The sequence below is a fragment of the Leptospira gomenensis genome (assembly GCF_004770155.1).
GTDB classification, from domain to species: Bacteria; Spirochaetota; Leptospiria; order Leptospirales; family Leptospiraceae; genus Leptospira; species Leptospira gomenensis.
The window spans coordinates 1-56,494 of the sequence record NZ_RQFA01000004.1 but is presented as its reverse complement, the minus strand read 5'-3'; the positions used below and the strand labels follow the sequence as shown (position 1 = coordinate 56,494).

43 protein-coding genes and 2 pseudogenes are annotated in these 56,494 nt (G+C 47.1%); 23 read left to right on the top strand and 22 right to left on the bottom strand.

Features of this window, described 5'->3' with window-relative positions:
• Nucleotides 1-261: 261 nt before the first annotated feature.
• A pseudogene (gene flgG / locus EHQ17_RS00240) lies at nucleotides 262-1,023 on the top strand (flagellar basal-body rod protein FlgG); the annotation flags it as partial.
• 171 nt (nucleotides 1,024-1,194) lie between these two features.
• On the opposite strand, the gene EHQ17_RS00235 reads toward flgG, so the two are convergent.
• On the bottom strand, nucleotides 1,195-2,349 hold the full coding sequence (locus EHQ17_RS00235) for a DNA methyltransferase (protein ID WP_135590703.1): 1,155 nt from the start codon (nucleotides 2,347-2,349) through the stop codon (nucleotides 1,195-1,197).
• A 187-nt stretch (nucleotides 2,350-2,536) separates the two neighbouring features.
• Here EHQ17_RS00235 and EHQ17_RS00230 point away from each other — a divergent pair, with 187 nt between their 5' ends.
• From EHQ17_RS00230 to EHQ17_RS00220, 3 genes are read left to right on the top strand one after another with little or no spacing between them, the layout of a single operon-like run.
• On the top strand, nucleotides 2,537-3,052 hold the full coding sequence (locus EHQ17_RS00230; RefSeq protein ID WP_135590747.1) for a hypothetical protein: 516 nt from the start codon (nucleotides 2,537-2,539) through the stop codon (nucleotides 3,050-3,052).
• 12 nt (nucleotides 3,053-3,064) lie between these two features.
• Entirely contained in the window at nucleotides 3,065-3,937 is an 873-nt protein-coding gene (locus tag EHQ17_RS00225; RefSeq protein WP_425460660.1) for a penicillin-binding transpeptidase domain-containing protein, read from the top strand.
• Nucleotides 3,938-3,985: 48 nt separating this feature from the next.
• Nucleotides 3,986-6,193, top strand: a complete 2,208-nt coding sequence (locus EHQ17_RS00220) for a cation:proton antiporter (RefSeq protein WP_135590705.1) — start codon at nucleotides 3,986-3,988, stop codon at nucleotides 6,191-6,193.
• 23 nt (nucleotides 6,194-6,216) lie between these two features.
• Here the strand turns inward: EHQ17_RS00220 and EHQ17_RS00215 are convergent, their stop codons facing one another.
• Nucleotides 6,217-6,765 (bottom strand): XRE family transcriptional regulator, encoded by a 549-nt coding sequence (locus EHQ17_RS00215; protein WP_246057288.1) that lies wholly within the window; start codon nucleotides 6,763-6,765, stop codon nucleotides 6,217-6,219.
• A gap of 991 nt (nucleotides 6,766-7,756) precedes the next feature.
• Between EHQ17_RS00215 and EHQ17_RS00210 the strand changes: the two genes are divergently transcribed.
• A complete protein-coding gene (locus EHQ17_RS00210) occupies nucleotides 7,757-8,848 on the top strand; it encodes a DNA-methyltransferase (protein WP_135590707.1) in 1,092 nt (363 codons plus the stop codon).
• A gap of 196 nt (nucleotides 8,849-9,044) precedes the next feature.
• On the opposite strand, the gene EHQ17_RS00205 is transcribed toward EHQ17_RS00210, so the two are convergent.
• A complete protein-coding gene (locus tag EHQ17_RS00205) occupies nucleotides 9,045-9,530 on the bottom strand; it encodes a DUF4395 domain-containing protein (RefSeq protein ID WP_135590708.1) in 486 nt (161 codons plus the stop codon).
• 724 nt (nucleotides 9,531-10,254) lie between these two features.
• On the opposite strand from EHQ17_RS00205, the gene EHQ17_RS00200 reads away from it, so the two are divergent.
• The 3 genes from EHQ17_RS00200 to EHQ17_RS00190 all read left to right on the top strand — a co-directional run bounded on the left by EHQ17_RS00200 (nucleotide 10,255) and on the right by EHQ17_RS00190 (nucleotide 16,695).
• Nucleotides 10,255-13,545: an efflux RND transporter permease subunit gene (locus tag EHQ17_RS00200; protein WP_135590709.1), complete on the top strand. Its 3,291-nt coding sequence runs from the start codon at nucleotides 10,255-10,257 to the stop codon at nucleotides 13,543-13,545.
• A gap of 283 nt (nucleotides 13,546-13,828) precedes the next feature.
• On the top strand, nucleotides 13,829-15,403 hold the full coding sequence (locus EHQ17_RS00195) for an FAD-dependent thymidylate synthase (RefSeq protein WP_135590710.1): 1,575 nt from the start codon (nucleotides 13,829-13,831) through the stop codon (nucleotides 15,401-15,403).
• 110 nt (nucleotides 15,404-15,513) lie between these two features.
• Nucleotides 15,514-16,695 (top strand): M20 metallopeptidase family protein, encoded by a 1,182-nt coding sequence (locus EHQ17_RS00190; protein WP_135590711.1) that lies wholly within the window; start codon nucleotides 15,514-15,516, stop codon nucleotides 16,693-16,695.
• A gap of 484 nt (nucleotides 16,696-17,179) precedes the next feature.
• Here EHQ17_RS00190 and EHQ17_RS00185 read toward each other — a convergent pair.
• The 4 genes and pseudogenes from EHQ17_RS00185 to EHQ17_RS00170 all read right to left on the bottom strand — a co-directional run.
• Nucleotides 17,180-19,321 (bottom strand): annotated as a pseudogene (locus EHQ17_RS00185) (SpoIIE family protein phosphatase); the annotation flags it as partial.
• Between the two features lie 254 nt (nucleotides 19,322-19,575).
• On the bottom strand, nucleotides 19,576-20,865 hold the full coding sequence (locus EHQ17_RS00180; RefSeq protein ID WP_135590713.1) for an aminopeptidase P N-terminal domain-containing protein: 1,290 nt from the start codon (nucleotides 20,863-20,865) through the stop codon (nucleotides 19,576-19,578).
• Complete coding sequence (gene waaF, locus EHQ17_RS00175; RefSeq protein WP_135590714.1) at nucleotides 20,862-21,893, bottom strand: lipopolysaccharide heptosyltransferase II; 1,032 nt, start codon at nucleotides 21,891-21,893, stop codon at nucleotides 20,862-20,864. The genes EHQ17_RS00180 and waaF overlap by 4 nt, the downstream gene beginning before the upstream one ends.
• Nucleotides 21,894-21,906: 13 nt before the next feature.
• On the bottom strand, nucleotides 21,907-23,025 hold the full coding sequence (locus EHQ17_RS00170) for a thiolase family protein (protein WP_135590715.1): 1,119 nt from the start codon (nucleotides 23,023-23,025) through the stop codon (nucleotides 21,907-21,909).
• Between the two features lie 147 nt (nucleotides 23,026-23,172).
• Here EHQ17_RS00170 and bfr point away from each other — a divergent pair, with 147 nt between their 5' ends.
• The 4 genes from bfr to EHQ17_RS00150 all read left to right on the top strand — a co-directional run bounded on the left by bfr (nucleotide 23,173) and on the right by EHQ17_RS00150 (nucleotide 26,640).
• A complete protein-coding gene (gene bfr, locus EHQ17_RS00165; RefSeq protein ID WP_135590716.1) occupies nucleotides 23,173-23,640 on the top strand; it encodes a bacterioferritin in 468 nt (155 codons plus the stop codon).
• Between the two features lie 170 nt (nucleotides 23,641-23,810).
• On the top strand, nucleotides 23,811-24,890 hold the full coding sequence (locus tag EHQ17_RS00160; protein ID WP_425460662.1) for a THUMP domain-containing class I SAM-dependent RNA methyltransferase: 1,080 nt from the start codon (nucleotides 23,811-23,813) through the stop codon (nucleotides 24,888-24,890).
• A 15-nt stretch (nucleotides 24,891-24,905) separates the two neighbouring features.
• On the top strand, nucleotides 24,906-26,021 hold the full coding sequence (locus EHQ17_RS00155) for an acetylglutamate kinase (protein ID WP_135590718.1): 1,116 nt from the start codon (nucleotides 24,906-24,908) through the stop codon (nucleotides 26,019-26,021).
• Between the two features lie 274 nt (nucleotides 26,022-26,295).
• Nucleotides 26,296-26,640, top strand: a complete 345-nt coding sequence (locus EHQ17_RS00150; RefSeq protein WP_135590719.1) for a DCC1-like thiol-disulfide oxidoreductase family protein — start codon at nucleotides 26,296-26,298, stop codon at nucleotides 26,638-26,640.
• Here the strand turns inward: EHQ17_RS00150 and EHQ17_RS00145 are convergent.
• The 3 genes from EHQ17_RS00145 to EHQ17_RS00135 are packed head-to-tail and all read right to left on the bottom strand — an operon-like array spanning nucleotide 26,614 to nucleotide 29,641.
• Nucleotides 26,614-27,312, bottom strand: coding sequence for an iron-containing redox enzyme family protein (locus tag EHQ17_RS00145; RefSeq protein WP_135590720.1), 699 nt, complete (start codon nucleotides 27,310-27,312; stop codon nucleotides 26,614-26,616). The two genes, EHQ17_RS00150 and EHQ17_RS00145, sit on opposite strands and share 27 nt — an antisense overlap.
• Nucleotides 27,313-27,317: 5 nt before the next feature.
• Nucleotides 27,318-28,382 (bottom strand): D-alanine--D-alanine ligase family protein, encoded by a 1,065-nt coding sequence (locus tag EHQ17_RS00140; RefSeq protein ID WP_135590721.1) that lies wholly within the window; start codon nucleotides 28,380-28,382, stop codon nucleotides 27,318-27,320.
• Nucleotides 28,379-29,641, bottom strand: coding sequence for a KamA family radical SAM protein (locus EHQ17_RS00135; protein WP_135590722.1), 1,263 nt, complete (start codon nucleotides 29,639-29,641; stop codon nucleotides 28,379-28,381). Before EHQ17_RS00135 ends, EHQ17_RS00140 begins: the two co-directional genes overlap by 4 nt.
• A gap of 92 nt (nucleotides 29,642-29,733) precedes the next feature.
• Here EHQ17_RS00135 and EHQ17_RS00130 point away from each other — a divergent pair, with 92 nt between their 5' ends.
• The 3 genes from EHQ17_RS00130 to EHQ17_RS00120 all read left to right on the top strand — a co-directional run bounded on the left by EHQ17_RS00130 (nucleotide 29,734) and on the right by EHQ17_RS00120 (nucleotide 32,641).
• Nucleotides 29,734-30,408, top strand: coding sequence for an HAD family hydrolase (locus EHQ17_RS00130; protein ID WP_135590723.1), 675 nt, complete (start codon nucleotides 29,734-29,736; stop codon nucleotides 30,406-30,408).
• Nucleotides 30,409-30,451: 43 nt separating this feature from the next.
• On the top strand, nucleotides 30,452-31,282 hold the full coding sequence (locus tag EHQ17_RS00125; protein ID WP_135590724.1) for a GerMN domain-containing protein: 831 nt from the start codon (nucleotides 30,452-30,454) through the stop codon (nucleotides 31,280-31,282).
• A gap of 150 nt (nucleotides 31,283-31,432) precedes the next feature.
• The gene (locus EHQ17_RS00120; RefSeq protein WP_135590725.1) at nucleotides 31,433-32,641 is read left to right on the top strand and encodes a diguanylate cyclase; all 1,209 of its coding nucleotides are present in this window, start codon (nucleotides 31,433-31,435) and stop codon (nucleotides 32,639-32,641) included.
• 10 nt (nucleotides 32,642-32,651) lie between these two features.
• Here the strand turns inward: EHQ17_RS00120 and EHQ17_RS00115 are convergent, their stop codons facing one another.
• Both EHQ17_RS00115 and mqnC read right to left on the bottom strand, forming a co-directional pair.
• The gene (locus EHQ17_RS00115; protein WP_135590726.1) at nucleotides 32,652-33,008 is read right to left on the bottom strand and encodes an LIC11299 family lipoprotein; all 357 of its coding nucleotides are present in this window, start codon (nucleotides 33,006-33,008) and stop codon (nucleotides 32,652-32,654) included.
• Between the two features lie 62 nt (nucleotides 33,009-33,070).
• Nucleotides 33,071-34,171, bottom strand: a complete 1,101-nt coding sequence (gene mqnC, locus EHQ17_RS00110; protein ID WP_135590727.1) for a cyclic dehypoxanthinyl futalosine synthase — start codon at nucleotides 34,169-34,171, stop codon at nucleotides 33,071-33,073.
• A 447-nt stretch (nucleotides 34,172-34,618) separates the two neighbouring features.
• On the opposite strand from mqnC, the gene EHQ17_RS00105 reads away from it, so the two are divergent.
• The gene (locus EHQ17_RS00105) at nucleotides 34,619-36,709 is read left to right on the top strand and encodes a heterodisulfide reductase-related iron-sulfur binding cluster (RefSeq protein ID WP_135590728.1); all 2,091 of its coding nucleotides are present in this window, start codon (nucleotides 34,619-34,621) and stop codon (nucleotides 36,707-36,709) included.
• Nucleotides 36,710-37,332: 623 nt separating this feature from the next.
• On the opposite strand, the gene EHQ17_RS00100 is transcribed toward EHQ17_RS00105, so the two are convergent.
• Nucleotides 37,333-38,937, bottom strand: coding sequence for a peptide chain release factor 3 (locus EHQ17_RS00100; RefSeq protein ID WP_135590729.1), 1,605 nt, complete (start codon nucleotides 38,935-38,937; stop codon nucleotides 37,333-37,335).
• Between the two features lie 412 nt (nucleotides 38,938-39,349).
• Between EHQ17_RS00100 and EHQ17_RS00095 the strand changes: the two genes are divergently transcribed.
• The 3 genes from EHQ17_RS00095 to EHQ17_RS00085 all read left to right on the top strand — a co-directional run bounded on the left by EHQ17_RS00095 (nucleotide 39,350) and on the right by EHQ17_RS00085 (nucleotide 41,966).
• Nucleotides 39,350-39,670 (top strand): hypothetical protein, encoded by a 321-nt coding sequence (locus EHQ17_RS00095; protein WP_135590730.1) that lies wholly within the window; start codon nucleotides 39,350-39,352, stop codon nucleotides 39,668-39,670.
• 264 nt (nucleotides 39,671-39,934) lie between these two features.
• Entirely contained in the window at nucleotides 39,935-40,870 is a 936-nt protein-coding gene (locus EHQ17_RS00090; RefSeq protein WP_135590731.1) for an ornithine carbamoyltransferase, read from the top strand.
• Nucleotides 40,871-40,973: 103 nt separating this feature from the next.
• Complete coding sequence (locus EHQ17_RS00085; protein WP_135590732.1) at nucleotides 40,974-41,966, top strand: HpcH/HpaI aldolase/citrate lyase family protein; 993 nt, start codon at nucleotides 40,974-40,976, stop codon at nucleotides 41,964-41,966.
• A 134-nt stretch (nucleotides 41,967-42,100) separates the two neighbouring features.
• Here EHQ17_RS00085 and EHQ17_RS00080 read toward each other — a convergent pair whose 3' ends face one another.
• The 3 genes from EHQ17_RS00080 to EHQ17_RS00070 all read right to left on the bottom strand — a co-directional run bounded on the left by EHQ17_RS00080 (nucleotide 42,101) and on the right by EHQ17_RS00070 (nucleotide 44,399).
• Nucleotides 42,101-42,721, bottom strand: a complete 621-nt coding sequence (locus EHQ17_RS00080) for a hypothetical protein (RefSeq protein WP_135590733.1) — start codon at nucleotides 42,719-42,721, stop codon at nucleotides 42,101-42,103.
• A gap of 92 nt (nucleotides 42,722-42,813) precedes the next feature.
• A complete protein-coding gene (locus tag EHQ17_RS00075; protein WP_425460661.1) occupies nucleotides 42,814-43,236 on the bottom strand; it encodes an LIC11177 family protein in 423 nt (140 codons plus the stop codon).
• 173 nt (nucleotides 43,237-43,409) lie between these two features.
• Nucleotides 43,410-44,399: a rhomboid family intramembrane serine protease gene (locus tag EHQ17_RS00070; RefSeq protein WP_135590735.1), complete on the bottom strand. Its 990-nt coding sequence runs from the start codon at nucleotides 44,397-44,399 to the stop codon at nucleotides 43,410-43,412.
• Nucleotides 44,400-44,560: 161 nt separating this feature from the next.
• Between EHQ17_RS00070 and mtnA the strand changes: the two genes are divergently transcribed.
• On the top strand, nucleotides 44,561-45,667 hold the full coding sequence (mtnA, locus tag EHQ17_RS00065) for an S-methyl-5-thioribose-1-phosphate isomerase (RefSeq protein ID WP_135590736.1): 1,107 nt from the start codon (nucleotides 44,561-44,563) through the stop codon (nucleotides 45,665-45,667).
• A 239-nt stretch (nucleotides 45,668-45,906) separates the two neighbouring features.
• Here mtnA and EHQ17_RS00060 read toward each other — a convergent pair whose 3' ends face one another.
• The 4 genes from EHQ17_RS00060 to EHQ17_RS00045 form a co-directional block, all read right to left on the bottom strand.
• Nucleotides 45,907-47,406: a DUF342 domain-containing protein gene (locus tag EHQ17_RS00060; RefSeq protein WP_135590737.1), complete on the bottom strand. Its 1,500-nt coding sequence runs from the start codon at nucleotides 47,404-47,406 to the stop codon at nucleotides 45,907-45,909.
• A gap of 311 nt (nucleotides 47,407-47,717) precedes the next feature.
• Nucleotides 47,718-48,791: an alpha/beta hydrolase family protein gene (locus EHQ17_RS00055; protein WP_135590738.1), complete on the bottom strand. Its 1,074-nt coding sequence runs from the start codon at nucleotides 48,789-48,791 to the stop codon at nucleotides 47,718-47,720.
• A 281-nt stretch (nucleotides 48,792-49,072) separates the two neighbouring features.
• Nucleotides 49,073-49,585: a chemotaxis protein CheX gene (locus EHQ17_RS00050; protein ID WP_135590739.1), complete on the bottom strand. Its 513-nt coding sequence runs from the start codon at nucleotides 49,583-49,585 to the stop codon at nucleotides 49,073-49,075.
• Nucleotides 49,576-50,721, bottom strand: a complete 1,146-nt coding sequence (locus EHQ17_RS00045; protein WP_135590740.1) for a nucleotidyl cyclase domain-containing protein — start codon at nucleotides 50,719-50,721, stop codon at nucleotides 49,576-49,578. The genes EHQ17_RS00050 and EHQ17_RS00045 overlap by 10 nt, the downstream gene beginning before the upstream one ends.
• 59 nt (nucleotides 50,722-50,780) lie before the next feature.
• Between EHQ17_RS00045 and EHQ17_RS00040 the strand changes: the two genes are divergently transcribed.
• On the top strand, nucleotides 50,781-51,524 hold the full coding sequence (locus tag EHQ17_RS00040) for a class I SAM-dependent DNA methyltransferase (RefSeq protein WP_135590741.1): 744 nt from the start codon (nucleotides 50,781-50,783) through the stop codon (nucleotides 51,522-51,524).
• Nucleotides 51,525-51,552: 28 nt separating this feature from the next.
• Here the strand turns inward: EHQ17_RS00040 and EHQ17_RS00035 are convergent, their stop codons facing one another.
• On the bottom strand, nucleotides 51,553-52,251 hold the full coding sequence (locus EHQ17_RS00035; RefSeq protein WP_135590742.1) for a hypothetical protein: 699 nt from the start codon (nucleotides 52,249-52,251) through the stop codon (nucleotides 51,553-51,555).
• 221 nt (nucleotides 52,252-52,472) lie between these two features.
• Here EHQ17_RS00035 and lpdA point away from each other — a divergent pair, with 221 nt between their 5' ends.
• The gene (gene lpdA / locus EHQ17_RS00030; protein ID WP_135590743.1) at nucleotides 52,473-53,891 is read left to right on the top strand and encodes a dihydrolipoyl dehydrogenase; all 1,419 of its coding nucleotides are present in this window, start codon (nucleotides 52,473-52,475) and stop codon (nucleotides 53,889-53,891) included.
• Here lpdA and perRB read toward each other — a convergent pair.
• Nucleotides 53,881-54,324: a peroxide-responsive transcriptional repressor PerRB gene (perRB, locus tag EHQ17_RS00025; RefSeq protein ID WP_135590744.1), complete on the bottom strand. Its 444-nt coding sequence runs from the start codon at nucleotides 54,322-54,324 to the stop codon at nucleotides 53,881-53,883. The genes lpdA and perRB overlap by 11 nt on opposite strands.
• A gap of 243 nt (nucleotides 54,325-54,567) precedes the next feature.
• On the opposite strand from perRB, the gene EHQ17_RS00020 reads away from it, so the two are divergent.
• Complete coding sequence (locus EHQ17_RS00020; RefSeq protein WP_135590745.1) at nucleotides 54,568-56,034, top strand: sodium:proton antiporter; 1,467 nt, start codon at nucleotides 54,568-54,570, stop codon at nucleotides 56,032-56,034.
• Nucleotides 56,035-56,494: the final 460 nt, after the last annotated feature.

The following is a 56,494-nucleotide window of genomic DNA, read 5'->3' as shown; positions in this document are numbered from 1 at the left end:
GTAGGAAGTCCGGTGGGGCGCAGGAGAGCGTTGTTGTCCGGTGGGGCGCGGATTCGTTTGTAGAGTGAACTTGTGCGGGAACTCACACAGAAGAGCGTTGTTGTCCGGTGGGGCGCGGATTCGTTTGTAGAGTGAACTTGTGCGGGAACTCACACTTTTTCCTAATTTTGTCTCTTTTTCTCCGAATTTTGCGGGGATTCTCTTCACCAATTTCGAAAAACAACCGAACTTGAATACAGACAAGAGGGTTACCGGACTATGATGCGTTCTCTTTGGACCGCCGCGACGGGAATGATCGCGCAGCAATTTCACATCGATACGATTTCGAACAACTTGGCCAACGTGAATACGACCGGTTTTAAAAAGAACCGCGCGGATTTCGAGGATTTGGTTTATCAACATCAGGTTCTTGCGGGAACTCCCGCAACTTCCGTAAGCGAAATTCCGACGGGAGTCAACGTAGGCCATGGTGTGCGGGCCGCCGCTTCTCAGAAATTATTCGAAATAGGATCCTTCCAAGCTACCGGAAACAAGCTGGATATGGCGATCACCGGAGAGATGGGATTTTTCAAGATCCAAATGCCTGACGGAAGTTTTTCGTATTCGAGGGACGGATCCTTCAAGATCGATTCCAATCAGCAGGTAGTGACGTCTAACGGATATCTTTTGGAGCCGCCTCTCATACTTCCGGAAGGTGCGATCCTAAATACCCTGATGATCTCCGAACAAGGAGAGGTGACGGTAAAGGTCGGCGCCGATATCCGACCGATCGTGATCGGGCAGGTGGAATTGTATCGTTTCGTAAACCCGGCCGGACTACAAGCAATCGGAAAAAATTTATTTCAAGAGACCGTCGCGTCCGGGCCGGAAATTCCGGGTACACCGGGGATGGAAGGTTTCGGGAACGTACTTCAGGGATTTCTCGAAATGAGTAACGTGAAAATCGTGGAAGAGATGGTGAATATGATCGTCGCACAGAGGGCCTATGAATCCAATTCGAAAGCCATTCAAACTTCGGACAACAACGCTCTCCTGTGTGAGTTCCCTCACAAGTTCACTCTACAAACGAATCCGCGTCCCCCACCGGACAACAACGCTCTCCTGTGTGAGTTCCCACACAAGTTCACTCTACAAACGAATCCGCGCCCCACCGGACAACAACGCTCTCCTGCGCCCCACCGGACTTCCTACAACTTATTTAAAATTTCGAAACACGACACAACGGTTCGAATTGGTTCCTTTCTCGTTGTTCGAAACGTTCCAGCAATTGGAAAGTTTCGTAAACTTTTGGTCGTTGATAAAGGTCGTCTCCCATTGCAAACCGGAATCCGCCGAGGCATCGATCACGGATTCATCCAAATTGACGATCGTTTTCCCTTGAGTAACATCCCCCACTTCGACGACACAAACTCCGCCCGGTTTCAAAACCCGAGACAATTCTTCCAAGGTTCCTCGGATAAAATCGCTCCAACCCGACAAGGTCGAAAAAATACTCGGCTTTTTGTCCTCGGGAAGATCGATCTCTAAAAACCAATACCGAAGCCAGTTATCCTCTTCGTAATTCACCTTATCGAGAAACGGAGGAGACGTGATCACGAGATCCACGACGGAATCCTCAATGGATTCCAAATGTAAGGAAGAATGATTCGTATAGCGGTTTCTACCCGAAAACTCGTGATAAAACGGAGGTAAGGCGGTTTTCAGATCCCGTTTCATCTTCTGCAGAATTCTAGGTTTGACCTCTTTGTAGACGGGTTGGATTCCCCGTTTTTCGTTGTTACGTTTTTGCGCCGCGGCGGGAATGGAAATCTGAGGGAAACTATAAACCGAAAAAAATCCGTCGCTGTGTCCGTGTAATCGGGAAAGAGCCGTGACTCCAATGTATTGAACTTCGGGCGAAGAATCTTGAGACAAAATTCTCCGTAAATTTTTGATCTCGTTGAGAGTGTCCTTGTGATAAAAGGCCAAAAGGTCCTTATCTTCCTTTTCCTCTCTGGATTTCTTTTTCAAATCCATCCGATCCAAAACGCGCTGCATACTTTCCAAGGAAGGAATATTCTGCCTCGACTTCGCCAAAAACAAGGACATAGGACTGATGTCGTTGTGAATCGCGGCGTGTCCTTCCAGATTCGCCTGAATGGAAGTCGTACCTCTTCCGCCGAACGGATCCAAAACGATTCCTTTACTTTCGGAAAGATATTTCCCTAAAAAAAACGAAGGAAGTTCCGGTTTGAAGGAAGCGCGATAACTCACGCCGTAATGGATCGGATGAGATTGTCTCTGACGGGAAGTCCAGAATTCTCCCGTCTGAATTTTTCTTTCTTTTCGTTTGAGTGCGGTAGACGACATCCAAAGGCCTCGTATGGCTTGATTGTCGGAAACCACATCGGATCTCAGGCAAAGAAAACTTCCCCGCCCACCGGAAACGAAAATGAAAACGAAAACTGAACCGCAAAGCGGCATAATCCTATTTGAATTTTGTGCGCCCCTTATTTTTATGGAGGAGCGGACCACTTTTAAAAAGCCCGCTCCTCGTATGAAAAAAACCTCCGCCCCTCCTACCGTGCAAACCCTGGATCTCGAATTCGAAAACGAAATCTTTTGGAATCGCTGGTTCGAACGCATCGGACTGCTCTTCGGATACGGAGCCTACATAGTCTGTTTTATCTTCGTCTTCGGTTTAAAATGGGAAGCCGTTAAATACGCCTCCCTTTTTTACCTGGGATTGTTTACGCGTATTTCCAGCTTGTTGATCGGAAAATACTACGAGATACCGAACGTATTCCGCAATCTTTTCTCGGACGACCCGAAAATCGTATCCGCCAGTAGGGAATATCTTTCCCTACATCGGGAAAAGGCCTATCGAAGACTCGCTTCCAAAATTTACGGAATGAACGACGCTTCGGAACTCTACCGCGCGGACGATTCCCAACTCGAAAGAATACTCGCGCCCAAACTCGAAAAACCTTGGAAAAAGGCGGGAAAAAGATATTTCTTTTTTATTTATATACCGATCGCGATAATTTCGATTTGCATCGCGGCGTATTTCTGATTCCATCGTGTTTTGGTGAATCGTTTTCTTCTTTTCATTCTGAACGCAATCTTGCTGAGCGTAACAAGTTCCTGCCTGGGCGAATCCTATCGCTCGGAATTACCTCCGATGTCTTTTTCCGAAAAAAAAATAACCGCGGAAGAAGGAAAATACGTCTGCGCGATTTTGACGAACGTAACCGCGAGAAACAAAATCTACTTTCAAAAAGAAGAATGTTCTAATAAAACCCCGCCTTCTTCCCTGTATCACGCGGTCCTCGCGCTCGCCGCGCTGGAAAACGGATATCTCAAAGAGGATCAATCCCTGTTTTTCTGGGACAAAACCAGATATCCGTATATACGCTGGCAAAAGGATCAGAATTTGGGATCCGCAATGGAATATTCGGTGCAATGGTATTTTACGAAACTCTGGAACGATATCGGACCGGAAAAAGGAAAACAACTATTGGAACGCGCATCCTCGTTTTCCGAACCGCTTCCCGCGAATCGAAACACATTTTGGAACGACGGTTCGTACGTCGTTTCCCCTTCGGAGTTTTCCGATTTTTTAATCCGACTTCAGGAACCACCTTCCCCATTCCGTAAAAAGACGATCCAAACCGTTTTGCGACATTTAAAACGAAATCCCGGCTCAGTTTCCAACGCTAGCGGAACGCACGACCTTCCTGGCGAATGGAACGGACTCCAGGACTTCGTCTCGGACTCCGCGTTTTATTCGGACAAAAACGAAAGCCATTCCTGGTTTTGGACCTCGTTTCAAAAGGCGGAGACGAATTGGCTTTTGCTCGTCCGGGTCCGATCCGTCCAAGGGCCCGCCGTTCCTCTCGAAGCCGCGAAATTCGCGGCCAAAATACTTCAGGAAGAATCCCTTTTAAAATCTGAATGACGGCACCGTAATTCGACCGGATTCTGCTCCCGGAGGCGTTTTTATCGGATGAAAAAGATATCCTTCTTTTACATTTTTCTAATATTCGGTTTCGTACTTTTGTTGGGGCTGATCCTACGCTCCGGCGAACGGCTAAAACTCGAAAAGGAACGATGGCATTCCGTCGAAAACGTATCCTCCAAAACCGAGGCGACCCGAACCGCGGTGGAACGACCCGGTTTTCTGGACTTCGATTCGGTCGGAAAGATATTTTCCGAACATCTGAAACAACCCGTTTCCAGACTTCTTCTACAACTCATCGTGATCATGCTCGCGGCGAGAGGGTTCGGTAAACTCGCGACGATCTTAGGACAACCCGCGGTCATCGGTGAAATCCTCGCCGGAATTCTTCTCGGTCCTTCTCTGCTCGGATTTCTCTTTCCGCAAGGGTTCCAACTTCTTTTTCCCAAAGAATCGCTTTCTACTCTGCAGATACTGAGTCAGTTGGGACTTTTGATGTTCATGTTCGTCATCGGAATGGAACTCGATCTAAAGGTTCTCAAAAATCAGGCCGAATCCGCGGTGGTGATATCGCATTCAAGTATCATGTTTCCGTTTTTACTCGGAGCAGGACTCGCCTATTTTCTTTATATACCGCTCGCACCCAAGGGAGTGGACTTCATCGCATTTTGTCTTTTTATGGGAATCGGAATGAGTATAACCGCATTTCCCGTTCTCGCAAGAATCATACTCGAAAAGGGTTGGACCAAAACCGCGTTAGGCGGTCTTGCCATAACGGCCGCCGCCGCGGACGACGTGACCGCGTGGTGTATACTCGCGATCGTGGTTACGATCGTAAACGCGGGTTCCTTTTCTTCGGGAATTCTCACGATTCTCATGTCGCTCGCCTATATGCTCGTTATGTGGAAGGGAATTCTTCCTTTGATGAGACGCGCGGGCAAACTGTACACGACCAAAGAATCGATGACCAAAACGATATCCGCTTCCTTCTTTCTGTTCATCTTCGTATCCTCATGGATCACGGAAATCATAGGAATCCACGCTCTTTTCGGGGCGTTTTTGGCGGGAGTCGTAATGCCCGACAAAAAGGAACTCAGAAGTAATCTCGTGGACAAGATCGAGGACTTCAGCCTCACCGTGTTACTTCCTTTGTTTTTCGCATTCACCGGTTTACGCACCAAATTCGGACTTCTCTCGAGTTCCGGACTTTGGCCCGTATTTTTTCTGATCCTATTCGTCGCCGTATTGGGGAAGTTAGGCGGAAGTGCGGTCGCCGCGAGAATCTCCGGAAAGAACTGGAAGGATTCGCTTTCGGTCGGAGTTCTTATGAATACCCGCGGTTTGATGGAATTGATCGTTCTCAACATCGGTTACGATCTGGGAATCCTTTCCGAGGAGATATTCTCCATGATGGTTCTTATGGCGCTTACGACCACGGTCATGACCGGACCGGGTCTAAAACTTTTAGACCTTCTATTCTCCCGCGAAACGAAATCCGAGACCGAAACGAACGACGGCGTCCTGATCTCCTTCGCGCAACATTCCAGAGGATTGGAATTATTAAGAATCGCTTATGGACTTTTTCCGGAAAAGAAAAAAGAAAGGGAAGTTACCGCGGTCCATCTTTCTCCCGAATCGAACATATCCGAAACACACGCCGAAAAATACGAAACTTCCAGCTTCACACCTCTGAAAGAACTCGCGGACGTTTTGGGAATACGACTGAAGACGATCTACAAAACTTCCACCAACATCACCAAGGACATCGTCCGTATTTTGGAAGACGGAGATTTTAAACTTCTTTTGATCGGTGCCGCGCGTTCCTTTTTTTCGGACGATATACTCGGAGGAAAAATCCGCACGATCCTAAGCGAAACGGAATGTAACGCGGGAATTCTTTTTTCGACTAGATTGGAAAACGTAAAAAACATTCACGTTCTCTTCGGCGGAGAAAAAGACATGGGCCTTTTGCGGATCGCGAAAAGGATTTCGGACAACTACGGATCCAAACTTTCCCTTGTGGACATGAACGGATCCTTGGAACTACTTCCCGCAAAATCGAAGCAGAGTCTGAAAAAGGAAAAAATAAAAATCCTTCCGGCTCACAAAGGTTCCGCGGATTGGAAACGATACGATCTGATTTTATGCGATCTGGATCTTTGGGAAAACAATCCCGAATTTAGGGTAAACGAACTTCCCCAAGGTGGAGGATTACTTTTGATCCGTTCCGTGGACGGTTTTCTGCCGGAAAGCTAATATATGTGAAATTTAGAATATTCTTATAAACTAACGGAGGAACTGATCCAAAAAAGACGGGCTTTGTCACGTCCCGGGTTGAATATCTCCTGCAGGTCCTTGGCCAAGAAAACGGCCGTATCACCCGGAGAAAGTTGATTTTTCTTTTCTCCGAAAACGAATCCGACTTCACCGAAAACCAAGGAAACGGTCTGCGACTTCTGCTTTTGAAACCAAATCGGCGAAGGATATCTGCCCGGCGCCACTTCCACTTCCAAAAACTCCAGATGATTCTCCTCGTCTTTGAACAAAACTCGGGCGCTCAATTGATCCTTATGAAGCGAAAGAAGTTTAGATTCTTCTTTCTTAAATACCTTCGGGCCGTGTAGGGAAACGTCGGGTAAAAAATCCGCCACCTGAGTGCGAAGAGCTTTGGACAATTTCCAAAGTATCGCGATGCTAGGAGTAGTCTTTCCGGTTTCTATCAAACCCAACATTCCTCGACTGACCTGAGCGATTTGTGCGACCTTCTCCATGGAGAACCCTAACTCCAGTCTTCGTTTTCGAATTTTATCTCCCAAAAAACTGGTCAAAAAATCGTCCGGAGTTTTTCCAGAAGAATATCGAAAAGGAGTTTCTGTATCTAAGCTAGATGTCGTCATCGTTTGCAAGTGAGCCGCTTTACTTGTAAATTTTCTCTTCCAAGAGATTCCTTTTCTTTCGAGTTACGAACTCAGCAAAAAAAACCCGGATTCCCCGGGGTTAGAAAAGGGTCTTTTCAAAAAAAAGTTAGAGTTTAGTGAATCCGAAGATTCACCAAAAAAAACATCTCAAAAAGGAAACCTAGCGTCAATCACTTTTCTGCTATAACATATAAAATTGATTCATATATTAGAAATTCCATAGAATATATTTGACTTTAGGTAAAAATATTCAACATAAACATCAAATTGATAAGATTCTATCCAATGATACATATCCGAACGAAACCTTGAGATTTTGCAAAACCGCATCGAAAAAAATGCGAAACCGAAAAAAACTCGGCCGGAACGATCCAAACGATTCACAGAAATCGACACTCGGTCGCAAAGAAGACTCAGGGAGAGAAAAAGAACCGGAAGCACAAACGCGGAAATTTTTTTCCAATCGCCACGATCACCAAAGACTCGATTTTAGAATTCGGATTTTTTAATCCGAAGAAATCCCGGGAAATCCGAAGTCGTTCGTTTCGTGCGAAAAAAAAGATTTCCCGAGTCGTGGGTCCAGATCCGAAAAACGCTCAACGATTGCCGTGCTCGCACTAACAACACAAGGATCCCATCTTAGAAAATTGTACGCCTATCTCGCAAACGATCCGAGACGCGACCTTCTTCGATTTCTTTTTTGTCGTACGAAATCGCGACTTGGGAAAGAAAACGATTCGCGCAAGGATCCAACGGACCGATACTGCGAGTTCTCTTCCCCTTCGTTTCTCGTAAAAAAGAAGAACGAATAAAACGATACACAAACGTTCCGCATGGATCCGTTTTTCGAATCGTTTTGAGTGGACAGGGAATCGAACGGAAGGATCCTATTTCGTATTCAATGTTTCGAACGACTCACAAAATTTCCGTCCGAGATTCGAGGGACGTATTTCCTCTCGAAGATCAATCCGTGGATTTGATCGTCACTTCTCCTCCGTATCCGATGATCGAAATGTGGAACGATCTATTTTTCGGATTTTCTTCCGAGATAGAAACTTCTTTCGAATCGGATCCGGATCTTTCGTTTGAAAGAATGCACCAAGAGCTGGACAAAGTTTGGAAGGAATCCTTTCGAACTCTCAAAAAAGGCGGCTTTCTCGTGATCAATATCGGAGACGCTACGCGTAAAACCGTTTCCGGATTTCGAATTTTTATGAATCACGCGAGGATCATTCAGAACTGTAATTCCCTGGGTTTTTTCAGCCTTCCCGGCGTCCTCTGGAGAAAACAAACCAATTCCCCGAACAAGTTCATGGGCTCCGGAATGCTTCCCGCAGGCGCGTACGTAACGTTGGAACATGAACATATTCTAATATTCAGAAAAGGTGACAAACGAAACTTCTCCACCAAAGCGGAAAAACTGGCACGCGCGGAAAGCGCTTTTTTTTGGGAGGAAAGAAATCTCTGGTTCGGAGACGTATGGGATTTTAAGGGGAAAAAACAGGGTTTGGAAGCACAGTCCGGAAGGGAAAGGAGCGCGGCGTATCCGTTGGAGTTGGCCAATCGTATCGTACTGATGTATTCCCTCAAAGGCGATTTGGTTTTGGATCCGTTTTTGGGGACCGCAACCACTACGTTAGCCGCCATCGGAAACGGAAGAAACTCGATCGGTTTCGAATTGGATCCTCATCTTTCGCAAAACCGTTTTCGGGATCTAGTTTCCTTAAAAGAGGACTTGAATTCCATTTCCGAAAGAAGGATTTCCAACCACGAGTCCTTTGTAGAAAACAGAAAGGCGGAAGGAAAACCGTTTCTTCACTTTAATACTCGTCTTAGGACTCCGGTCGTAACCGCTCAGGAAAAACTTCTTTGTCTGGACCGGATCGAAACGCTGGAACAATTGGATGAGAATACGATCCGTGCGGATCACGTTCCTCTTTCCCAGACCGAATCTCCTTTGCACTTGAAACCGGCTTCCGCGGTGCAAACGTAACGGCGACTTTCGATTCTCCGACAAACGCGCGTTTTACGACCGACGCTTTCCCGAGATTACGGATAACGTCCGTTTTTTGAAGTCGTTTCGTCCATGTCCGTTTTTTTGAAGTCGTTTTATCGTTTTTTAGTAAATTCTAAACTTCTCATTTCGCTTATCAAAATCCCGTTCCACCGCCCCTTCGGATATTCTGCGCTTATCGTTTCGGACCCGAGGTCAGACGGTTGCAACGTTCGCAGATTTCCGAAGGGATGATCCCCCAACGCATCAGATATCCGAACACGAAACATCCTGCGCAAAACCCGACGACGGATTCCAAGGCCGCAAAAAAGGAAAGAATTCCGAGGACGATCCGAAAAACGAAGACTTCTCCCGTCGAGAGTAAAATCAAGGAAGTCAAGCTGAGTAAAAAACCCAGACTCTGGGCGAAACGTTTGGGCGGTCCGGCGACGGGTTTATCTCCGAAACCGAATAGAGGAACGATTCCATGGATCGCCAACTTCGCAAAAATAGAAAACTTCGGTCCATATAAAACGCGCGCTGCAAAACCGTATGAAAGCGCCGCGTTTAGCCAAATCGATTCCGTAAACACTGTGATCATAGAAAGAATCAAAACCAATCCAGCCACGGTTCGTGCCGCAGACTCATTGACGGTTTCCGGAAAACTGCCGATGGAAAACATTCCCCCTCCTCTTCCATAACGATCTCATTTTATCACAGGAAGTATATTTTATGATAAATAAATCAGAATAATTCCGCAATCTTTTTATTTTTTTCATTATAACAGAAAATAATTCGCCATAACAGGAAATGGTAAACGCTCCAAATCTTTTTCCCGATTCCCAAAACCCCGTTCTTCTCAAATTCAAGAATCCGCATACCTATCGGAAACGGATCGATTTCCTTCGGTGCGAAATCGATCCAATACGTTTCGAGTTCGCGTAAGACCGATGGAAGGGAAAAAATTTCTTCGAAGCACGGAGTCGATTGGTCCGTCTCGAACCGATTCAGTTTTTTTCTCTTTTACTTCGTTCTTTCCCGATCCTGGAAATAATAAATTTACAATTATGATTCCTTACTTCCCTCGCGTATTCGATTCTATTCATTTTTTCGCATATTGATTACGAACGAAGCGTATCGCCCGCGAAAACGCACGCAACGGTCGCCCAACCATCCGGGTAGTTTTACCCGATTCGTCGCAGGTCAACGGATCGATTTCCTTCCGTGTGAAATCGATTCAAAACGTTTCGAATCCGCATGAGACCGACGAAAGGGAAAAAAGGTTCTCCCTTTCGATTTCGTTTCGGAGAACGAGAGCGTCGCGAATTCTTGTAAAAAAACCTTTCAACTCGAGGCTAAATCGTCTTTCTTGTCCATAGAGTCCTTTTTTTGAGATCCACAACAACATGATCGATAAACTGATCCGAGCTTCCATAAAAAACAGAGCCTTGGTGTTGGTGCTCACCGCGATGGTGACCCTGGTCGGGATATACAACGCCTTTCATCTTTCCATCGATGCGATTCCGGACGTGACCAACGTTCAGGTTTCAGCCGTCACCGCGTCTCCCGGGCTTTCCCCTCTTGAGGTAGAACAGTTCATAACGTATCCGATCGAGATGGAATTCACCGGTCTTCCGAACGTGACAGAAATCCGTTCCATTTCCAGAACGGGAGTTAGTTCCGTTACAGTCATCTTTAAGGACGGAACGGACATTTATTTCGCGAGACAACTCGTCAACGAACGTCTGAAACAGACGGAAGGAATCATTCCCCCCGGTTACGGAAGACCGGAACTTTCTCCGATAGCCACCGGTCTCGGCGACATTTACGAATTCGTTCTCACCTCCGATCGACATTCTCCGGAGGAACTCAGAACGTTTATGGACTGGGAATTGTCTCGCGAAATCAAATCCACCGAAGGCGTCATCGACGTGAACATCATCGGAGGTCAGGTGCGCCAATACCAAGTGAAGATCGATCCGAGAAGACTCGCGGTCCACAACCTAACTCTATCACAAATTTATGATAAACTAGAAGCGGCCAACCAGAATACGGGAGGCGGTTATATCTCCAAAAACGCGGAACAAATCGTCATTCGTGGCGAAAGCCAATACAAATCCATCGAGGATCTGAAAAACACCGCCGTCACCACAGCGGGCGACGGAATCCCGCTTTTGCTCGGACAGATCGCAGAGGTAGAGATCGGTCCCGCACTCCGTTTCGGTCTGATTACAAAGGACGCAAAAGGTGAAGTCGTCGGCGCCACGGCGATGATGTTGATGGGTCAGAATTCCCTGGAAGTCGTAAAACGCGTAAAAACGAAGATCGAAGAAGTCCGAGGAAAACTTCCTCCGGGGATGCGGATCGAAACGTTTTACGATCGATCCGAGTTCATCGGGAGAACGTTGAGTACGATCTTCACCAATCTCGCGGAAGCCGCTGCGTTAGTCGTCATCGTTTTGATCGTCGCGTTAGGCACCGTCAAAGGGGCGTTGCTCGTGGCTCTGGCGATTCCGATTCCCATGCTCGTCGCGACGATTTTTATGAACGCGTTCGGGATCGTGGGTAATCTGATGTCTCTCGGAGCTCTCGACTTCGGTCTGTTAGTCGATGGAACCATCGTCATGCTGGAATCGATATTACACGCGTTCATTCTCAAACGTTCCTTTTACGAAATGCAGAACAAACTCGAAGACAGGGAGCTCGCGGCGGAGGAAATCATCACCGATGCGTGCGTTCGTGTGGGTCGGGCGGCCGCGTTTTCGGTCGCGATCATTATGCTCGTTTATCTTCCTTTGATGAGTTTGGAAGGAGTGGAAGGAAGGATGTTCAAACCGATGGCGATCACGGTCGCTCTCGCTCTCGGTGCGGCCCTTTTATTTTCTCTTACCACGTTTCCGGCGGCGGCGACGATTCTTTTTAAGAACCCGGTGTTCCATCACAGCAAATACTGGGACGTGATCACTGAAAAATACAAACTCCTTCTCGATTTCGGGATGGCGCGTAAAAAACAATTCTCGTATGCAGGAATCGGAGTCGTCGTCTTTGCGTTGTTACTCGGTTCTACCTTGGGCTCCGAATTCCTTCCTCGAATCGACGAAGGCGAAATCGCCGTGGACATTAAACGTCTTCCTTCCACCTCGATCAATTATTCAAGGGACATCAACATGGACATGGAATCCGTGCTCAAAAAATTTCCGGAAGTGATCAGTGTGGTTTCGAGGATGGGTCGGGGAGAATCCGCCGCTGAGCCGGTCGGTACGGACGAAGGCGAAGCGATGGTCAAACTCAAACCGCGTAAGGAATGGGTCAGTGCGAGCGATCGCGAGGAATTGATGACCAAGATGAAGGATGAAATCCTAAAATACGTTCCGTCGAGTACGATCAGTTTGTCGCAGCCGATCGAAAACAGGGTGAACGCGCTTTTGTCCGGTTCGAAAGCGGACGTGGTGATCAAAATTTACGGAGACGATCTGGTTAAACTGAAGGACGTCGCCGCACAGTTTGCGGATAAGCTCAAAGGTGTTCCGGGTGTGGCGGATTTGCGGGTCCAAAGAGTATTAGGACTTCCTTTAGTGGAAATCAAAGTCGATCGGGAAAGTATGGCGCGTTACGGCGTGCAGGCGGAGGAGATTCTCGCGACCGTGGAAGCGTTGCGTCTCGGAAGACAGACGGGCAAGGTGTTCGAAGGTTTCAAACGATTCGATTTAGTGGTTCGATTGAAAATAGATGCGACGGATTTGGAACAAGTGGAAAACATTCCCGTGTTCACTTCCTCGGGTTCCACCGTTCCCCTGGGGCAGGTGGCGGAGATTCGTCTGGTAGAAGGTCCTGCGGCCATTTACCGGGAATCTTTGAAACGTAGAATCATGGTGGAAACCAACATACGTGGTCGGGATCTAGTTGGTTTCGTCAACGAAGCGCAAAAAGCCACGGCCGATATCGAAAAGAATCTTCCTTCCGGTTATAGAACCGATTGGGGAGGTCAGTTCGAAAACTTTACGCGTGCGAAGGAACGTTTGGCGATGGTCGTTCCGATCGCTCTTGCGATCATCTTCTTTATGCTTATGGCTGCGTTCGGAAACATCTACTACGCGTTAGGCGTCTTTATCGTGGTTCCTTTGGCCGTTTCGGGCGGCATCATCGGTCTTGTGTTACGCGGACTTCCTTTCAGTATTCCTGCGGGGGTCGGATTCATCGCCGTAAGCGGCATCGCGGTTTTAAACGGAGTGGTCTACGCTTCCACTCTCAAAGAAGAATTGGAAAAAGGGGCTTCGATTGCGGATGCGGTTTATCTCGCCGGGATTCATTCTCTTAGACCTGTGATGACAACCGAGATTATCGCCGCGGTGGGTTTTATTCCGATGGCGATTTCCACGATGGCGGGGGCGGAAGTGCAGCGTCCTTTGGCTACGGTGGTGATCTTCGGTGTGATCGTAGCGACCGTGTTTTCGCGCGTCTTGCTACCGATCGTGATGGAATATCTTTTGAATCTGTATGAACACCAAGAGCAAAGGAGATCTGCGAAACGGAAACTTTTGGAAAAACAGGCCTTTGCGGATCAGGGTTTTTCGCGACGCAACGGAGAATGGATCGATCCTCATCAGGAACACGGGGAAACTCCCGAAATACTTTCGGAAGAAGAGCCGGCTTCGAAATCGAAAGCGGGGAAGCGTTCGAAAAAAAAGCGATCTTAAATTTGTCCGTGATACAAACTTGGCGGGAACTCACACACAACCCCGCTCTCACACGGAAATTTGTCCGTGATACAAACTTGTGTGGGAACTCACACACAACCCCGCTGTCACACGGAAATTTGTCCGTGATACAAACTTACGCGGGAACTCACACACAACCCCACTGTCACACGGAAATTTCTCCGTCCAAACCGCACAGGAGCGACATAAAAAAGAGTTTTCCCTAAGATTTCCCTCCTCAGGATGATCCTACCGGGAGCCTAAGTCCGGTCCGGAGATTCCGATGTTAGCCCAAAAACCGATCGTTTCGCTTCTCGACCACAGCAAGGATCCGTTCAACCTTGCAATCGCCACCGCAAGAACCTGTTATTCCTCGAAAGGAATTCTCCTACCTGCGGATATGGTCGCTTCCGAAAAATCCATCGAAATCCGAGATCGTGTCGCCAAATCCACCAAAAAAGCGGGACATCTCACGACAAGACAACATCCGCAATTCATCTTTACCTTGGATAAAGTTTCCCGACAATTCGTATGGTCCTTCCTCCACTCCCATCCATTTTATAACTCGGAACAAGTATCTCAGCGATACGTAGAAGTCAAAAAAGAGAACTACTACGTCCCCCCGAGCCTCGACGGTAAACTGCTACAACTTTATCTCGACGCAGTGGAATTCGCAAACCAGGCTTATTACGAATTTACGGAAGTCCTACATCGATACATTCAGGAAGAATACTTTCAAATTTACAAGGCCCGCGCCAATTATCCCGACAAATGGCAGGCCCCAATCAAAAAGAAATGTCTCGAAGTCGCGCGTTATCTGCTACCGTTGGGGACCTACACCTATCTCTATCACTCCGTCAACGGGCTTACCCTACATCGATACTATCGACTGATGAATTCCTTCGACGTTCCGGAAGAACAAAAGGCAGTCGTTACCGAGATGGTAGCGCAAGTGCGCGCCGTAGATCCGTTGTATGCTGGCGAAATGGACGATCCGGTTCCTCTCGAAGAGACGACCGAATATCGTTTTTTCGAATCGGCATTCGGATCCGGCAAACGGGAATTTCATCCGGAAACGGCCGCCTCATTCACGCGGGAATTCGACGAAACGCTCGGCGAAAAATATTCAAAACTCGTCTCGTATTCCGTAAACGGACCGGCAATCCTGGCGCAGTCCGTGCGCTCCGTATTAGGAATACCTAAATCTTCTTTAAACGACGTCGATGCGATCGATCTCGTACTCAACCCGGCAAAAAATAGACATCTAACTTCCACGCTCAACGAAAGTTCCATGAGTCCGATCACTCGCGCATTGTTCAACGTTCAGTATTCCTTTCAAAAAAGAATTTCCCATACCGCGGACAGCCAGGATCAAAGGCACAGAATGGTTCCGGGTTCGAGACCGGTCCTCATGTCACAATACGCAGGAACGCCGGATTACGTCACTCCGCTCGTGGTCCGAAAATATCCGGAACTACTGGAAAAATACAATCATTATCATTCTATAATATTCGAAAAATTGAATCATTTTCTGGAATCGGGAGGTTCGGCGGAACACGGTACGTATCTCCTCCCGAACAGTTTTCCGATCCGATTCTACGAAAGCGGGGACCTACTCAATCTTCATCATAAATGGAGATCCAGAACCTGCTACAACGCGCAAGAAGAGATTTTTCAGGCTTCCGTGGAAGAACTCACGGACGTGACGAAAATTCATCCTGAAATCGCCCGTTGGATCAAAGCCCCCTGCTGGATCCGTCTGCAAGGAGAAGTGAAACCCTATTGCCCCGAAGGAGATCATTATTGCGGAACCCAGGTATGGAAACGGGAATTGTCCGAATATTCCCGGATCATTTGACGAAAACGACGTTCCTCCCGAAATTCCGCGGAGCGAGTAACACGAAAGGCGAAACGAAATCGAAAGTTCTTTCCGAAAACAGAATCTTAACGTAAAATGGACGACGAAGTATGAAACTCACAGTGAATTCCGATCGAACCCAAGAACTCATCCGTTACAGAAGGCTGATCCATAAACATCCCGAACTTCGTTACGAAGAAAACAAAACCGCCGCGTTGGTAACGGACCATCTAAAAAAACTCGGAATAAACTTTCAGGACAAGATCGCGGAAACCGGAGTGGTAGCCCTAATCGATTCTGGTAAACCGGGAAAGACGCTTCTCGTGCGCGCCGATATGGACGCGCTACCGATCTTCGAGGAATCTACCGCCGAATACAAATCGGTGCACGACGGCGTTATGCACGCTTGCGGACACGACGCGCACACTTCCATTCTCATGGGACTCGCGACCGAAATCAAGGAAGACATCCGTTCCATTCTTCCCAAGGGAAAAGTTTTGCTCGTATTCCAACCTGCGGAGGAAGGAGGCCAAGGCGCGGATCGAATGATCGAACAAGGAATATTAGAAAAATATAATGTCGATGCGGCGATCGCACTTCACGTGTGGAATCATATCCCCGTCGGAAAGGTGGGCGTAGTGGACGGACCGATGATGGCCGCCGTCGATGAATTCACGATCCGTATCTCCGGAGTTTCAGGACACGGAGCCATGCCGCAACACACCGTGGATCCGATCGTAACGGGCGCGCATATCGTCACCGCGCTTCAGACGATCGTATCCAGAAATACGGATCCACTCGATTCTTGCGTCGTTACCGTAGGAAGTTTTCATTCGGGAAACGCGTTCAACGTTATACCGGAAACCGCGGAGCTCAAAGGAACGGTTCGCACGTATTCGAAAAGGATGTTCGAAGAAGTTCCCGAACGGTTAAGACGCGTAGTAGAAGGAGTTGCCGACGCCTTCGGAGCCGAGGTCGGAATCCACTACGAACGCACCAACCGTCCAACGATCAACGAACCTTATATGGCGGATATAGTCCGCAAAGCCTCCGTCAACATACTGGGTCAAGGTTCCGTCACCGAAGAGAACACGAAGTCAATGGGAGGTGAGGATTTTTCCGCCTTTCTGATGAAGGTGCCAGGTTGTTATTTTTTCGTGGGGTCCGGCAACGAAACCAAGGGATTGATCCATCCGCATCATAGTTCTAAATTCGATATAGACGAGGATTCCTTATCGATCGGACTTTCCGTACTCAAGGAAGCCGTCCGTCTCTATCTCGAAGAAAATTAACGACCGCTCAACCGAACGAATTTTTCAACTGAAGAGCCTTCGGATTTTCCGGATCGAGAACCAAGGCCTTTCCCAAAAAATCCCGCGCCCGTTCGAAACGTTCCAAAATCCGATAGATGTCCGCAAGATTGATGAGATTCTTTAGATAGGACGGATCTAAGGAGAACGACCGTTCTCCGAATTCCGCTGCCGTCTCATAGGACTTCAGCATTTTATGGCAAAGGGAAACGTAATATACGAATTCCGCGGAATTAGCGTAAAGGCCGGAAAGTTTTTCCCAATAAGTTAAAGATTTTGAATATTCTTTTTCCTTTAAATAAAATTTTCCGAAGGTCGCCAAAACGGACTCGTTCTTCGGATTCAGCGCCAAAGCGTATTCGAGCGATTTTAAACCCTCCTCCACTTTTTTGTCGCGTAAAAGTTCCTTTCCGCTGATAAGCGCGTCCCGGAACGAATCCGAGACCGTTTTCTCCGAAACGATGCCGGCTTCAGATTCGGAAGCTCCCGGATCGTATGTTATTTTTAAAAGGGTGAAATCGTCCACCAAGGATCCGAACTTTAGAATTCGATCATATACTTCGCAAAGATCTCCCGCACCTTCTTCCACACGTTTTAGGAATTGGTTTTGATCCTCGTTGATGATCCGATTCTCCTCGTTTCCGATGAGGATATCGTCCCTTCCGTCCGAACCGATCACGATCGCGTCTCCGGGAAACATACGGAACGTTTTGATCGTTAGGTGTTGTTCGTTTTCGGGAATTCCGATTTTCCGAAGGGTCAGCTCGTCTTCGATATAAGAGGCGACTCCGTCCCGATAGAGCACCGTCCAAGGATGTTCCGCGTTGATGTAATACAATAGACCCGAGGATTCCTCGACCAGGCCTAAAACGATAGAAATATACATGGACCCGTCGAAGGATTCGAAAATTTTCTGAAGTTCCAAAAACGCTTCGGACAACCACTGCTCCGGGGATTTGTTCTTTTGGGTCGCGATTCCTGAACGGGTGAGAATGGTGTTGAAGACCGTTCCCATTACGAGCGCTCCTCCCGCACCCTGGATGGATTTTCCCATCGCGTCTCCGTTTACAAAGACCACATAACGTTTATTACGAAGTTCTATGTTTCCCGAAATCAGAATATCCCCTCCTATCTCGTAGGTTTTTCCCTTGAATTCGAAAGACTTTTTCTGCTTCGTATAAAATTCGGTCCTGACGACTCGGCTGACGTTCTTGTTCGAGGAAAGCGGATTGATCAACAAAGAGGTCAGAAAATAATCCGCATCCTGTTGAACCTTAAGTCGATTGACTTGTTCGAGGGATTGTTTTAACTCTTCGGTCCTTTGTTCGACCTTACGTTCCAAATCCTCGTTCAACTCCTCCACCTCTTCGTTCAAACGAACGAACTTATTCGCCAGAATGGTCGCGATGCTGAGGATAAAAAATAAAAACGCATAACCGACCACTCTCGGAAATACGATGATGTTTCTGGCGCCGAGCGTATCCAAAACCGCAGCGATCACGATGACCAGGACGCCTCCGAGAATCAAAAGAGCGTCCCTATCTTTGGCGACCATCCTTCTGACGAGATAATACGCGATCAAACCTACGTAAAGAAACCAACCGTATTGAACCGCGTGTTTGTTTAGCATATTATAATGGATCACGTTGTTCGAAACGAAATAAAAGAGAGTGAAACAAAGATACGCGCCGTCGAGAACGTTCGAAAATAAATTCCTCTTAAATTTAAAATAGGACCTGATAAAAGCCGCGAAAATCGGAATCAAAACGGTCAGAATGATATATTCCAACTTTTTCATATAGATGAATTCGATACCCAGATCGTATTTGACCTGATTCCTCAGGAATAGGTAGACCACCAAAAGAACAGTGAACAAACCGTAGTATAAATTCTCTTTGTCCGTCCGTCTTCGAACGTATAAAAAAAGGAAATAACCTCCGACGGTAAGATAGATCATCAAAAAGAGAAGTTTTACGTATTCCGCGCGCAATAGGTCCTTTTGAATCAGGGAGGAATCCCCGATTTCGGTGCGATCCTGTTCGATTCCGACTTCTTTACGGAAGAATTTTTTGACTTCGACTAGGATGAGATTCTCCCGTCCCTTGCGTATCAGGCCAGGAGGAATCGTATATATTCTGATTTTATCATATGCTTGGGGAAACTCGGAGTTCCTGTCACCCGTGGCGCCGATCAGTTTTCCGTTCAGATACGTTCGATCCTTATCGTTGATGATTCCCAATCGGATCGAAATCGAGGATGCGTTCCAGTCTTTGGGTGCGACGAACTTTTTAAGTAGATAGACGGTTTCGATCGATAGGTCTGGCAGCTGAAACGCTCCCGGAGCTTTGTAAGGTTCCCAGCGGACCTCCGGCAATGGAGCGCCTTCCAGATACGATCTTGAAAAAGAAACCGGATCCAAAGACTGCGTCGTAATTTCCCACGTGTGTTCCGTACCGGAATCCAAACTCGTGATCTCGTCCAAGGAATCGATCGTTTGAATCGGATGAGAGTATAAAACCGTCGAGGAAAATAAAACGAAGATCGCGAGCGCACATCGGGTCGGGCTCGAAACGAAAAAAGCGGCGGTGGAAAAAAGACGTCGAAGTATTGGCGGATTTTGATGCGCGGATCCGCAACTTCCCCGACCTACGGAAAGATCGTCCTGCAAGAAAAGAAACATACAAGCTACACTTCCTCACGAAATCGGAAACAATACAACTAACGTTTGATTTGGAGTTTATACAAGAAAAAAAACGAGGGACTTTCGAAACCGAGGCCCCGTTTTATAAAAAGAAAATCCGTTCGTTTTATACGAACTACGTTTATAATAAGATCATAAACATCGAATCAATTCCACTTCGCTTAACGTTTTCTCGCCTCTATATCTTCGATTTCCTTCGGAATCTCGCGGGTAAGATTGACCGGGGTATTCCCTTGGACGAGAACGTCGTCTTCGATACGGATTCCGATTCCTCGAAACCGTTCCGGAATGGAAAGATCCTCCGGGTCGAAATACAAACCCGGCTCGATCGTGATCACCTGTCCGTTTTCCAATTTTTTGGAGGCGCCGTCCTGATAATAATGTCCCACGTCGTGGACGTCCATTCCCAAATAGTGGCTCGTCCTGTGCATATAATATTTTTTGAATATTCCTTGTTCAATGACCGAATCCGGAGAACCCTGCAAAAGACCGAGATCGATCAATCCCTCGCAAAGCGTCCGAACCGCGCCGTTATGGACCGCGATAAATTCCGTCCCCTCACGGGCGTTTTCGATCGCCTCTTTTTGCGCCTTCAAAACGATTTCGTAGACGGCTTTCTGTTCCGACGTGAATTTTTTTCCCGCGGGGAAATTTCTCGTAACGTCGGCGGTGTAATATCCTTTTTCCGCGCCGCTGTCCACGAGAACGAGATCGCCTTCCGCCAGCTTACAGTTGTTAGATGTATAATGAAGAACGGTCGCGTTCTTTCCCGATGCGACGATGTGACCGTATCCGCCTCCCCAGGCTCCGTGTTTCAGATATTCCGATTCTAAGATCGCCTCGAGTTCGTATTCAAACATGCCCGGCTTCGATTCGCGGATGATTCGTTCGTGACCGAGCGCGGTGATTCGCGCCGATTCACGCAGAGCGTCTATCTCTTCGGATGATTTGAACATTCTCATGCGGTGTAAAAATTCGGGGGTTTCGATCCGTTTCGGCCCGAACTTTCCCTCCCGCGCCCTTTGGTTGAGTGAATAAATCCATTCGATCAACTTCGTATCTCGAGCCGGATTCCTTCCGAAAAAATGAAACAACGTATGTTGGTTGAGCAAGAGAAAGTCCAACTTAGACTCCCAGTCGTTCAAGTCGAAGGTTTCATCGAGACCCAAAAGATCCTTCGCTTTTTCTTTTCCGACGCGAATCCCCGTCCAAATCTCCTTCTCCTTGTCTTTGGGAAGAAGAAACGCGGCTTTATAAGAATTTTTTAATATTAGAATTCCGTCCGCTTCGTCCAAACCGGTAAGATAAAAATAATCGGAATCCTGACGGAATTTATAATCCACGTCCCGATTCCTGATCGTATGCGAGGCCGCGAAAACGAACAACACCTCGCCGTCCTGAAGACGTTTTTGCGCTTCAGCGATCCTTCGTTTATGAATTTCGTAATTCATGAATGTTTACCCTTTTCTAATTTGACTGCGTAATCGAACAAACGGTCCGGATCCTGTTCCTTCATACAACGGAAATGTCCCTCCGGACAAATCCTTCCGCCGTGGATTCCGCAGGGCCTACAACGTAAACCTTCGATTTCCGAAACGATCGATCGATCCGCCAAAGGTGTGTAACCGAAATCGGGAATCGTGGCTCCAAAGACGGCTAACGTGGGTACGTTGAACGCGGACGCGAAGTGGATCGGAGACGAGTCGTTGCTCACCATCAGCGAAGCCTTGGAAACCAAAAACGAAAGTTCGGTAAGATTGGTTTTTCCCGCCAGGTTGATTCCGAAACCTTCCCCGACCTCTTCGCATAACTTCGTATCCGCTTTGGATCCGATGAGTACGATTTTTTTTCCGAGTTCGGAAAAGAGACGTTTTCCCAAAGTCCGAAACTTATCCGCGGGCATACGTTTCGTTTCCCACACGGAACTGGGCGCGAGAAGGATAAAATTCCCGGTTTCCAAACCGTGTTCCTTCATCAGAACGCGCACTCTAAAAACGGATTCTTCCCTCCAGAAAAGTTCGGGGCGCTTCGACAAGGAAGAGAATCCGCTTTCGTCGTACAACAGAGAAAATAATTTTTCCACCTCGTGTTTGCCGCGCAACGGACGTTCGATTCGTTTCGTAAGCAGAAAGGAAAAACCCGCGGAACGATAACCGATCCTCTCCTTCGCGCCGCTCGCAAAACCGATCAAGGTGGAACGGAACGAAAAATGCGGTAGAAGACACAGATCGTATTTTTCCTTACGAAGATCCGACAGAAAGGAAATAAATTTCCAAAACGATTTTTTGAATTCCCGTTTATCCAGAGGAATCAAACGATCGATATGAGGATTGGCTTCGAGTACACCTTCGGTTCCTTTGTTGACTAACACGGTCAGATGCGAGTTCGGATATTTCCGTTTCACTTCGCGGAAAAAAGCGGTCGTAAGGATCAGATCCCCCAAAAACGCGGTTTGAATCAGAAGTATTTTTTCGTTCACTGTGTATCCGTTTTTATTCTTTGCCGAGAATCGTCGCGAAGTTGTTCACGCCGAGACCTCCGATGGAAAGCGCGAGTCCGTTTCGGAATCGATCCTGCTTGAACATCCAAGTCTGCAATTCCGCGATTTGAGCCAAGCCGGAAACTCCCACCGGATGTCCTCTCGTTTTGAGACCACCCGAAGCGTTGACGGGAAGTTGTCCTTCCGGATGGGTTTTGCCCTCTTTCACATAACGTAGAGCCTTTCCTCTGGGAAACAAACCCGCGTCCTCGGCGCAGATCAATTCGAACGGAGTAAACGCGTCGTGCAGTTCAGCGATAGAAATTTCTTCCGGTTTGATACCGGCTTCCGCATACGCCGTTTGAAACGCGTTCACGCTCGAAGCGAAACTCAATTCGCCCGGAGCGGAGGATAAATTTACGATTCCGTGTCCGATCCCGCGCACAGAAAGTTCCCTTTCCGCGCCCGTTTTCTCCGAAGTCAAAAGAGCCGCGGCACAACCGTCCGAAAGCGGGGAAATATCGTAAAGACAAAGCGGACTCGTGAACATAGGAGAATTAAAATATTCTTCTTCCGTAATATTCTTTCTGATATGTGCGTTTTCGTTTTTCAGACCGTTATCGTGGAGTTTTTTGGAAAGCGCGAACAGATCTTTCCTGTCGTATCCGTATTCGTGCAGATAACGTGTCGCGATCATTCCTCCGCCTTGTGCCATAGACATGGAGAATCCGCGTTGTCTTTCGGAAAGAACGCTTCCCAACAAAAGGTTGTTCTCCTCCCGTTCCAAACGGCTCATAACTTCGGTAGCGATCACGATTCCCCTTTGAAACGCGCCGGAACGCAAAAGATAAACCGCGGTGTGAAACGCACTCGCACCGCTCGAGGAGGCGGTTTCCGTACGGATCGTAAAAAGATTCTTAAGTCCCAGACTTTCCTTGATACGCGCCGGAAGAAAAATTTCTCCCGTATATTTTTCCGGAGCCATCGCCGCGAAAACGAGAAACTGAGGTTCAAACTCAGGATTTCTACGCAACAACTGAAAAGCGGTTCGATAAGAAAGAGAATGATAATCAAGTTCAGTCTTTCCGAACTTACTCAACTGAGAGTCCTTTAAAAAAATCGAAGAAGACATTGGCGTCTATGTTTTCGAATTTTGTGAGATTGAAAATCAAAAAAAACCTCTTCTCGTTCTCTCGGAAACTTTTCTCCTTCGTTTTCAAACTATCCTTGCAAATTTAAGAATGATTTTTATACTGAATGTCTTAAGAGGGAAATAAAGATGAAAGGAAACAAAGAAGTACTCGATATTTTAGGCGAAGTTCTCGCCGCCGAACTTACCGCAATCAATCAATATTTTATCCACGCGAAGATGAACAAAAATTGGGGTTTCAAAAAACTGGCGGAGTTTATGAAACACGAATCCATAGACGAGATGAAACACGCGGACGAGGTCATCGATCGTATCCTATATCTGGACGGCGCTCCGGACCTACAACGTTATATGAAGATCAACGTAGGAAAAAATATAGAAGAGATTTTGAAAGTGGATTTGGAACTCGAATACGCCGCCGTGGAACGTTTCAACCGAGGCATCGCGATCGCAGTCAAAAACAACGACAACGGTACGAGAGAATTGTTCGAAAAGATTCTGGTTTCCGAAGAGGAGCACATCGATTGGATCGAGGCGCAACAGGAGATCATCCGTCAAATCGGCGTTGAAAATTATCTGGCGCAACAAATCGAGTGAACGACAAAAAGATCGCTCCGAAAAAATCACTTCGTTTTAAAACGGGAAAACCGTCGGAAAAAAACTTCGATACGAAACGGAACCGGGAGGAAAAACCGAAACCTCCCCGCAACGATTGGGATTTTTCCAAACCGGATTCTTTCGAATACCACGCGTCTTGTCCGGACGGTTTGTCCGGACTTCTCCGAGAGGAAATTTCGGAATTCGGCCTCAAGATTCTTTCCGAAAATCGGGGAGGAATTTTTTTCCAAGGATCTTCCAAGGAGCTACGGGAATTCATTCTCAGTACGGGAATCGCTTCCGGGATCAGCCTTTCCTTAAAGTATTGGAGAGTGGAAAGCCCGGAGGATCTCTACGAACAGGCGCTTCGTTTCCCGTTCGAATCCATCCTCGACTCCGAACATTCGATTCGTATCGACTCCGCTACGAAAGACTCGCTCAAGGATTCGCGTTATGCGACCTACAAACTCAAGGACGCGATTTTCGATCGTTTTCGATCCAAGGGAAAGGAACCGCCTCGGGTTTCCCGGGACGAACCGGATTTTCTGTTTTATCTCAGATCGCATTCCGATCACGCAAAACTTTCCTTAGGGTTAAACACCCGTCCCTTACAACAAAGAGGGCACGGAAGAATCGGAGGCGAGGCCCCGATGCGTGAGATTTTGGCCGCCGCTCTGGTGCGTTACTCCGGCTGGAACGTAAAATCGACGTTATACGATCCCTTCTGCGGCTCGGGAACGATCGCGATCGAAGCCGCCTTAAAGCTGTTATACGGCGGTTATACGAATTTCCGAAGCCTGAGTTCCTCTCTTCCCTTTCGAAAATTGTTCGGCGAACCTATCTTACGCGAGAAGAATCCGGTTCCTTCCCGTACGACGATATTCGCCTCGGACAACGACGTAAAAACTTTGGAACTGGCAAAGTTAAACGCGAAAAACGCGGGCGTGGATCATTTGATAGAATTTTTCCTATCGGATGTTGCGACTTCCGAAAACGAAAAGGGAATCCGTAACGGATATTTGGTGACCAATCCTCCGTACGGAGTTCGATTGGGAACCAAGGAAGAAGCGAAGGAAACATATTCCTCTTGGGGAAAAAAATTAAAGGATCATTTCCCGGACAACGTATTGGCGATCGTATGCGGCGACCCTTCCCTACTCGGATTTCTGAAATTGAAAAAAGACAAGGAACAATCCTTAACGATAGGGAAGCTGAAAGGAAAATTGGTTGCCTACACCTTGGGCAAATAATCCAATCGAATCGGAATGAAACACCAGGAAATTCTCCTTAAACTTTTAGAAGTAACAGAGAACACAAAGGATTCGTTTCAATTTCTTAAACTCTTCCGCTCCCTTGAACCGGAAAAATTCGCCGTCATCTACGCCGATTCGGGTACTCTTATGGAATCGGCGGAGGCGCTTTTATACAACCTCAAACTTTTGCACAGATTGGAATTGTATCCGGTCGTGGTTTTGGATAAGGACGGAATTTCCTACACCAATCTATTTTACAGAAACCACTCCAAGGAAGAATCCGAAACGACGCTGCCGGGAAAACTTTTCCGGAATTTCGGAAATTTATCCGGCTCCGTAGCGTCCGCGTTAGCCGAAAAAAAACTTCCCGTTTTCGTCGCGGAGGAAAAAGGGGACCTTCTTTTTTCCTTTCTCACGAAACTTAGCACCGAACTACATTCAAAAAAATTGATATATTTGAATCCGAAAGGAGGAATCTACTCCCAAGGCGAAAAGATCTCCATCTACGACGTCGATTCCGAACTGGTCCCGGATTCGACCGACCGATCCTTGTTATATTCTTGTTTAGAACTTTATAAAAATGTAAAGGATAAGGATTTCGGAATCGCGATCACCTCCGCTTCTTCCCTTTTAAAGGAACTTTTCACGATCAAGGGAAGCGGAACGCTCATTCGGAAAAAAAACAGGATCGATTTTATTGAGGATCAAAATTCGGTTTCCCGGGATAAGATGACACAACTCATCGAACGGGCTTTTCAAAGATCCTTAAACCCGGGATTCTGGGATCAGAAATTCTCCGGTATTCTTCTGGAATCCGAATACAAGGGTTGCGCATTGGTGAAGGAAACGGAGTTCGGTTTTTTTCTTTCCAAATTTGCCGTGGACGAGATCGCGCGAGGAGAAGGCGTGGGAAGGGATATCTGGGATCGTATGATGGAACGTTTTCCGGTTCTTTTTTGGAGGGCGAGAAAGGAGAATTCGATCTCGAAGTGGTATATGAAGGTCTGCGACGGAATGCAGAAGGAAGGTATTTGGATTTTTTTTTGGATCGGGGTCAAGGAAGAGAATATTCAAAAAATCTGTTATTTCCTCAAAAATCTCCCGCAGGATCTATCGAGTGTGGAGTAGGAATTAGGATCCAATTAGGGTTGTCGGCCCGGATTCTCTCCCGGTGGAACGGAGATCTCCGATCGAAATCCGGCCGATTGTAGTTGTTCCTACGTCCGATACGGTAAATTTGCGCTTTACAGGAAACGGCAAATGTGATAGGGGAAATTGACGGGAGGTTTTCCCGCCACCTCTCCTCCTCCACCCAATTCAGGGTGGGGCGCCCGCGTTTCACGGAAGGACGGACGTAGTTACTACAAAACGAACTATATTCAAAAAAGGAAATATTCGAAATATGAACACGCTCGTTTTTTTATACGATGGGAACTGCCTTTTCTGCACAAGACTCGCCGCAAAACTTCAAACGTTGAATCGGAACCCGTCGATCCGATTCCGATCGTTTAGAGATTTCTCCGAAAAGGAACTCAAAGAAATTCATCCCGCTTTAAATTTCGAAGTGGCCCAAGGAAACGTGCAAATGATCGCGGAAGGTCGAAGATACCCGGGCTTTTTTGCGGTCCGAAAACTCAGCCATTCCCTCAAAGGATATCGCTGGATTGCCCCGCTTCTTTATCTTCCCCTTATTCCGATCCTCGGAATTTTGGCGATGTCCCTACTCAAGTCTCTGAAAAGCCGTTAAACCATCGTAAAACACGAGCCTCGCGTCCAAAGCCAAACGATTCCCTTCGCGAACCCTATCCTTCTTGTCTTCCGTGTCGGCCGCTGATTCGATAAGACGAAAAAGTTTTTCGGAATGCGATTCGTCGGCGGCCAAATTAACCTGAAAGAATTTCCCCTCGGGCAAAGGAACCCTTTTTCTGAGATCGGAGTAAGACATAAACATTCTTGAATATTCTAATTTTAGCAAGTATTCGTTCGCGGGCCCCAAGGCTCCCAACGCGGAATAAAAATCCCGTTTCGTAATGGACTGCATCAAATCGAGATATGCCTTCGTTTCCGGGAGAATATCGCCGGGCCCGACCGTTTCCCCCATTTCGGAAAGGAATTTACCGAGAATGGAAACGTGGGAATCCTCCTCCTTACCTTCTCCCAACTCCTCCCAGATATTGGATACCAAAACGATCTTCGCCTCGAGGGAATCGGCGATCGACGCGGTATTTAGAAACCAATTTACGAAGTCCACGCTTACGAAATATTCCTGACGAAGCCATAACAAAAGATCCGCCCGTTCCATCCGCTTTTCCTTTTCCTCCAACCAACGATTGGCTTTCAGAACGGAATGGTTTAGAACGGAAGTTTCCAGATCGGCGCGGAAAGAAAGGGAAGTTCGGGAAAAATTGATAAACGACATGAACTTTATTTTGGGAAAAGGATCGAGGATCGTTTCCGTCTCGAATACAAAAACCGGGCGCCCGTAAATTCCGAACGTGCGATCCGTATCATTTCTTGGAACAATGTTTTTTCGTCCCCCAGACTCTGACGATAACAAATCGGAAACGTTGAATAAAACGGCGATAACCCGGGCGTAAGATTGATCTCCAGAAAAAAAGGTTCTCCCGCGTCGTCGCACTTCCAATCGAGGCGGGCCGGACCGGACGAACCCAACTCCTCGCAAAGAACAACGCTTCGTTCCTTAAGAAAGGTTTCCAACGAAGAGGGACAATCGAAAACCAAAGTTTCCGGCATGATCGATTTGGATTTCGTTTTTTCTCCGTAGACCTCTTCGATTTTCCTTTCCTCCCGCAAAACGACCCGACCCGCGTTCGAAACGCGATATCCACCTCGAGAGGATCCCATTACGGAAATCGTATATTCCGTTCCACTTAAGTATCGCTCCGAAAGAAGGGGAAAATACTCCTCCGGTAACGAATCGATCCGCAAATCGAACTCGAGTCTCGAACGAACAATACTTCCTTCTCCGATTCCTAAACTCGAGCCCTCCCCGTTCGGTTTTAAAAAACGGGGGAACTCACGATCCTCCGGAAACGGAAAATCGGAACGGTTTCGGATCAACGACGCGTCGGCCACCGGAATTCCTACGGAAGCCGCGATCATCCGAGTCAGATTTTTATCCAGAGAAACGTTCTGCGCGTACGCATCCGAGCCGGTATGGGGAAAACCGAACATCTCGGCAACGGCCGGCAATAGCGCCTCCCGATTTCTGGAACGGAAGCCCTCCATCAAATGGAACAACACGGGTTTAGAAACTTCCGGAAGTCCGGAATATAAATTCAATTTTTCTAATAGATCTTCCGGAGTTTCAGATAATACGGCACGTTCTCCGATGTCGTCTAACGTTTTTAGGATCGAATCCGCGGAACGTCCGGATTCCCATTCCTGCTTATACGACTCCGGAAAGTCGCCTTCGAACTCGTGTAGGTCCGCGTAAACGATTACGCTCGGAGATTCCCTTTGGTTCATTCCAATTTTCCGCGAACCCCGTAACAGCTCGAACGGATTCCTTCCCAGGTTTCGGAAGAAATTTCAGGATAACTTTCCTCGAACGTAGAATCCTGAGGTTCGGAACTAACGTGATACGTACCTCGTAACGCGGAACGGAACACGTGCAGACGTTCCGGTTTATAATAACCCAAATACCAGTCGGGCCCGAGAGTGATCTTTCCCCCTCCGCCGGGAAGATCGTTGACGAAGGAAGGAATCCCCATACCCGCGATTTTGCCGCGCATATAATCCACGATTTCTATTCCCTTGGCCAGAGGCGTTCGAAAACCCCTCGATCCCGGAATCAGTTCCGGGTCGTACATGTAATACGCGCGCACCCGCATCTCCAACAGTTTTTTATGAAGTTCTAACATAGTTTCCCCGGAATCGTTCACACCTTTCAAAAGAACGCATTGGTTTCCCACGCTGACCCCCGCCTTCAAAAGACGCAAAATCGCCTCTTTAGCCTCAGGAGTACACTCCTTTGCGTGATTGAACTGAGTGTTGCAGAAAATGGAAAGTCTGTCGGTGTTATGCGATTCCAAAATCCCGCACAATTCCTTCGTGATTCGAAACGGAAGCGTGACCGGATTACGCGTACCCAAACGGCAGATGCGCACGTGTTCGATCGATTCTAAGTTTTCCAGAATCCGATCGATTTTCGTGTCGTTTAGATTGAGCGGATCGCCTCCGGACAAAACGACGTCCCGGATTTCCGGATGACTCCGGATATATTCGAAACAAAGCTCCAGATCTTCGGAAGTCATCCTCTCCTTGGAATCGGATACTTTTCTTCCGCGCATACAATGTCTGCAATAAACGGAACATTCATGATTCGTAAACAATAGAACACGATCCGGATACATATGAGTCAACCCGCGAACCGGAGAAAGACGTTCTTCGTGGAGAGGATCCGCGGATTCCTCCGGAGAAAAAACGGATTCGGATTCACGCGGAACGATCATCCTTCGGATCGGGCAATTCGGATCGTTCGGATCGGATAAGGAAAGATAATACGGCGTAGCCGACACGTTCAGTCGAATCGTATCCCGGATCCCGATCCGTTCGCTTTCGGTGAGGCGAAAATAACGATCGAGTTCGATTCCCTTGACGCGGTTTTGGAGCTGGGCTTTCGGATCCGTCCACTCGAACGAGGAGAACAATTCGTTCCGATTCCGATCAATATCCGAGACGAAGGACGGATCGGTGGAATCGATTTCAAAATCCGCGGGTTTCATGACTTCCTCCTATTTTTCCTCGCTTCGAGGAAAATCAAGCAAAGGGAAAAAGAAAATGCCAAAAGGATCGGATTTCAAAAACTGTCCTGGAAATGACAGGATTTTCCGGCGATTCCCTACAGGCACTCGCGTTCGACGTGGACGGAACCCTGTTTTCCTCCGAAGAAATCATCTTAGAAGTGTATAAGGACGCGATCGAACACTTCTCCCGGACTTCCGGAATTCCCATCGAACTTCCTTCCCGGGAACGGATCATGCTCGAAATCGGCAAACCGGTCAAAACGATCTTTCTCAATCTGCTTCCGCAACTCGAGGAATCGCAACGGGATTCGATTTCGGATTCCGTACTTCGTTTTCTCTGTCAGAGAATCCGCTCCGGAGAGGGGGAATTTTATCCCAAAGTAAAGGAGACGATCGAATCCTTGGCCAAAAAAGGATTTCGGATTCTCGCGGCTTCCAACGGAAGAAGGCCCTATGTGGAAACCATTTTGGACGTCGCTGGAGTGCTTCCTTTGTTTGATCCGATCCTGGTTTTGGACAACGACCGAATCAAAACCAAGGGAGGGATTTTGAAAGAGTACGTAAAACTCTACGGTCTGGAACCGGAAAAAATCCTGATGATCGGAGATCGGCTTTCCGACTACGAGGCGGCCCGACAAAACGGTTGTCCCTTTGCCTTTTGCGCCTATGGACACGCCCCTTCCGGGGAAATTCCCGACTTCGAGTTGGAACTAAAAAAGCTGGAAGATCTGACCTCTTTCCTCTGATTTTTGCCTCCACGGAATCCGTTTCTCTTCCGAAATTAAGAATGTGCCGGATCCGGAAAAAAGAAAAAACCTCATCTTCGTTTTAACGGGGATCGTATTTACGTTAGTGCTCTTAGACAAAAGTACCGGATCCGGATTTTCGTTTTCTGGCACCGGATTTACCGGTTTTAGAAATATCGGGAAAATGGATCCGCAATCTCCTTCCTCTGCGAGAGGGAATCTCAATCACAAAGAACTGATGGATCAGGCCGAGGACGAAATTCTCGGAGAACTGATGCAAAACGGGGACGTAGAGACGACTTCCGATTCCTCTTCCCACCTCGACGAGGATGGGAACGAGGACGGTTTGGTTCCGGTGATGGATCCGATTTCCTCTGCGTCGGAAACTTCCGAAACACATTCCTCCGGAGTGGAAACCCCCATTCCCGCACAAAAAGGGGAACTGTCTTTGTATTTCCTAAAATTCTACGGTAAGGGAAACAAAAGTCATTCCAGATTGGTAAAGGTTCTCCGTCTTTCCCAAGGCGGGGATCGGGTTCGTTTGGTCTTGAATTCCCTGATCGCCGGGCCGGTCGTTTCCGAAAAAGAAAAAGGGATTTTGAATTCGATCCCCTCCGGTTTCCACTACGATCCCGACTACAAAATCGAGGACGGGGTCCTAAAACTTTCGATCAACGGAGAATTGGAACGCGGAGCCGGGCCGGAAATTCTCAAAGACCGAATCGATCAATTGGTTTACAGCCTGATGGAAAATCTTCCGATTCGAGGAATCCAACTGAAAATCAACGGCAAAACCGTACGCTCCCTCGGAGGAGAAGGGTTACCTCTTCCCTCCCTCTTGACCAAAAACCCCAGAAAGATCGTCGTTTTTTAAACGAAGTGTTTTTGTCCGATTATCATTTTGCAATATCGAATTTTCGGTAATAATTTCGTATCTCAACCAGTCGAACAAATCCTGATTGTTTAAACTGAGCCATTTATAAAATGAGGAAGCGCGGTCGATATCCCGACTTGCTTTTTATCCATGAAAGGTCCGTTCGGAAAAAATCAAAAAGCCAAATTTTTGGCGCGCCGAGTTTTGTTCAATCCGTTCCCGGACGATTATCTTCGCATCTATCAACCGGAGATCCGTCGCGCCGCGGTGATCTATTTCGGTTTTTGTATCGGAATGAGCATTTTGTCTTCTCTGGTTCCGGACGGCGCCTCTCCTTTCGGCAAGGAAAATCGAATCCTAATGTATTCCCGGCTTTTGGTCGCGGTTTTGTCCTCGTTTTTTATTTTTCTATTAATGAAGCGGAACCGTTTTTTTCGGAAACGAATCGAGGAATTCAGTATCCTTTCCTCTGGAACGATCGTGTTTTCGATTCTGCCGTTCGTGTTTTTGGATTCGGGAAGAATGGAACTTTACTTTCATTTTTTCACCGCCTTGGTCGTAAGCGGAAACATACTTCTTTGGTTCACTGGAACTACGGTGATTTTTTTCAATTCCCTGTTTTACTTTTCCCTGGTTTTGTTCACCACGATCACGGGGCATTCCAAACTTCTGCAACACGACTTTGCGACGGTACTGATTTATCTGACCACGGGGATTTGCGGAAATCTTCTCATCAATTTTTGGAGGGTAATGGATCACCGCGCCAAAAAAAAACTACAACGCGCCGTCCACAAACTCCGGGACAAGAATATTCAAATCGAAAAGATCTCCAAGGTGGACGAGTTGACGAGATTGTACAACCGAAGATATCTCATCGAACAGTTCGAACTTTTTTTAAAACGCGCCCAGAGATACAAATTCTCTCTGGCGATGATCATTCTCGATATGGATTATCTCAAAGAAATCAACGACTCCTTCGGACATTTGGCGGGAGATCAGGCTTTGCGGATGATTTCGGATATTATGAAACGTAGGGTGCGTGCCACGGACGTTTGTTCCCGAATCGGCGGGGACGAATTCTGCATCCTTCTGGACGCGATCAAAGGGGAAGACCTGACCCAACTCTGCGAAAAACTCAGACAAGAAGTCGAAGAAAGGGAACTTTCCTACAAAACGAAAACCGGGGAATCGGTGAAAGTTACGGTTTCCATCGGAGCTTGTATTTTCGGTCCTGAAGGGGAATTCAGTTTCGACGACATCTACCATTCCATCGATTCCGCCTTGTATGAATCCAAGAAAAAAGGCAGGAACCGCGTTTCCTTTATAGAACCGGTTCGTTATTTTCCGAAAGAACGCTAAAACTCGGATTTTATTTTTTGGGAACGGGAAGTTCGTAGTGATACGTGATTTCGCAGTAAGCTCCGTTGTCCAGATACTTGGTGCCTTTGGCCTCGAGAAAGAATTGTCTGTTTTTCTGTTCCGGTTCCAGTTCTTCCAGTTTTCTTGCTGCTAATGTTTTCGCAGCGGTGCAGGAGGTATTCTGCATTTTAAACGTATCGTTTTCCTCGATCGATGCGGACGACGCTTGCGCGATGGCGACTAACTTGTATTTGTGAGGTCCCAGAGTTTCTACGGTCACACCGGTGTCCATCTGAATCCTATCCTTAACGTCTTGCGCGCACGAAAACAACAAACCCGAAACGAGAAATAAAATCCCTAACTTCATCCTGATTCTCCTAAAATCATTCGAATTCAACAAACGTCCAAAACGAAGGGAACCCCAATCGATCACGAATTCGAAACGAGTTCGTTTCCGTATCGATCGTAATTGTACAAAAGATCCCTGCGTCTCGGACGAAATCCACCTTCTTGTAAAAACTTAACCGCTTCTTTTTCGGTTTTGAGTCCGAAGGAACGCAACACGTTCTCTTCGATGACGACCGAAGAGATATCGTCCGCGCCGCTTGTGAGAGCGAGTTGTCCGACTCCTTTTCCCAGAACCATCACGGAGGTTTCTATATGCGGAATGTTGTCCAAAAAAATCCTGCAGATTCCCAACACCTTGAGATATTCCTGGGTCGAAACCGCACGCACCTTAAACCGTTTCGTCTGTTGTTGAAACGTCCAAGGTATGAAGGACAAAAATCCGCCCGTCCGGTCTTGGAGGTTTCGCACAACGTTTAGGTGTTCGATGACCTCTTCCGGAGTTTCTTCGGAACCGAATACGATATTCGCACTTCCGGGAAGGCCCGATTCGTGACAGGTTTCCATCGCACGAACCCATTCCTCCGTGGTCGCTTTTTTGGGAGAGATGATGTTTCTCATTCGGTCCGTGAGAATCTCCGCGCCCGCCCCCGGCACCGAATCGAGTCCCGTCTGTTTGAGAATTTGTAGGACTTCTTTCAAAGGAAGCCCGGTGATCTTCTCCAAGTTGATGATTTCCACGGGAGAAAACGCACGGATATGCATGTCGGGATACTTTTGTTTGACCGAGGATATTACGTTTAGATAATATTCAAAGGGAAGATCCGGATACACTCCTCCTTGGAGAAACATCTGATCCGCGCCTTCCTGAACCGCGTAATCCATTTTCTGGAGAATTTCCTCGGTCGTAAGAACGTATCCTTTTCCGCTTCCGATCTCGTCCATAAAGGAACAAAAGCTACATTCTACGTTGCAGAAGTTGGTGTAATTGACTACGCGAAACATCGTATAACTCGCGTCCGTATGAGGAAGAATTTTTTCCCGGAGCCTGCGGGCCGTTGCCATAATCTTGAGATGATCCGCTTCTTTGTATAAGGTCAGCGCCTCTTCGGGAGAAATCCGGATCCCGTCCAAGGCTTTTTCTAAGATCGAATCGCTCGGTTGTGATGAAAAAATTGCGGTCACGTTTGTTCCTTTTACTGCCGGTCCCGGGAGATTTGACGAGATAGGCGCGATTCTCTTTTTGTGCGTCCCTTTACTACCCGCCCCAGGAGGTTTCCCTTCAAGGATTGGACCGATTCTATATTTTGCATCCTCTTTTTTTCGGGAATTCTCGCCACGACCTCGCACATCGCCCCCGTGTGAGTTCCCACACAATTTTGTCGTACCAAAGATCGCCGCGACCTCGCACATCGCCCCCGTGTGAGTTCCCACACAGTTTTGTCGTACCAAAGATCGCCACGACCTCGCACAACGGCCCCGTGTGAGTTCCCACACAACACCATTGAGTTTCAATCTCAAGAACGATCGTTCTACTTCCGAACGTCGAATTGAAAATTCCTCGACAGGGGCATTCTCGATTCCTACGCTGTAAAACATTCACCAATCCAAAAGAAAGGGTAACTCATTCATATGGCAATTTCGCAAATCGCCTTTCACTTGATCTTTACGATCTTGTTCGTCATCGCCAACGTCGTTTTTGTCCGCGCGATTCTTTACCGTCTGCAACTGATCTTTAGTGCCAGAAAAGCGGCCGGAACCGAAAACTTTCTGGAAACTCCGAACTGGGGTTTTCGGATCAACAGTTTTCTTCAGAACGTAATTCTTCAGAAGAAAAACTTCAAAGAGCCCTTGCGCGGAATCATGCACGCGTTTATCTTTTACGGATTCGTGACTTATACGATTCATACCACGAGCCAGATGATCGCGGGATTGATCGGGTACGGAATGGACGATCCTTATAAATTCTCCCTCGTAGGATTTTTACTGGGAGAAGGAGCGGGACATTTGTACGAATCCATCGTTCAGGTAGTTTCGATTCTCGTGTTGATTGGTCTCGGTTTTTTCGCATGGAGAAGATGGATCCAAAAGGCGAAGGGACTCGACGTCCATTCCCCCGCTTCGGCGATCGTCATCAGTATGATTTCGATTTTGATGATCTCCACACTTTTGGGAGAAGGGGCAAAAGCGGTCGGAGCTGTTTATGACAGTCCTACCGAAGAGGCTTCGTTTCTTGCTGCCGGAGTCGGCTCCGTTTGGAGATCCATCGGAGTGGAATATTCAACGGCCGATACCGTTTTCCAAATCATGTGGTGGGTTCATATCCTTTCCGTATTCGCATTTATGCTTTATGTGCCGACGTCTAAACACGCGCACTTGATTTTCGCACCGTTCAACTACTTCCTACAATCCGATACTCCGAAAGGCGCTCTTTCCAAAATCAATTTGGAAGACGAGACCGTGGTATGGGGAGTCAACCGGGTGGAAGACTTTCCTTGGCCGAATCTTCTCGACGGAATGTCTTGTATCGAATGCGGACGTTGTCAGGTACAATGTCCTGCGAATAGAACCGGAAAGGTTCTCAATCCAAAGATGATCATCGCGGATTTAAAACACGCCCTTCTGGATAAAATGCCCGAAGTCGCAAAGATCAGAGCGGAAGAACCCGACGCTGCAGCCGCCGCGGAAAAAGTGGCCGCTCTCGACACGGCGGTCATCAACAACTACGAAGGTTTAACCGAAGAGGCGCTTTGGGGTTGTACGACTTGTTATGCGTGTGTAGAAGCATGCCCCGTAGGAAACAACCAGGTCAACGCGATCATGGAAATGAGAAGACATTTGGTTCTCGCGGAATCCAAGTTTCCCGTGGAACTACAAAATGCGTTCGTAAACATGGAAAACAATTCCAACCCTTGGGGTGTGGGAGCTCACACAAGAGCGGACTGGGCGGACGGACTCGGAGTCAAAACGATGGCGGAAGATTCCAACGTGGACATTCTCTACTGGGTCGGATGCGCGGGAGCTTTCGACGAAAGAAATAAAAGTATCGCCAAGTCGTTCGTAAAAATCCTACAGAAAGCGGACGTGAAGTTTGGAATCCTCGGAACGGAAGAAAATTGTTCCGGAGATTCCGCAAGACGAGGCGGAAACGAATATCTGTATCAAACTTTGGCGCAGGCCAACGTGGACACGATGAACGGATACAACGTCAAAAAAGTAGTAACCGCTTGTCCGCATTGCTACAACACGATCAAAAACGAATATCCACAGTTCGGCGGAAATTTCGAAGTGGTTCACCATTCCGAATACATCAACCAATTGGTAAAAGACAAAAAACTCGACGTAAAAACGGCGGAAGACGCTTCTTCCGGAAAATATACCTACCACGATTCCTGCTACATCGGTCGTTACAACGACAACTACGAAAATCCGAGGGAAGTGGTCAAAAAGGTTTCCGGTGGAAAACTGGCCGAGCCATCCGATCACCACACCAAAGGACTTTGTTGCGGAGCGGGCGGAGCGCAGATGTGGATGGAAGAACAGAACAACGATCGCGTCAACGTAAAACGGACCAAACAACTTCTCGATACCGGAGCGACTACGATCGCTACGGCATGTCCTTTCTGTGTGACTATGATCACCGACGGCGTGAAACACGAAGGAAAGATCGAAGAAGTGAAGGTAAAAGACATAGCGGAATTGGTTGCGGACAATCTCCAGTAACGAATTCTAATTTAGAATTTACGAATATGTTTTAGATTCGCCGCTTTTGCAGCGTTTCTAAAACACGGACGAGAAGCCGGTTTTGCGACCGGCTTTTTTTATAAAAACGCGACGTTACACGAAATTGTTTCTTCTCTCGACGCGATCCATGTCGATGTCGGAGCTTTCTCCGAAAAAACGAAACGCGGATCGAAGAGCGGCCATTTTCGTGTGAATCGAAATTTTTCTCCGAGAATAAAAAAAAATCGTTCGAATTTCAAGAGAAAGGTGATTCGAGATTCGCGAGTGACGGAATCAAGGTCCGATTGTAAAATCGTCGTTGATCGTTTCCCGATCGCGATTCCCCGTACAAAAAAACAGGCGAAGTGACGCAACGCCGCTTCGCCTCAAAGACATCTGGTGCAAATACGTTTTATCCGACTCGCAAAAGGAAACGATTCTTACCGAATGAAAAAAGAATTTTCGTTGGATTGGTAACGTTCGAAAAAAGAGACGAACGGGCAGCGTTAAACCGAAAAACAAACCGAAGAAACTCGAATTTCGAAACGGTCGATCCGTCTGTCCTCGTCTTCACAAAATCGATCTACGGACAAACGTTTCTTGGAAAGGCGGGAAATTATATCTTAGGAAGAAGGCGGATAATCCAAAAGGGTTATTTCCGGATTTTTCTTTTGAAAGTAACCCTTGTCCCATTCCGTATCGAACAAAAGAGCGGCCCGCCCGCCCCGATCGGTAACTAAGTTGGCGGAAGAAGGGACTTTTGCCAGATCCTCTCGAGCGATCCAACACGAAATCGCATAAGGAAGAACCGTGATCGTAGACGGAGCGTTGTATTCGTCCAAAAGTCTCCTTCGAAAAACCTCGAACTGAAGTTGGCCCATGGCGCCGATGATCGGCAAACCGCCTCCGATCGTCTGGGAAGAAAAAAGATGCAGAATCCCTTCTTCGGCGAGCTGATCGATCCCCTTTCGAAAACTTTTCATACTCGCCGTGTCGGTGGAAGAAATCGTAGCGAACAATTCGGGTGCGAAAACCGGCAGCCCTTTCAAGTCCGGAACTTTGGAAGAAGCCACAATATCTCCGATCGCATACGTCCCCGGATTGACGAGACCGATGATATCGCCCGGATATGCCTCATCGACGGTGTTCCGATCCTGACCGAAAAATGCGAACGAAGAGGAAAGTTTCACCGACTTTCCCAGTCTACCGTGAAGCACGTTCAACCCTCGTTCGAATTTGCCGGAAGTGACCCGCAGAAACGCGATTCGGTCCCTGTGTTGACGGTTCATGTTCGCCTGAACCTTGAAGATAAAACCGCTGAACGGAGTATGAACCGGATCCAAACGCGAACCGTCCTTTAACGGGAAAAACAAAGGAGGAGGAGCGATTTTGATGAATTCGTCGAGGAACAATTGAATTCCGAAGTTGTTCACGGCCGAACCGAAAAACACGGGAGTAATCTTGGAATCCAAAAAATCATCCTGACTGAATTCGGAAATGCCTCCTTCCACGAGTTCCAATTCTTCTCGAAACGCTTTGATGACCCAATCCTCGAAACGGGAATCCAATTCTGGATCGTTGATTCCGGAAGTTTGAAAGGAAGATTTTTGACTGCCTCCCGGAGTTTTATCGTATGTTAGAATTTTCTTATCTTTGCGAGAATACACTCCGCTAAAATCTACGCCGGTTCCGATCGGCCAAACCATCGGAACCGCGCTGATTCCCAGCACCTTTTCGATCTCATCCAGAAGAACGAAAAGATTTTTCGTCGGACGGTCCATCTTATTGATGAAGGTAACGATCGGAATTCCGCGATCGCGACAAACCTTAAAGAGTTTGATCGTCTGCGGTTCGACTCCCTTCCCCGCGTCGAGCACCATCACCGCCGTATCCGCAGCGATCAACGTGCGATAGGTGTCTTCGGAAAAATCTTCGTGACCGGGCGTGTCGAGGAGATTGAGAACGTGACCGCTATATTCGAACTGAAGCGCGGCGGAGGTGATGGAGATTCCTTTTTCTTTTTCCATCTCCATCCAATCCGAGGTCGCGGCTTTTCGATTCTTGCGCGCTTTGACGGCGCCTGCGAGTTGGATCGCACCTCCGTACAGAAGGAGTTTTTCGGTGAGGGTGGTTTTTCCGGCGTCCGGGTGAGCGATGATCGCGAAGGTTCTTCTTCGTTTCGTTTCTTCTTCGATGGATGAATTCGGTTTTTGTATGGTCTCGCTCACGACTTTTCCGCCTACCACGTTCCAGAATTTTCCCGGGAAGCGCAGTGTCAGCAATTAAACACAAGGAGGGAAACGAGTCCCGTTTACAAAACGATCCGTGTGTTCGTGAAAAATCCTCTCGTCGGAATTCCTTCTTTGGACCGCCTCATTTTTTTGGTTGAAGGTTTTGAATTTTCGTGATAGGGAAAATTCGCCGCAAAGGTTTTCCCGCCTCCACTCCTCCTCCACCCAATTCAGGGTGGGGCGCCCGCGTTTCACGGACGAATCGTCGGAATTACGATAAGACGCAGCGTCTTAAGGGAAGCCGACGCGCTCCAAGAGAACGTTTTTTATTCTTTCGTATTGTTCAAGTAAATCGAATGTAACAGGACTCGGATACATTCTTCTCATCCTAAGATAAAAAGGTATTTGTATGGAAGGGATTCCCCTCACCCCCTCGAAAGTCCTCAAAGGACTGGAACTCCGAATCGACGGTTTCGAGGAATGTTTCGAAATTCTAAAAATCAAAGACAACGGGATTACGCTCACTTCCTCCCGAGAACTGAGTGTTCTCAACGGTTCACCGATCAGCGGGCAGATTTCTTCACCGACTTTGAACCTACAATTCCGATTTCAAGGAAGCCTGGAAAGACAGGTTCGTAGACCTGATGAGAAAGGCTTCCTCCTCGGAATTCAATTCCACCGAACCGATCGAATTCCGGATCTCTGGATTGCGTTAGAACTCGCTTCTTGAAATATCGCCGGCCCGGCATTCCGTATTTCGTTTCTAAAACTGTGCGTCTCTTGGTAGGGGCCAAGCCCCTATTTTTTTGAACGACTTCTAAAAAGCAGATCCCTCAAAAGAATCAACCTGAACTTCCACAAACGTTCCCGTTTGCCCACGACTCGCCGGAGAACGTAGACGGAACGCAAGCGAACGACTGATCCAAGGCCGTCGTACGTCTATTTTCATTTACGAAAGAACTTCCGTTTTGTTTTCTGTATATAAACGATCGTTATGTCCGAAACCGCAGTAAAACATCTGATTTCCTGGGAAGATTGGTCCGATACCGAAATTTTGGATCTGTTGAACTTCGCCATCCACGTAAAAAAGAACCGGGTCAACTACGCAGGACATCTCAGCGGAAGAAGTCTCGCGATGCTTTTCCAAAAAACCTCCACAAGAACGAGAGTATCATTCGAAGTCGCCATGACCGAAATGGGAGGACACGGAATATATCTGGATTGGATGGCGTCTAACTTTCAACTTTCTGACATCGATCTGGAAGCGAGATATCTTTCCAGAAACGTCTCCGTCATCATGGCTCGTCTCAAAAAACACGAGGACCTTCTTTCCATGCGGAACGGATCCCAAGTCCCGGTCATCAACGGATGCGATAACATGTTCCACCCCTGTCAATCCTTGGCCGACATCATGACGATCGCACTCGACAAACCCGAACGTCCCCTGGATCGAGTGCGCCTCACGTATGTGGGAGTACACAACAACGTGGTCAATTCTCTCATAGGAATCACGGCCGCGCTCGGAGTTCGCCTTACGCTTGTTACACCCATCGCGGAAAAGGAAAACATCCACCAACCTACGGTAGAACGCGCCCAGTCCAAAGGAACTCTGACGTGGGAAAACGATCTGGAAAAAGCGGTGCAAAACGCGGATTACGTCTACACCGACACTTGGCTCGATATGGAATTTTTCAACGATCCGTCCTACGCGGACAAAAAACGGACGAGAATGGAATTGATGATGCCCTATCAAATCAATTCTTCTTTGATGGAAAAGACGAACGCAAAGGTGATGCACGATATGCCCATCCACGCCGGATATGAAATCACAAGGGACGTGGTTTTGTCCGACCGATCGATCATCTTTCAACAGGCGGAGAATCGATTGGACGCTCAAAAAGCGGTCATTCTCAAACTTCTCGAAGCCTAATCCGGCTTGAAAATCGGTTTACAGAGGCCTGCGCTTCCAAAATCTGTATTTAGAGCCGTTCCCCCTCACTTGCAGGCTCGAAATAAGAATTAAAGGTATCTCTATGTCTAAATTGACTCATCCAAGAGAGGCGCTCTTCGAAGGAGAAAAGCCTTTCCCGATCATTCCTGCTTGTGAGCACTTTGCAGGTTCCGAAAAGCTGATCACCAAAGCCCTCGAACTCCAAAACAAACTCGGCGGACTCTTCGACATCACTATGGATTGCGAAGACGGAGCGCAAACCGGGAAAGAAAAAGAACACGCGGAACTGATCGTTCGTTTGCAAAACAGCGAACTCAACAAACACAAAATGAGCGGCGTGAGAATTCACGATTATACGAATGCGTACTGGAAACAGGACGTGGACATCATCGTTCCGGGCGCCGGAGAAAAAATCGCATACATCACCATTCCTAAACCGACCCGCGCGGCTCAGGTCGAGGAAATGATCACTTATATCCAAAAAGCGGTTCAAAAAGCGGGAATCAAAAGAGAAATCCCGATTCACGTTTTGATCGAAACCAACGGAGCCCTTCAGGAAATCGAAAAAATCGCGGCCCTTCCCTGGTTGCAAGTTCTCGACTTCGGATTGATGGACTTCATTTCCGGACACCACGGAGCGATTCCCGCTTCTTGTATGAAAAGCCCCGGTCAGTTCGACCACGAACTTTTGAGAAGAGGAAAAGCGAATCTCGTAGCGGCGGCGCTCGCAAACGGAGTAATCCCTGCGCACAACGTAACCCTCGATCTTAAAAACCAATATCAAACGTACAAGGACGCAAAACGCGCCCACGACGATTTCGGTTTTTTAAGAATGTGGTCCATCTATCCGACCCAGATCCAAGCGATCCTCGACGCGATGGCTCCGGATTACAGCGAAGTACAAACCGCGGCGGAAATTCTCATCCAAGCGCAAAACGCGGAATGGGGACCGATCCAATACGCGGGTGATCTTCACGACCGCGCGACTTACAGATACTTCTGGGAAATCATCCAAAAAGCGAAACTTACCGGAATTTCAATCCCGGAAGAAGCGAACAAAAGATTTTTCGGTTGATTTTGAACTATAGTTTCACCGAAACGAATTAGTTTAGAATTTTCTAAATTACAAAAGCCGCAAGTAATTGCGGCTTTTTTTACGGAATTTTATGATGCGGTTCCATACGAGCACCGATTTTTTATTTCGACAACTCACTTACCTCCGGTTAAAACCCTATACGCGGCCGGGATCTCCACTCCCCGAAATCCGTCAGTCAAAGCGAACATCAAAAGACAAAGCGTAAAACAACCCAGGATCAGAATCAGATTCGCCTGACTTCTCGGAGAAAGTCCGAATACGTCCGCTTTTCTCTTTTGTCTGTGAATCGACGCAACGTGGGCGAACACGGACAAAACCGCCAACGAATAATACGGGATAAAAAAAAGATTAAACGGAAACCGATTGATACCGGCCGCTCCGAAATAAAAATTCGTATCCAAATGAAGAAAAAATCTTCCCGTCATGACGGCGGAAACATGGATCGTAAGAAAAAAGGCCAGGTATAAACCGCTCGCGATCTGAAGAAGATCGACCGGAATCTCTTCGGACTTCAACCTTCGAAAAATAAGAACCGGACCCGAAACGATCTGGATCACAACCGAACTAAGAAGAAAAAATTCCACAAACGGATTACGATAAACCGCACGCAAAATTTCCATGAAGGCCGTATGAGTCTCGATACCCCATAAGGCGCTCAGATGATTCTTCAAATGGATTCCGATAAAAAACGCCAAAAGAATTCCCGAAAAGGAATGTATTTTTTTCAATGTCATCTTTCTCTCCCGAAAGAAAGACGAGGGAAAAACAGAATCGTGACGTAAATCGTAAGAAAAGAAGGAAGGTGACGGAATTTGGACCGAATTTTTTACTTAACGAATTTTTCCAGAAGTTTCGCGATCAATTCTTTGAGACTTTTTTCCACATATTCCCAGGATTTTTTGTTCATAGGATCCAAGGGCATTTTTTTATTGAGTTGTTTGTAACGATCGAACGTCTCTCTCGCGTAATCCAAATATTTTTTCGGTTCGATTCCGAGACGTTCCAAATGAGCTTCGTTCTTATTGTATATCGCCGCGATCTTATCGCGAAATTCGTCCTCGAGAAAATAGTAACGGATGTCCAGTTTGATTTCGTCCATCGCTTTATAAATCCTAGAACCGGGACCTTCCTTTTTTTCGGAAACCGGTTGCGGTTTTTCGACCGATTCCGAGGACCCGGTCTTGGGTGAATCCGCGGGATTCGAATTTTTTAGCGAAGTTTCCTTGTTCGTCTTAGCGAGTTTTTCCAGTCTCTCTCGTTTTAAAATGTCGAATAAGGCGCTCTTTTTATTTTGGGACACGATCCGATTCCTACTTCAATAGTTCTATTATTCTTATCGGAAAATACAAGTCTTCCGTCCATTATTAACAGTCCGTACGACGGTTTTTCTTAGAAAAAAATTATATCCATAAAACGGGAAGGTTATGAATCCAATCCTTCTTCGATCCTGGCCTTTCGTAGGGCGCAATTCGGAAGCCATTCGCAACGAAGACAAAAGGGATCCTCCGGTTGAAAGGTGGGAGGTGGACATAAATTGACTTCGGTTTGTTGCAACGGCGCCAAGAATGTTTCTTTTTCGGAGAAAGAAATTTTCCCGGCCAACTCGCCCAATAGATCGCGATTTTTTCTGGTCTGAGAATCCAGATCCTCGGAGATCGTTTTGGTTCTAACGTCTGAATCCTCACGTTTCGCAATTTCTTGACGAAACTGTTTCGGGAAAAGAGTTCCGGTTTGGAACGAGTTCCCTTTTAGGAGCAAAGGTGCGATCAACGTGGCTCCTAACGCGCCGCCCAAATGACAGGAATTACTCACGACGAACGGAGAATGAAAATAATAAACCGAAATCATATCCGCGATAAAACCGCCGCCCACAAAAATCCAAGCCGCATACCTGGCTTTCATACGGAAAAAAATCAGGAACACTTCCGTCTCCGGAAATAAAATTCCGAACAATACCAAAATCCCCGTAACTCCTCCGCTGGCTCCTAAGGTGGTGGTTTGATAAAGATCCATGGGATATTGGATTCCCAAAACGTTCAGAAGAATCGGGGCCAAAAGAACGGTAAACCCTCCCGTAAGAATGGAAACGGAGTAAATCGCGGAAAATTTCCACGCGGGAATATACTTACAGATCAGACCGCCGAACATCACGAAGACGTACATATTGAAAAAAAGATGAATGAACGGAGTACCGTAGGCTTCGTGTAAAAATCCGTACGAAAAAATCTGCCAATAATAGCCGTGAAAAAATCTCGACGGAGTCAGGGCGAAGTAGTATTCCAAAATTCCGGTGCCGCCGGCGAACAACTGGACGATATAAATCAGAACGTTTGCAACTAAGAAGAGATTGATGGGATGAAAAATGGAATAACCGAAAAGGGTGATTCCGTTTCGGTATTTTCTTTTTGCCATATGGGATAGAATACGAACTGTGGTCAGAGAGTCAAGCAGGCAAAGCCGGGGCTTTGATTCACCCCGGGTTTCCTCATTCTCCGGGAGAGGGAGAATGATTTTCAATCACATTCAATGAATCGTAAAATGAGCTTCTCTCCTTTAGGGTTTGGCGGAAAAAAATGCAAAAATCAGTACTAAAACCGATTCTTTGGAGCGATGAGAAATTAATTCTTTTGGATCAGAGAGTTCTTCCCGGATCCACTTCGTATCTCACTGCTACCACGATGGAGGAAGTCATTCACGCAATCCGGGAAATGGCCGTGCGAGGAGCTCCCGCGATCGCGATTACCGGAGCGTTCGGCATCGTGTTGTATCTAAACGGATGTTCGGCCAAACCCTCCTATTCCGAACTCAATAAAAAATTAACCGATCTTTTGGATTCCAGACCTACCGCAGTGAATCTTCGACTCGCGATCGAAGAATTCCTTTCCCGATTTCCGGAAAACTCGTATTCGCAAGCGACTCTTTCCGATCTGCAAAAAGGTGCCAAAGAATTCGCCTTATTTATGTTAAAGGAAGACTTGGATAACAATCTTACGCTTTCTAAACACGGACTTTCTTTGTTTCCGAATTCTCCGAGCGTTCTTCACATCGTCACACATTGTAATACGGGCGCGCTTGCCACCGCCGGGCACGGAACCGCTTTGGGTGTGATTCGAAGCCTGCGTGATGCGGGACATTCCGTGACCGTTTATGCGGATGAAACGAGGCCGTATCTACAAGGCGCTCGATTGACCGCTTGGGAAATGAAAGAGGAAGGGATTCCCGCGTTTCTGATCACGGACAATATGGTCGGTTGGTTGATGTCCACAAGAAACGTGGACGCGGTCATCGTCGGAGCGGATCGAATCGCCTCCAACGGGGACACCGCGAACAAGATCGGAACGTATCCGTTGGCGATCGTCGCCAAACATCACGGGGTTCCTTTTTATGTCGCCGCAACGGAGAAGAGTTTGGATTTCCGGATCTCGGATGGAAGCCAGATTCCGATCGAAATGCGAAATGGATCCGAAGTGACCTCTTTCAGTTTTTTGAAGGACGAAAACGGCAAATCTCTGTTAAACGAAGGTGTAATCGCTCCTGCGGGAATGGAAGCCTTGAATCCCTCTTTCGACGTGACGCCCGCTTCTTTAATTTCCGGAATCATCACAGAACGTGGAATCGTAAGCCCCGTAAATGAAAGTAATCTGCGAAATTTATTCCCGAAAACGGCGCGAGATCGCTGATCACTCATTCGTCCTAAGACTAAGACGCCGGATAGATCTCCCAGAAAAACCCTCTTTGTGGGAACTCCCACAAAATCTCGCCGTGAAACGCGCGCGCCCCACCCTGAATTGGGTGGAGGAGGAGTGGTGGCGGGAAAAATCGGGAGGATTTTCCCTATCACGAAAATTGAAAACCTTCAACCAAAAAAATACCGTGATCCAGAGTAGGAATTCCGACAGTCGGTTCCAAAAGCAGTTTTTTACTTGGTTTGTAACGCGACCATCATCGCCTTATCCTGACCGGGTTCGAAAACCATCATAAACGAAGACTGGAATTTCGTGATTTTTTCCACCTGTCTACGATAATGAATGACCGCACCCGGAAACGCACCTTTTTGAATCGCAAGACGAACCGCACCCGGATTAAATCGAGCGCTCTTGAGCTCATCCTGTCTAAACTTTAGCATATTCAAAATTTTTAATTTTTTATTATAATCCTCGAAGACCGATTTGAATACGGCCTTTTTATCCTCGGGAAGATTGCCGCGAGAACGTTGCACCATATGTTTGATCTGTTGGATTTTAGGAAGAATTTTCTCCATCTCCTTTTCACCCAAGACAACCTTACGACTAATCTCTTGAAAGGAACGATCGTTCTTAAAATGAAAACCGAGTTCAATGGAAACGTCCAGTTCTGCGTTGGAACCCAGGGAACTCAGAGAGATCCCTTCGTAAGTTCTAACCTTGCTCGAAACCAGATTTCCGTTACTACCGTTTAGGATCATGGAACCCAGCGTATCCAAGGTGGAATTGAGAACCGCACCTTCGATCACTACATCACCTTCCGTTTCCAAATGAGCATTTTCAATAAACTTAGCCTGCACCCTTCCCGCGACGTGAATGATATCCGCACTCGAACCTTTGATCCCTCCGTGTACGACCAGATCTTGTCCCACTTGGATGGTGTTACTTTCCAGATTTCCATAGACGATCAAAGAACCGGTGCACGCGAGCACGGAACCGGGTTCGACGTCCCCTCTTACGATCACGTTTCCTTCGAATTGAATGTTCCCCGTGGACAATCCCACGTTGCCCGCGATCTGTAATTCCGGAGAAACGGTGATCGAAGTTTCGGTCGCGAAAATTACTCCGTTACTCGAAGCTAGGTATTCCTTTAATTCTTTTCCGTTTTCTACGACGTTTTTTTCTTCGATGTTTTTTCCGATCATCAACTTAGGACGTTTGATCGAAGGCGGAGGAATGATATTTCCGAAGACGTCGAAGCCGGGAGTCCCCGGAATCCCTTCGAACAACGTCGCCAGTTTTTCCCCCGTTTTCACGTTGATGTATCGATCTATATTTCTATAATCCGCCCTACCGTCTTCGAGCAGTTTAACGCGTTTCGCCATAGGATGATAAAAACGAACCCAACCGTTTTCGCCCGGCACCGGAGGTTGTCCTTTTGCGATCTCCAACTTGATGGGAGTAAAGTCGTTTCGTTTTGCGGAATCCTCCAAACGGAGAAGAACGTTTCGTATCTCGTCCACGAGCATTCGATCCCTATGAATTCCCCAATCCTGAATGATACTCCAAAGTTTATCCTTGGAAACGGTTTCTCCCTTTAAATTATAAGGACGAACCGTCAAAAATGCGGAAAGTTGATCGGGAGAAACGGCGATACTCACGGCGGACTCGACCGAAACGGGAGATATCGGAGAATCCGACGCCGGAGTATTCATAGGATCATTGTTCGCATTCATAGATTACAATCTCGGAATAAAACCGAAAACCTTTCCTCCTTCTGTACTTCGGCCCGGAGAAGAAGAACCTGAATGAAGTATATAAAGTTCCCTTGAATTGAAACTTTTTTTTACTTAGCGACGATTGAATTCACGAATAATCGCAACATTCCAGAGGAACAACAAACGATTTCCTTGTTTTCTCAAACAATCAAGAGAAAGGATATCGAAAGAACGAGTAAAAGCTCGTGTTTCCGATCGTTTGTCGAAATCGAAAAACTTCGCCAAGAGACGAAGAAAAGAAAAAAAAATCCACAAAGAAGGATCGGTTTTTACGAACGCGCCGAAAAAAGAAAACCGCCCCAAAAGTCCGCCATAGGAAGAATCTCCGACAAACGCGCGTAAAGCGGTAAATGATCTCCGTGTGTCAAAAGACTCGTCTCTAAAAACACCGGCTTCGGTCCCGGATTTTTGGAAAGTAAATCCCGTAGGTCTTTCGATTCCTGCGGAGAAATGACCGGATCGTCGTCTCCGTGAAGAAGATAACAAGGTCTGCGATACTGGTGCGCGAAAAAGGCGGGTGAAGTTTCCTCCACAAAAGACTCGGGCGCGCGCGCCTTTAAATTCCAGGAGGTTTCCTCTCTGAACTCGGAGATTTCCAAAAAATTTTTCACGAAAGAGCGATCCTCAACGGAAAGCGTATTCAAAATTTGCGGACCTTTGCGGTCTCCGGAAGAGCGGTGTAAGCCGTTATCCAAAGCGGATTCGAAAAAAAATTCCTGCAGACCCTCCGGACGGGAACGTATTAGATGAACGTAATTGAACATCATAACGTTCACCGCGTAACTTTCCACTTCGAAGTTTTTCAAAACGAACGGAACGGTTTTCGAAAAATCCGAATAGGTTCCGATTAAAAGAAGCGAAGATAAAATTTCCTGACACTGAGGATCTGCTAAACCGACAAAACCCATTCCCGCGGAAAAACTCGCGGAAACATACGCGACGGGACGCCGTTCCAAAGAGTGGATCCGCAAAAAAGCGGATCGTATATTCGAAATGGTTTTCTCCCGTACGAGAAGAGCTTTGACTTCCGGAAGTTCCGGGAGATAAACCCGAAACCCTCGGTTGGCAAGGTTGTTTCCCAACGCCAAAATACGCGCGTCGTCGATTCCCTTCACGCTCATCCCGTGTTGTAGATAAATAACGGGAGAATCCTCTCCTTCTCGAACGTCTAAAACCTTCGTTCTCAAGGAAAACGAATCCGAAATAGGAAGAGAAATCTCCGTTATGCGCGCTTGCCTCGGGGATTTAACACCCGAATAATCCATCAAAAAAGGAAAACCCTTCCACACATTCCAGGAAACCATCGGGCTCGAGGGTTTTTGTTCCGCGAAAAATCTCCACATATTTTTACAATGACCTATCGAAAAAAGGTTGCTCCTTTTTTAAAAATAACCGTCCGGTTGTGGAACTTAGGAACGATACGACCTCGGCTCTAGTCAGATTTCGTGCGCAAAGGAAGCCCAAAAAACCGCGTCCAATAAAAATTGGACCGCTGCAGGAAGTCTATCTCCGGTGGGAGGTTGAAGAATTACTAAAAATTATACAAAGACGTTTCGATCAACTCGACTCTGCTTTAAGAGTTCTAAAAAAACGGCGCATCCGGACCAGGAAGGGCAAAACGCGTTTAGAATTTCTTCATCAAAAGAACGAGGTAAATCCTTCCGAGATATTGTTTCTCTTTCGGATCCTTCAAAAAGTAGATGAGAATGTATTGGCGGTAGGTTTCCAGATCGACCGGAACGAGTTTGTGATTGAGACTCTCCGGAGGAAATAACTCGGTTTCGAAACGTCCCAACCTCATCTCGGAAATCAACGCTCCGCAGATCTGGTTTGCGAATTCCATCAAAATAGAAGGCGCGTCCGCTCTGACGGTCGGATCTATGTGGAACGATCGGGCGATCATCGGCAACAACTTCAATTTCGTATATCCGTCCATGGCAAAAAATAATTTTCCATCCACTTCGCCGTGAAACTCTACCATCGTACAATTTTCGTAACAAAGACCCTCGTTTTTGGAAGGACCGAAGGCCTCCCGGATCGCGCTTACGTTCAACGTCTTGTCCAGATATTCCGGAAAAATCTGCGAGATAGTAAGGATGAATTTTTCGTCGAGTAAAGGATCGATGCTCACAGACAGATATACCGGTTCGGCCCTTGTTCTATCGATTCCGAAAGCGCCTTTCTTGCGTTAGTCGCCCATTCGTCCCTACTTTCCTCGCGGATCGAAACTCCGAAGTTGAGCGAAACCGATCCGTTTTCGCGGCGCAAAGATTCCACGAGTTCCCCCAATCTTTCGCAAAACGTATTCCATTCCTCCGGTTCTAGAAAAAACGCCACCCGATCCTTTCGGATCCTATAAAACCGAATCTGCTTTCGAATAATTTTAGAAGTCCATAAGGAAATCCATTTTAAAACGTACGGAGCGGACGATTCCGTCGAAACGTGGGCAAATATTAGAATTTCCTCATTTACCCTTGCCTTATCCAACTCGAACGCGTGTAGATTGCCGAAGCCCGTCTCCGGATCCGAAGATTCGAATTGGATCGAAACCTGCTCTTCGTATTCTTCTTTCCATGTCCGGAATTCTCCGGGAGAAATGGATTCCCAATCCTTCAGTCCCGTCCTTAGATAACCGAACGGAGAACTTCCCGTTGACAAAGGAATCAGAACGTATTCGCCATCGGTCACGATATTTCCGGAGAAAATTCCGCGTTTGTTATCCTCGGACAAGAGGCGTTCCTGAGGAGATTCGGGAAGATGAAACACACGACCGTTTTTCGAAGCAAGTAGAAGGGAAACTTCCCCGCTCAGGAAATAAATTTCCGCGTTTGAGATCCCGGGACTTAAGTTCGTCAAAAAATTTCGGTGTGCGGAAACGAGCTCCGGATGTGTCGGAACTTCCCGCTTCCAGATACGACGGGCGTTGCTACTCGCGCTGGACGGAGATACATGGATCGGCTTCGAAACGATCCGACTTTGTGACGAGAACAAGTCCGCGGTTTTTTCCCGATCCGCCTCCTCCGTCGTTTCGACCAAAGAGGAACGGTTTGTGTCCTTAGTCTTCCAGGGTTCGGAAGTTTCGGAAAGCTCCGCTGATTTGCGAACGCTTTCCTTTAAAACCAATCCGAAAAGAAACAAAAGCGAAATCGAAATTCCGCCGAGGATCAACGTATCGCCCGAAAAAAGATTCCGCCCGCCGCTCGCAGTTCCGGTTTCGGCGAACGCAGAAAGATTAAAAAAAAAGAAAATGATTCCGAAATGTTGGATTTTCATAAGCCGAGTGCCGTTAATATAGTTAACGGGCGGATCCTGATACCTCTAAACCAATTTTTATGAAGTTGTACAACGAACTCGCAGAATTCTATTTCGACATCGAAAAACCCGCCCGCAAGATCGATTCGGAAGCCCGTTTTTTGGATCGGCTTTTCCGAAAACACAGGATCATGACCATACTCGATATGGGATGCGGAACGGGAGAACACGTACGTTATTTCCAATCGCTCGGTTATCGTCCGAAGGGAATCGATTCCTCTTCGAGAATGATCGACGTCGCCAAAAAAAGATATTCCCATTGTAAGTTCGACGTCGCGCCGATGCAATCCTACCAATCCTCGGTTCTGATGGACTGCGTCGTGAGCCTTTTCGGTTCGTTTAACTACCTTTTGACGAACGAAGAAATCGATTCCACTCTCAAACTCATCGAACAGAATCTGAAACCGGCGGGTCTCGCCGTTCTCGAGGTATGGAACGCAGAACCTCTACGGGCGATCAAACGAAAACCGATCACTCCGGTGGCACAAATCAAATCACAAAACGCGACGATACAAAGAAATCGTGGCTTCCGTTTGGTAAGGGCCGATACTTCCACGATGGTGGAGGTGAATTATATCTATCAGATCAACACGCGGGAAATCAGGGACAAACACGTTATGCGTGTTTTCTATCTACCCGAGATAGAACGGATGATTCTCAGGCATAAATTCGATATCATGCACGTTTATTCCGGTTACAACGAATCGAAGTTCAAAAATTCCGCGGGCAGAATGTTGCTCGTCCTGAAAAAGAAAAGCGCTTAGTTTCGTTTTCCTCAAAAATGTTACATTCTTACTTTGGAATCGTCACCTCCCAACGATAGAGTTGGGACCGGATTCCAAGAAAGAAATAAGGGAAGATTCTATACGCCTTCGCAAATGTAAACGGAAACGTCGGTCCGATGATTCTTCCCCAAAACGTATAAGTAGTCCCTTCTTTCAAATAATAGTATTCGGCGACTCTTTCGTCGTTTAAACTCGGATCTTCCCAACTATCTCCGGTATCTCCCCTTTCGAACGGTATCTTAAAAAGATATTCGAATTCTTTATCCGATTTAGAACCTAGGGATGTTATCATTTCTTCTTCCCCGATTTCCTCTTCCGAGTAATTGGATTTATAAATGGAAAATGTTGGCCCGGAACGATTGCGGGCTAATTCAAATTGCCTCTTCACTCCGGATTCATCCAAAAAAAATTCCTTTCTCAGTAGAGCATTTCCGATGAATACTTTGCGTTTCGGATTTCCTTTTTCGACCGGGTAAAATTCAAAACGAATAAAACAGCGGTGACCTTTACATTCTCGTTTGTCCAAAAAGTCGATATCGGTGATCAAACGAAAATAAAGATTGTTCGCTTCTTTTCTTTCCAGTTTTACGGAATGAATTTTAAATTCCGTTGCGGCGCAATTTGTTAAAAGTAAAAGAAGAATCGCAAAGACGATTTTTAGGATCGCAGGCGTTTTTCTTTTTTTTGGATTGAGGCCTTTTTTCAATCGCTTCTCCCGTTTCTATCTCGTATCGAATTCCGATTCGAATAACAAGTCAAGATTCGAGATCGACAATTCTTTTCACTTTTCTCCGAAAATAAAATATTTCGAATTCCTTCAAAAAAATGGATTTCTTTATTTTCGAAAATGAAGAAGAGGATTCGATTCTTTCAAAAAGTCCTTGCCCAACGTAGAGAAAGACTCATCTAATAACTCGGGAGAATTTTATGCCTGAAAGCTATGATTTAACCGTAATCGGAGCGGGGCCGGGCGGTTACGTGGCCGCGATCCGAGCCGCTCAATTGGGAATGAACGTCTGTATCATTGAAAAAGATAGACCCGGCGGAATCTGTCTCAACTGGGGTTGTATTCCCACAAAAGCTCTTTTGGAATCGGCTCATCTTTTGGAGAAAATCCATTCCGCAAAAGAATTCGGGATCGATTCGAACGGAGCCAAACCCGATTTTCCAACGATCATCCAGCGTTCCCGAAAAGTCGCGGACCAGATGGCCTCGGGTGTGGACTTTCTTTTAAATAAGAATAAGATCGTCCGAAAAAAAGGAACCGCTGCATTCAAAGATTTGAATACGATTTGGCTTCCGGATACTTCCAAGGAGGAAATCGTTTCCAAATATTTTATCATCGCCACGGGTGCGAGAGCCAGGGAACTTCCTGGACTTCCTTTCGACGGAAAGACGGTCCTTTCTTCCAAGAGCGCGATGGTATTGGAAAAAATTCCGGATTCCCTTTTGATCGTGGGAGCCGGTGCGATCGGAGTGGAATTCGCCGACTTCTACGCAACGATGGGAACCAAAGTTACGTTAGTCGAAATGTTGGACCAGATTCTTCCCGTAGAAGACAAAGAGGTTTCGACATTCTTAGAAAAGTCTTTTGTAAAAAGAGGAATCCGCGTTTTGACCGGAGTTGGAGTTTCCAATCCGGAACTAAAGGACGGAAAAGTCAAAGTTCTTTTAAAAGGAAAAAATCTGCCGGAAACCGGAGAAATCTTAGAGGTCGAAAAAATTCTCGTTTCGATCGGCCTTGTTCCTAACACCGATTCGATGAATTTGGAAGAGATCGGAATTTTTCTCCAAAAGGGTTTTATCAAAACCGATACGAAATACAAAACCTCTGTTCCCCATATCTATGCGATCGGCGACTGCAACGGTCCCCCGCTTTTGGCGCACGTCGCTTCTATGGAAGGAATCAAAGCTGCCGAGGCGATCTCGATCCATTCCGGAAATCCGCACGGTCTCAGTTATTTTCCTTTGAACTACGACGCGATTCCGGCGTGTACATACTGTCATCCGGAGGTCGCCTCCATCGGTCTTACGGAAAAAAAAGCGACTAATATGGGTTATACGATCGGCGTGGGAAAGTTCCCTTTTACCGCAAGCGGTAGAGCCAGGGCGATGGGAGACGTCGGAGGTTTTACTAAGGTCGTAGTGGACAAGAAGTCGGGCGAAATTTTAGGAGCGCACATGATCGGTCCTGGAGTTACGGAACTTCTTCCCGCGGTGGCGCTGGGAATCACGCAGGAATTGACCGCAAACGATATCGCTTCCACGATTTTCGCGCATCCAACACTTTCGGAAACCGTAATGGAGTCGTTCGCCGCAGCGCTGGGGGAAGCGATCAATCTTTGACGGAGGAGCCGAGATTCCCGCTCAGAAGAATGTCGGTTTTATTCACCTGAAATTCGGAGGGAAGATGGGAACGAAGCGTCAACAGAGAAGGATCGATATCGTGGAATTTGCCCGTGGCCTCGTCGAAAAAATGATAGTGATCTACGATATTGCTGTCGTAGACCGACTTCCCCAAACAGGAAAATTTGAATTCACGTAACAATCCTGCGGACACGAGAACGTTGAGGGTATTGTAGACCGTGGCAAGACTCATCTTAAAGGAGCGACTATCCACCCACTCCTTCACTTCTTCCGCGGTCGGATGATCGGCCTCGCAGAGAACGTATTGGCAGATGGAAATCCTTTGCATCGTAGGTTGAATGGAAACCGACTTCAAGCGTTGTTCGATTTCGGCGGGAGTCAAACAGGCGTTTTTTGAAAAGAGTGCTTCCATTCGTTCCATACCTTTGGAGGGAATCCCCTCTTACCATCTGACACCCGTAAACCGTGTTTTTGCACGATTTTATGCGGAGGCTTTTCTGGAAAACATCTCTTTCTTGAAAAATTCTGCAATCCAAAAAAGTTCGCAAAACCGTCCCGTTACGATTCGTAAAAAAGAGACGAAAAGAATCTTTTTACTTTTACACTTCGTTTTCACTCACAAAACTGTCTAAAATTCTTCAGAAGATACGAGCTTATGAAACAAAAACTGATTTCCGTCTTACTGGCGATTTCCCTATTCGTGCCCGCAGCGGCGCTCTTTGCGGACGAACCCGCGGGAGAAACTCACACACCGGTACCTGTCGAACAGACGCAAAACTCCCACGAGGAAACTTCCTCCGGTCATCATGAAACCGTCGGAGAAGATCTTCCGTATTGGAGTGTGATTCCGTTCGCGTTGATTTTGTTGAGCATAGCGCTTTTGCCGATCGTCTCTCACAAGACCGCACATTGGTGGGAAAGCAACACGAACAAACTCATTCTCGCGCTGGCATTGGCGGCCGTTTCGTTTATCATTTTGGTGTTACACGGATGGTTCGGCAAAATCGTTCATACGCTCGTTTTCGAATACGTTCCGTTCATCATTCTTCTCGGATCCCTGTTTTACATTTCCGGAGGAATCCGTCTCAAGGGAGACATCGAAGCCACTCCTTTGAACAACACGATTTTTCTGATCATCGGAACTTTTCTGGCTTCGTTTATCGGAACTACGGGAGCGTCGATGTTATTGATCCGTCCGATTTTGAAGACGAACTCGGAACGTAAACACGTGGTTCATACGGTGATCTTTTTCATCTTTTTGGTTTCGAATATCGGCGGTTCGTTGACTCCACTGGGAGATCCTCCTCTCTTTTTGGGATATCTGATCGGAGTTCCGTTTACGTGGACGTTCAAACTTCTGCCGGAGCTGCTCGTTGCGGGGATCATCCTTCTTTTGGCGTATTTCATCTGGGATACGATCGCCTACGGCAAGGAAGCCAAAAAGGATCTCAAAAGAGACCAAACGAATAACGAAAAGATCAGCTTAGAAGGTCAGGTGAATTTCATCTGGTTGTTGGGAGTGGTGTTATCCGTGGCGTTTTTAAATCAGAATTATATTCCCGCGATCAACGAAAATCCGTATTTAGCGTTCGTGCGCGAGGGAGTGTTGATCGCGCTGATACTTGCGTCCAAGTTTACCACGAATAGAAAGGTAAGAGAACAGAACAAATTCACGTTACATCCGATCCAAGAGGTGGCGTATCTTTTTATCGGGATATTCGTAACGATGATACCTGCATTGATCCTGCTCGAACATCACGGAAAAGAGTTGGGTGTAACGGAAACTTGGCAATTCTTCTGGGTGACCGGACTTTTTTCCGGAGTTTTGGATAACGCACCTACGTATCTCACCTTCCTATCTTTAGCGAAAGGCACCTTAGGTTTGGGCAACGTCGCTCAAATATTAGCGGATCCTCATGCAGAAAGTATTCTCAAAGCGATCTCCGTAGGGGCGGTGTTTATGGGAGCTTTGACTTACATCGGAAACGCGCCTAACTTTATGGTGAAATCGGTTGCGGAAGAAAACAAGGTGAAGATGCCTAGTTTCGGCGGATATGTTTTGTATTCGTTCGGAATATTGATCCCGACGTTCATCCTTTTAACGTTTATTTTTTTCCGATAAACGATTGTAATTCCTACGATCGATAAACGCCGTTCTTCCCGTTTCCGTTTCGGGACGACGGCGTCCTTGAAAAGAATCGTCAACAACGTTCCGAACCGGTCGTAGATTTACCCGTTTTGCTCCTTGGTAGCAGATTTAGGAGGTTCGGGGCGTGTCTCGGAGCCGCCGGTGGTCGGCCGAACTACATTCATTTTTTGGAATATTCTGGCGGCTCCGAGTCGCGTGACTCCGGGCTCGCGGATTCCCGCTCGTCCTCTTCGAGGACGCTTCGCGCCCTGCGGCCCGCTCACGCAGGAAATGTAAGAGGAGGCGAGATGGACGTTTGTGCCAAACGGCCGCCCAGCCGTAGCCACGGGATTTTGCACGAGAAGCGCGGTATGGTGTTGTCACGGGCGAGCGCGGTGCAACGCAAAACAAAAAGAACGCGAAGTATGCGCGCCGCGCAACGCGTTTGATGAGG

Coding starts and splice junctions, on each gene's coding strand:
- EHQ17_RS00140 (WP_135590721.1), bottom strand. CDS start 28,382: ATGAACCAAAGGGAATCTCCGAGCGTAATCGTTTACGCGGACCTACAC.
- lpdA (WP_135590743.1), top strand. CDS start 52,473: ATGCCTGAAAGCTATGATTTAACCGTAATCGGAGCGGGGCCGGGCGGT.
- EHQ17_RS00080 (WP_135590733.1), bottom strand. CDS start 42,721: ATGACATTGAAAAAAATACATTCCTTTTCGGGAATTCTTTTGGCGTTT.
- EHQ17_RS00130 (WP_135590723.1), top strand. CDS start 29,734: ATGACAGGATTTTCCGGCGATTCCCTACAGGCACTCGCGTTCGACGTG.
- EHQ17_RS00135 (WP_135590722.1), bottom strand. CDS start 29,641: ATGAAACCCGCGGATTTTGAAATCGATTCCACCGATCCGTCCTTCGTC.
- EHQ17_RS00150 (WP_135590719.1), top strand. CDS start 26,296: ATGAACACGCTCGTTTTTTTATACGATGGGAACTGCCTTTTCTGCACA.
- EHQ17_RS00145 (WP_135590720.1), bottom strand. CDS start 27,312: ATGTCGTTTATCAATTTTTCCCGAACTTCCCTTTCTTTCCGCGCCGAT.
- EHQ17_RS00190 (WP_135590711.1), top strand. CDS start 15,514: ATGAAACTCACAGTGAATTCCGATCGAACCCAAGAACTCATCCGTTAC.
- EHQ17_RS00155 (WP_135590718.1), top strand. CDS start 24,906: ATGAAACACCAGGAAATTCTCCTTAAACTTTTAGAAGTAACAGAGAAC.
- EHQ17_RS00235 (WP_135590703.1), bottom strand. CDS start 2,349: ATGTCGTCTACCGCACTCAAACGAAAAGAAAGAAAAATTCAGACGGGA.
- EHQ17_RS00040 (WP_135590741.1), top strand. CDS start 50,781: ATGAAGTTGTACAACGAACTCGCAGAATTCTATTTCGACATCGAAAAA.
- mtnA (WP_135590736.1), top strand. CDS start 44,561: ATGCAAAAATCAGTACTAAAACCGATTCTTTGGAGCGATGAGAAATTA.
- EHQ17_RS00115 (WP_135590726.1), bottom strand. CDS start 33,008: ATGAAGTTAGGGATTTTATTTCTCGTTTCGGGTTTGTTGTTTTCGTGC.
- EHQ17_RS00045 (WP_135590740.1), bottom strand. CDS start 50,721: ATGAAAATCCAACATTTCGGAATCATTTTCTTTTTTTTTAATCTTTCT.
- EHQ17_RS00210 (WP_135590707.1), top strand. CDS start 7,757: ATGTTTCGAACGACTCACAAAATTTCCGTCCGAGATTCGAGGGACGTA.
- EHQ17_RS00105 (WP_135590728.1), top strand. CDS start 34,619: ATGGCAATTTCGCAAATCGCCTTTCACTTGATCTTTACGATCTTGTTC.
- bfr (WP_135590716.1), top strand. CDS start 23,173: ATGAAAGGAAACAAAGAAGTACTCGATATTTTAGGCGAAGTTCTCGCC.
- EHQ17_RS00055 (WP_135590738.1), bottom strand. CDS start 48,791: ATGTGGAGATTTTTCGCGGAACAAAAACCCTCGAGCCCGATGGTTTCC.
- EHQ17_RS00230 (WP_135590747.1), top strand. CDS start 2,537: ATGAAAAAAACCTCCGCCCCTCCTACCGTGCAAACCCTGGATCTCGAA.
- EHQ17_RS00090 (WP_135590731.1), top strand. CDS start 39,935: ATGTCCGAAACCGCAGTAAAACATCTGATTTCCTGGGAAGATTGGTCC.
- EHQ17_RS00170 (WP_135590715.1), bottom strand. CDS start 23,025: ATGTCTTCTTCGATTTTTTTAAAGGACTCTCAGTTGAGTAAGTTCGGA.
- EHQ17_RS00180 (WP_135590713.1), bottom strand. CDS start 20,865: ATGAATTACGAAATTCATAAACGAAGGATCGCTGAAGCGCAAAAACGT.
- EHQ17_RS00085 (WP_135590732.1), top strand. CDS start 40,974: ATGTCTAAATTGACTCATCCAAGAGAGGCGCTCTTCGAAGGAGAAAAG.
- EHQ17_RS00220 (WP_135590705.1), top strand. CDS start 3,986: ATGAAAAAGATATCCTTCTTTTACATTTTTCTAATATTCGGTTTCGTA.
- EHQ17_RS00060 (WP_135590737.1), bottom strand. CDS start 47,406: ATGAATGCGAACAATGATCCTATGAATACTCCGGCGTCGGATTCTCCG.
- perRB (WP_135590744.1), bottom strand. CDS start 54,324: ATGGAAGCACTCTTTTCAAAAAACGCCTGTTTGACTCCCGCCGAAATC.
- EHQ17_RS00200 (WP_135590709.1), top strand. CDS start 10,255: ATGATCGATAAACTGATCCGAGCTTCCATAAAAAACAGAGCCTTGGTG.
- EHQ17_RS00195 (WP_135590710.1), top strand. CDS start 13,829: ATGTTAGCCCAAAAACCGATCGTTTCGCTTCTCGACCACAGCAAGGAT.
- EHQ17_RS00205 (WP_135590708.1), bottom strand. CDS start 9,530: ATGTTTTCCATCGGCAGTTTTCCGGAAACCGTCAATGAGTCTGCGGCA.
- EHQ17_RS00095 (WP_135590730.1), top strand. CDS start 39,350: ATGGAAGGGATTCCCCTCACCCCCTCGAAAGTCCTCAAAGGACTGGAA.
- EHQ17_RS00020 (WP_135590745.1), top strand. CDS start 54,568: ATGAAACAAAAACTGATTTCCGTCTTACTGGCGATTTCCCTATTCGTG.
- EHQ17_RS00070 (WP_135590735.1), bottom strand. CDS start 44,399: ATGGCAAAAAGAAAATACCGAAACGGAATCACCCTTTTCGGTTATTCC.
- EHQ17_RS00120 (WP_135590725.1), top strand. CDS start 31,433: ATGAAAGGTCCGTTCGGAAAAAATCAAAAAGCCAAATTTTTGGCGCGC.